The 49,320-nt window shown below is 48.7% G+C and carries 50 protein-coding genes, 1 tRNA gene and 1 rRNA gene; 18 read left to right on the top strand and 34 right to left on the bottom strand.

Annotated elements, in window-relative coordinates:
- Positions 1-500 precede the first annotated feature (500 nt).
- Together DIJ65_RS16180 and DIJ65_RS00985 are read left to right on the top strand one after the other, a co-directional pair.
- Positions 501-737 carry a hypothetical protein gene (locus tag DIJ65_RS16180; protein ID WP_185959464.1) on the top strand — a complete coding sequence of 79 codons (237 nt, stop codon included), beginning with the start codon at positions 501-503 and terminating at the stop codon, positions 735-737.
- Complete coding sequence (locus DIJ65_RS00985) at positions 694-1,254, top strand: maltose acetyltransferase domain-containing protein (RefSeq protein ID WP_142836454.1); 561 nt, start codon at positions 694-696, stop codon at positions 1,252-1,254. The genes DIJ65_RS16180 and DIJ65_RS00985 overlap by 44 nt, the downstream gene beginning before the upstream one ends.
- 78 nt (positions 1,255-1,332) lie before the next feature.
- On the opposite strand, the gene DIJ65_RS00980 is transcribed toward DIJ65_RS00985, so the two are convergent.
- The gene (locus DIJ65_RS00980; RefSeq protein ID WP_117302189.1) at positions 1,333-1,767 is read right to left on the bottom strand and encodes a helix-turn-helix domain-containing protein; all 435 of its coding nucleotides are present in this window, start codon (positions 1,765-1,767) and stop codon (positions 1,333-1,335) included.
- Positions 1,768-1,964: 197 nt separating this feature from the next.
- Here DIJ65_RS00980 and DIJ65_RS00975 point away from each other — a divergent pair, with 197 nt between their 5' ends.
- Both DIJ65_RS00975 and DIJ65_RS00970 read left to right on the top strand, forming a co-directional pair.
- The gene (locus DIJ65_RS00975; protein WP_117302188.1) at positions 1,965-2,321 is read left to right on the top strand and encodes a DUF1801 domain-containing protein; all 357 of its coding nucleotides are present in this window, start codon (positions 1,965-1,967) and stop codon (positions 2,319-2,321) included.
- A 12-nt stretch (positions 2,322-2,333) separates the two neighbouring features.
- Positions 2,334-2,591: a hypothetical protein gene (locus tag DIJ65_RS00970; RefSeq protein WP_117302187.1), complete on the top strand. Its 258-nt coding sequence runs from the start codon at positions 2,334-2,336 to the stop codon at positions 2,589-2,591.
- A gap of 261 nt (positions 2,592-2,852) precedes the next feature.
- Here the strand turns inward: DIJ65_RS00970 and DIJ65_RS00965 are convergent, their stop codons facing one another.
- Positions 2,853-3,191 carry a YobA family protein gene (locus tag DIJ65_RS00965; RefSeq protein WP_117302186.1) on the bottom strand — a complete coding sequence of 113 codons (339 nt, stop codon included), beginning with the start codon at positions 3,189-3,191 and terminating at the stop codon, positions 2,853-2,855.
- Positions 3,192-3,796: 605 nt separating this feature from the next.
- Between DIJ65_RS00965 and DIJ65_RS00960 the strand changes: the two genes are divergently transcribed.
- Together DIJ65_RS00960 and DIJ65_RS00955 are read left to right on the top strand one after the other, a co-directional pair.
- Positions 3,797-4,276 carry a DUF2975 domain-containing protein gene (locus DIJ65_RS00960; protein ID WP_117302183.1) on the top strand — a complete coding sequence of 160 codons (480 nt, stop codon included), beginning with the start codon at positions 3,797-3,799 and terminating at the stop codon, positions 4,274-4,276.
- A 10-nt stretch (positions 4,277-4,286) separates the two neighbouring features.
- Positions 4,287-4,511 carry a helix-turn-helix domain-containing protein gene (locus tag DIJ65_RS00955; protein WP_117302181.1) on the top strand — a complete coding sequence of 75 codons (225 nt, stop codon included), beginning with the start codon at positions 4,287-4,289 and terminating at the stop codon, positions 4,509-4,511.
- 51 nt (positions 4,512-4,562) lie between these two features.
- Here the strand turns inward: DIJ65_RS00955 and DIJ65_RS00950 are convergent, their stop codons facing one another.
- From DIJ65_RS00950 to DIJ65_RS00940, 3 genes are all read right to left on the bottom strand, one after another.
- Positions 4,563-5,321 (bottom strand): class I SAM-dependent methyltransferase, encoded by a 759-nt coding sequence (locus tag DIJ65_RS00950; RefSeq protein ID WP_117302179.1) that lies wholly within the window; start codon positions 5,319-5,321, stop codon positions 4,563-4,565.
- A 226-nt stretch (positions 5,322-5,547) separates the two neighbouring features.
- Positions 5,548-5,835: a DUF5316 family protein gene (locus DIJ65_RS00945; RefSeq protein WP_117302177.1), complete on the bottom strand. Its 288-nt coding sequence runs from the start codon at positions 5,833-5,835 to the stop codon at positions 5,548-5,550.
- Positions 5,836-5,998: 163 nt separating this feature from the next.
- Positions 5,999-6,541: a GNAT family N-acetyltransferase gene (locus tag DIJ65_RS00940; protein WP_117302175.1), complete on the bottom strand. Its 543-nt coding sequence runs from the start codon at positions 6,539-6,541 to the stop codon at positions 5,999-6,001.
- 212 nt (positions 6,542-6,753) lie between these two features.
- Here DIJ65_RS00940 and DIJ65_RS00935 point away from each other — a divergent pair, with 212 nt between their 5' ends.
- On the top strand, positions 6,754-8,232 hold the full coding sequence (locus tag DIJ65_RS00935) for a phytoene desaturase family protein (RefSeq protein ID WP_117302173.1): 1,479 nt from the start codon (positions 6,754-6,756) through the stop codon (positions 8,230-8,232).
- 1,600 nt (positions 8,233-9,832) lie between these two features.
- Here DIJ65_RS00935 and DIJ65_RS00930 read toward each other — a convergent pair.
- The 3 genes from DIJ65_RS00930 to nagA form a co-directional block, all read right to left on the bottom strand.
- Entirely contained in the window at positions 9,833-11,785 is a 1,953-nt protein-coding gene (locus DIJ65_RS00930) for a bifunctional 2',3'-cyclic-nucleotide 2'-phosphodiesterase/3'-nucleotidase (protein ID WP_117302171.1), read from the bottom strand.
- A gap of 415 nt (positions 11,786-12,200) precedes the next feature.
- Entirely contained in the window at positions 12,201-12,926 is a 726-nt protein-coding gene (gene nagB, locus DIJ65_RS00925) for a glucosamine-6-phosphate deaminase (RefSeq protein ID WP_117302169.1), read from the bottom strand.
- Entirely contained in the window at positions 12,895-14,082 is a 1,188-nt protein-coding gene (gene nagA, locus DIJ65_RS00920; protein ID WP_117302167.1) for an N-acetylglucosamine-6-phosphate deacetylase, read from the bottom strand. Before nagA ends, nagB begins: the two co-directional genes overlap by 32 nt.
- Positions 14,083-14,320: 238 nt before the next feature.
- On the opposite strand from nagA, the gene DIJ65_RS00915 reads away from it, so the two are divergent.
- The 4 genes from DIJ65_RS00915 to DIJ65_RS00900 all read left to right on the top strand — a co-directional run bounded on the left by DIJ65_RS00915 (position 14,321) and on the right by DIJ65_RS00900 (position 16,095).
- A complete protein-coding gene (locus tag DIJ65_RS00915; RefSeq protein WP_185959463.1) occupies positions 14,321-14,575 on the top strand; it encodes an SHOCT domain-containing protein in 255 nt (84 codons plus the stop codon).
- 114 nt (positions 14,576-14,689) lie between these two features.
- Positions 14,690-15,016: a four-helix bundle copper-binding protein gene (locus tag DIJ65_RS00910; RefSeq protein WP_117302163.1), complete on the top strand. Its 327-nt coding sequence runs from the start codon at positions 14,690-14,692 to the stop codon at positions 15,014-15,016.
- 402 nt (positions 15,017-15,418) lie between these two features.
- Positions 15,419-15,643, top strand: coding sequence for an SHOCT domain-containing protein (locus DIJ65_RS00905; protein WP_117302161.1), 225 nt, complete (start codon positions 15,419-15,421; stop codon positions 15,641-15,643).
- 188 nt (positions 15,644-15,831) lie between these two features.
- Positions 15,832-16,095: an SHOCT domain-containing protein gene (locus DIJ65_RS00900; protein WP_117302159.1), complete on the top strand. Its 264-nt coding sequence runs from the start codon at positions 15,832-15,834 to the stop codon at positions 16,093-16,095.
- A 139-nt stretch (positions 16,096-16,234) separates the two neighbouring features.
- Here the strand turns inward: DIJ65_RS00900 and DIJ65_RS00895 are convergent, their stop codons facing one another.
- Complete coding sequence (locus tag DIJ65_RS00895; protein ID WP_117302157.1) at positions 16,235-17,212, bottom strand: F510_1955 family glycosylhydrolase; 978 nt, start codon at positions 17,210-17,212, stop codon at positions 16,235-16,237.
- Between the two features lie 164 nt (positions 17,213-17,376).
- Here DIJ65_RS00895 and DIJ65_RS00890 point away from each other — a divergent pair, with 164 nt between their 5' ends.
- Complete coding sequence (locus DIJ65_RS00890; protein ID WP_117302155.1) at positions 17,377-17,964, top strand: YdhK family protein; 588 nt, start codon at positions 17,377-17,379, stop codon at positions 17,962-17,964.
- A 134-nt stretch (positions 17,965-18,098) separates the two neighbouring features.
- Here DIJ65_RS00890 and DIJ65_RS00885 read toward each other — a convergent pair whose 3' ends face one another.
- The 7 genes from DIJ65_RS00885 to betB all read right to left on the bottom strand — a co-directional run bounded on the left by DIJ65_RS00885 (position 18,099) and on the right by betB (position 27,184).
- On the bottom strand, positions 18,099-20,129 hold the full coding sequence (locus DIJ65_RS00885) for a TRAP transporter permease (protein WP_117302153.1): 2,031 nt from the start codon (positions 20,127-20,129) through the stop codon (positions 18,099-18,101).
- A complete protein-coding gene (locus DIJ65_RS00880; RefSeq protein WP_230321395.1) occupies positions 20,126-20,551 on the bottom strand; it encodes a DUF1850 domain-containing protein in 426 nt (141 codons plus the stop codon). Before DIJ65_RS00880 ends, DIJ65_RS00885 begins: the two co-directional genes overlap by 4 nt.
- 28 nt (positions 20,552-20,579) lie before the next feature.
- On the bottom strand, positions 20,580-21,569 hold the full coding sequence (locus tag DIJ65_RS00875; RefSeq protein WP_117302149.1) for a TAXI family TRAP transporter solute-binding subunit: 990 nt from the start codon (positions 21,567-21,569) through the stop codon (positions 20,580-20,582).
- A gap of 311 nt (positions 21,570-21,880) precedes the next feature.
- Positions 21,881-22,879 carry an LLM class flavin-dependent oxidoreductase gene (locus DIJ65_RS00870; protein WP_117302230.1) on the bottom strand — a complete coding sequence of 333 codons (999 nt, stop codon included), beginning with the start codon at positions 22,877-22,879 and terminating at the stop codon, positions 21,881-21,883.
- Between the two features lie 209 nt (positions 22,880-23,088).
- Entirely contained in the window at positions 23,089-23,598 is a 510-nt protein-coding gene (locus tag DIJ65_RS00865) for a YehS family protein (RefSeq protein ID WP_117302147.1), read from the bottom strand.
- Between the two features lie 221 nt (positions 23,599-23,819).
- Entirely contained in the window at positions 23,820-25,502 is a 1,683-nt protein-coding gene (gene betA, locus DIJ65_RS00860) for a choline dehydrogenase (RefSeq protein ID WP_117302145.1), read from the bottom strand.
- Positions 25,503-25,711: 209 nt separating this feature from the next.
- Positions 25,712-27,184 (bottom strand): betaine-aldehyde dehydrogenase, encoded by a 1,473-nt coding sequence (gene betB / locus DIJ65_RS00855; RefSeq protein WP_117302143.1) that lies wholly within the window; start codon positions 27,182-27,184, stop codon positions 25,712-25,714.
- 299 nt (positions 27,185-27,483) lie between these two features.
- On the opposite strand from betB, the gene cudC reads away from it, so the two are divergent.
- Both cudC and DIJ65_RS00845 read left to right on the top strand, forming a co-directional pair.
- Positions 27,484-28,035, top strand: coding sequence for a choline uptake/conversion transcriptional regulator CudC (gene cudC, locus DIJ65_RS00850; protein ID WP_117302140.1), 552 nt, complete (start codon positions 27,484-27,486; stop codon positions 28,033-28,035).
- A 195-nt stretch (positions 28,036-28,230) separates the two neighbouring features.
- Entirely contained in the window at positions 28,231-29,130 is a 900-nt protein-coding gene (locus tag DIJ65_RS00845; RefSeq protein ID WP_117302138.1) for a glycine betaine ABC transporter substrate-binding protein, read from the top strand.
- Between the two features lie 100 nt (positions 29,131-29,230).
- On the opposite strand, the gene DIJ65_RS00840 is transcribed toward DIJ65_RS00845, so the two are convergent.
- The 7 genes from DIJ65_RS00840 to DIJ65_RS00810 all read right to left on the bottom strand — a co-directional run bounded on the left by DIJ65_RS00840 (position 29,231) and on the right by DIJ65_RS00810 (position 36,397).
- A complete protein-coding gene (locus tag DIJ65_RS00840) occupies positions 29,231-29,941 on the bottom strand; it encodes a class I SAM-dependent methyltransferase (RefSeq protein WP_117302136.1) in 711 nt (236 codons plus the stop codon).
- A gap of 181 nt (positions 29,942-30,122) precedes the next feature.
- Positions 30,123-30,965: an ABC transporter permease gene (locus DIJ65_RS00835; protein ID WP_117302134.1), complete on the bottom strand. Its 843-nt coding sequence runs from the start codon at positions 30,963-30,965 to the stop codon at positions 30,123-30,125.
- The gene (locus DIJ65_RS00830) at positions 30,962-31,972 is read right to left on the bottom strand and encodes an ATP-binding cassette domain-containing protein (protein ID WP_391527590.1); all 1,011 of its coding nucleotides are present in this window, start codon (positions 31,970-31,972) and stop codon (positions 30,962-30,964) included. Before DIJ65_RS00830 ends, DIJ65_RS00835 begins: the two co-directional genes overlap by 4 nt.
- Before the next feature lie 267 nt (positions 31,973-32,239).
- Positions 32,240-32,455: a hypothetical protein gene (locus tag DIJ65_RS00825; RefSeq protein WP_071152204.1), complete on the bottom strand. Its 216-nt coding sequence runs from the start codon at positions 32,453-32,455 to the stop codon at positions 32,240-32,242.
- Between the two features lie 645 nt (positions 32,456-33,100).
- Entirely contained in the window at positions 33,101-34,072 is a 972-nt protein-coding gene (locus DIJ65_RS00820; protein WP_117302130.1) for a tRNA dihydrouridine synthase, read from the bottom strand.
- A gap of 309 nt (positions 34,073-34,381) precedes the next feature.
- Complete coding sequence (locus DIJ65_RS00815) at positions 34,382-35,320, bottom strand: sensor domain-containing diguanylate cyclase (RefSeq protein WP_071152202.1); 939 nt, start codon at positions 35,318-35,320, stop codon at positions 34,382-34,384.
- Positions 35,321-35,551: 231 nt separating this feature from the next.
- Positions 35,552-36,397 carry a DegV family protein gene (locus DIJ65_RS00810; protein WP_071152201.1) on the bottom strand — a complete coding sequence of 282 codons (846 nt, stop codon included), beginning with the start codon at positions 36,395-36,397 and terminating at the stop codon, positions 35,552-35,554.
- Between the two features lie 279 nt (positions 36,398-36,676).
- On the opposite strand from DIJ65_RS00810, the gene DIJ65_RS00805 reads away from it, so the two are divergent.
- Positions 36,677-37,864: a hypothetical protein gene (locus tag DIJ65_RS00805; protein WP_071152200.1), complete on the top strand. Its 1,188-nt coding sequence runs from the start codon at positions 36,677-36,679 to the stop codon at positions 37,862-37,864.
- Positions 37,865-38,032: 168 nt separating this feature from the next.
- Positions 38,033-38,797, top strand: a complete 765-nt coding sequence (locus DIJ65_RS00800; RefSeq protein ID WP_071152199.1) for an SDR family NAD(P)-dependent oxidoreductase — start codon at positions 38,033-38,035, stop codon at positions 38,795-38,797.
- Positions 38,798-38,868: 71 nt separating this feature from the next.
- On the opposite strand, the gene groL is transcribed toward DIJ65_RS00800, so the two are convergent.
- Positions 38,869-40,500, bottom strand: coding sequence for a chaperonin GroEL (gene groL / locus DIJ65_RS00795; protein WP_117302128.1), 1,632 nt, complete (start codon positions 40,498-40,500; stop codon positions 38,869-38,871).
- A 39-nt stretch (positions 40,501-40,539) separates the two neighbouring features.
- Positions 40,540-40,824 carry a co-chaperone GroES gene (gene groES / locus DIJ65_RS00790; protein ID WP_071152198.1) on the bottom strand — a complete coding sequence of 95 codons (285 nt, stop codon included), beginning with the start codon at positions 40,822-40,824 and terminating at the stop codon, positions 40,540-40,542.
- Between the two features lie 274 nt (positions 40,825-41,098).
- Here groES and DIJ65_RS00785 point away from each other — a divergent pair, with 274 nt between their 5' ends.
- A complete protein-coding gene (locus DIJ65_RS00785; protein ID WP_117302126.1) occupies positions 41,099-41,908 on the top strand; it encodes a CPBP family intramembrane glutamic endopeptidase in 810 nt (269 codons plus the stop codon).
- Positions 41,909-41,990: 82 nt separating this feature from the next.
- Here the strand turns inward: DIJ65_RS00785 and tatC are convergent, their stop codons facing one another.
- The 3 genes from tatC to DIJ65_RS00770 all read right to left on the bottom strand — a co-directional run bounded on the left by tatC (position 41,991) and on the right by DIJ65_RS00770 (position 43,689).
- Positions 41,991-42,758: a twin-arginine translocase subunit TatC gene (gene tatC / locus DIJ65_RS00780; protein ID WP_117302124.1), complete on the bottom strand. Its 768-nt coding sequence runs from the start codon at positions 42,756-42,758 to the stop codon at positions 41,991-41,993.
- Positions 42,759-42,770: 12 nt separating this feature from the next.
- On the bottom strand, positions 42,771-42,962 hold the full coding sequence (locus DIJ65_RS00775) for a twin-arginine translocase TatA/TatE family subunit (RefSeq protein WP_117302122.1): 192 nt from the start codon (positions 42,960-42,962) through the stop codon (positions 42,771-42,773).
- 91 nt (positions 42,963-43,053) lie between these two features.
- Positions 43,054-43,689: a redox-sensing transcriptional repressor Rex gene (locus DIJ65_RS00770; RefSeq protein WP_117302120.1), complete on the bottom strand. Its 636-nt coding sequence runs from the start codon at positions 43,687-43,689 to the stop codon at positions 43,054-43,056.
- 129 nt (positions 43,690-43,818) lie between these two features.
- Between DIJ65_RS00770 and DIJ65_RS00765 the strand changes: the two genes are divergently transcribed.
- Complete coding sequence (locus DIJ65_RS00765; RefSeq protein ID WP_117302118.1) at positions 43,819-45,762, top strand: ABC-F family ATP-binding cassette domain-containing protein; 1,944 nt, start codon at positions 43,819-43,821, stop codon at positions 45,760-45,762.
- 555 nt (positions 45,763-46,317) lie between these two features.
- Here DIJ65_RS00765 and tsaD read toward each other — a convergent pair.
- The 6 genes from tsaD to rrf form a co-directional block, all read right to left on the bottom strand.
- Positions 46,318-47,337, bottom strand: coding sequence for a tRNA (adenosine(37)-N6)-threonylcarbamoyltransferase complex transferase subunit TsaD (tsaD, locus tag DIJ65_RS00760; protein WP_117302116.1), 1,020 nt, complete (start codon positions 47,335-47,337; stop codon positions 46,318-46,320).
- On the bottom strand, positions 47,330-47,785 hold the full coding sequence (gene rimI / locus DIJ65_RS00755; RefSeq protein ID WP_117302114.1) for a ribosomal protein S18-alanine N-acetyltransferase: 456 nt from the start codon (positions 47,783-47,785) through the stop codon (positions 47,330-47,332). Before rimI ends, tsaD begins: the two co-directional genes overlap by 8 nt.
- Complete coding sequence (gene tsaB / locus DIJ65_RS00750) at positions 47,782-48,477, bottom strand: tRNA (adenosine(37)-N6)-threonylcarbamoyltransferase complex dimerization subunit type 1 TsaB (protein WP_117302112.1); 696 nt, start codon at positions 48,475-48,477, stop codon at positions 47,782-47,784. The genes rimI and tsaB overlap by 4 nt, the downstream gene beginning before the upstream one ends.
- Positions 48,474-48,926, bottom strand: a complete 453-nt coding sequence (gene tsaE / locus DIJ65_RS00745; RefSeq protein WP_117302110.1) for a tRNA (adenosine(37)-N6)-threonylcarbamoyltransferase complex ATPase subunit type 1 TsaE — start codon at positions 48,924-48,926, stop codon at positions 48,474-48,476. Before tsaE ends, tsaB begins: the two co-directional genes overlap by 4 nt.
- A gap of 177 nt (positions 48,927-49,103) precedes the next feature.
- A tRNA-Asp gene (locus DIJ65_RS00740) sits at positions 49,104-49,176 on the bottom strand.
- A gap of 15 nt (positions 49,177-49,191) precedes the next feature.
- Positions 49,192-49,307, bottom strand: a 5S ribosomal RNA gene (gene rrf, locus DIJ65_RS00735).
- Positions 49,308-49,320 lie beyond the last annotated feature (13 nt).

The following is a 49,320-nucleotide window of genomic DNA, read 5'->3' as shown; positions in this document are numbered from 1 at the left end:
GTGGAAAATACAGCAGTCAGCTGACAATAAACTCAAACGTTAGATAGGATGTCACAACCGTAAGATAAAAATGAAAAAACGTAAGATAGAAAACGGAAAACGTAAGATAGACATAAAAAATCGTAAGATAAAATTTCAGTTCATCGGATTCAGCAGCCAAGGTATAGCCAAATGCCAGCTGGGTCCTCCTTGTAGAATTCACGCCCCTTTTCCCGGTGGAAAATACAGCAGTCAGCTGACAATAAACTCAAACGTTAGATAGGATGTCACAACCGTAAGATAAAAATGAAAAAACGTAAGATAGAAAACGGAAAACGTAAGATAGACATAAAAAATCGTAAGATGAAATTTCAGTTCATTGGATTCAGCAGCCCAGATATAGCCAAATGCCAGCTGGGTCCTCCTTGTAGAATTCACGCCCCTTTTCCCGGTGGAAAATACAGCAGTCAGCTGACAATAAACTCAACCGTTAGATAGGATGTCAAAAACGTAAGATAAAAATGAAAAACCGTAAGATAGAAAACGGAAAACGTAAGATAGACATAAAAAATCGTAAGATGAAATTTCAGTTCATTGAATTTGGCTCATTATTAAGAAAAGCACCTCATTTTATTCAAGTAAAAGCACCTCATTTTATTCGAGTAAAAACTGGTATAATGGCGATAACAAATTTCACACAAGGGGCGATGGATGGTGAAAAGCGAGAAGGAAAAGATGTTGGACGGGGAGCTGTATGATCCGACGGACAATACACTGCAGAATGAGCGGTTGAACGCGCGGCGGCTGAGCCGCCTGTTCAACAAGTCTTCCGAGATGGATGGTACGGACCGGAAATTGCTGCTGAAGGAGTTGCTCGGTTCGACGGGCGACAAGTATTTCGTGGAGCCGAACATCCGCTGCGATTATGGCTACAACATCCACATCGGAGATAATTTCTACGCCAATTTCGATGCGTGCCTGCTCGATGTGTGCGAGATTCGCATTGGCGACAACTGCCTGCTCGGTCCGGGCGTTCATATCTACACGGCGGCTCATCCGCTGCACCCGGGGGAACGTGCAGCCGGAAAGGAGTTCGGCAAGCCGGTGACAATCGGCGATAATGTGTGGATCGGCGGGCGCGCCGTCATCAGTCCCGGCGTGGTCATTGGCGACAATGCCGTCGTCGCTGCCGGTACCGTAGTGGTGAACGATGTTCAGGCGAACACGGTGGTGGGCGGCAATCCGGCGATTGTTTTGCGGGAAATCGAATTTTAAATCGCAGGTTCCGGCTGAAAGGCCTTATGCCTCATCCCACGGGATTTTCTTCCCGACAAAAAACAGCTGACAAGCGTTTCACCGCTTGTCAGCTGTTTTTTCAGCTTTCACTTTCGCCAATGTATAAAGTTCCAGCAGATCCTGCGCATCAAGAGCCGACGAAACCGTCACCAGCTTCTCGAGATAATCCATCTTCGACAATTGAGAGAGACACAATTCCTCCCCTGAGTTCTCATCGTTGGAGCCGACTCCGTTCATGATGTCATCCCATTGCTGGTCGCTGTAATGGACAATTTCGTCTTTATCCGTATTGAGCAGCACTTCGTAAGGCACATCGAACAGCTCACTTAACGAAACGACCCATTTTACGGACGGCACGGAATCCCCGTTCTCCCAGCTTTTGATCCGGCTTGCCGAGGTCCCGAGCTTCTGTGCCAAAGACAGCATCGACAAGCCGGCATGCCTCCGCAGATACCTTAAAATCTGTCCGAAATTTTGCGCGTTGAAATTCATTATTTTTCACTCCAGATTTTCTTTGCAATTAAAAAAAGCATGGTTTCTTAGTCTATAAAAGTCCCATACCCTTTCGCATTGCTCCTTACACTGTATGTACTATAATTTCGGTTCAAAGAGTTCTGAAAATTTCCCCAATTAGTCAATTATTACCGGTATAATAAGTATCATAATAGATTCAAAAGGGGGCGGCAAGTTTGAACAGCAAATTGGATCCGCAAGTGGACGAATTTATCGACGGGCTGGGCGAACCGGTGCAGGACATCGTCAAACGCTTGAGAACGGTAGTGTTTGAAGCGTATCCGGAAATTGAGGAACACATCAAATGGTCGAAACCTAGCTATTCGAAAGAAGGGCTCGTGTGCTATATGCAGTCCGCGAAGAGCCATGTCAATTTCGGCTTTTACCGGGGCACTGAACTCGATGACCGCAACGGGATACTCGAGGGCGACGGCAAGAAAATGCGCCACGTCCGATTACGCAAAGCGGACGACATTGACGAAGAGAAATTGAAGTTCCTGATTTGGGACGCGGTTGATCTGAACCGGAAGTGAGGCGAATTATTTATGAAGATCGGCACCATCATTAACCTGATTCTGGTCATGATAATATTTGCGATTTTTTTCTTCGTGATTGATCCGTTATTCAGTTCGAATCGCATGGCAGCCTATTTTATTTATATGGTTATTTTCTTAGGGATGATGTACATTATGCAAAAACTTGAAGACCGCTTTGAATTCTTCCAGAAAAAAATGGATGGGCAATTGGGTGTGTTGCTTATTATCGCGATTTTCGTGTTGCCTCTCTTTTTCAGTATGGTGTAATTCAAAGAAAATTTAAAACTTTTGCAGAAGAGATGCACATTAGCGGCAAGTCGATCATTTTCGCAATTTCCGTGCTGTGCATGCGGCTTGCTGGCTACTTGGCCGCCAAGCCGCATATTCAGCGTAACAAAAAGAAAGCCTGATAGATTTAAAAAAGCTCAGTTCAGTGAACTGAGCTTTCCCTTCTGTACTATTTTCAATAGCTATATATCAATCCTCTGGTCAAGAAAATAATAACTTTTATTAATAAAATATATGAACTCAATTACGGATTACCTCTATATAATCTGCTTTTGCTTGTGCCGGAAAGGACTCTGCTACAGTTCCTCCTACCCAAACTCTTACTTTCTGTCCTTCTCTGAATTGGAAAAAGTTATACTTGCTAACCCAAACCGCTTCTACGTTCGCAAGGGTCACGACTTCTTTCAAAGTCATACTTTTCGCTTGTTCTTCAGTTATACCATTAACAACTAAAAGTCTATTAAAGTCTGCTTCCACGACATACCCCTCTATATATGGTTCGCTTTCAGGAGGGTTATCAAAGAAGAAAAAAATAAATATAATAAGTACTCCGCCAATCAGAATAATCAATTTTTTCATAATATGCCCCCTTTACAAAATATCCCTGTTCTGTGCAAACCCTGTATTTATTTTACCATTAATATTCAGCAAACCTTGTAAACTTGGAGAGATGCCACTTTATTTAATCTGGAGGAATTAGATTGAACTTGCGTATATTTGAGCTTTCCTGGTCCCTTCCTTTATTTGTTTTATCAATCATTGCTTTAACAATAGGGCTTTATCTATTTATGAAGAATAAAAATTACCGGAGATTCATACCTGTCCTAGTGATCGTATACGGTCTATTTTTCTGTGTATTGCAGATATACGTACTTGGAAAAGGGTATTCAGGAATTCCTTTTGTCTTAATTTCATGGCTGTTATTAGGTTTGTTATTAGCTGCCATCATATGGAGTCTTTTCAAGAAAGCACAGGACTGAAATAAATTCCAGACTCTAAATTAAACAAACCCCTTGCTTATGAAAAAGCTTTTTTATTCAATGCTTTCACACCAGGGTGCCATTCCTTATTCTTCCCCTTGTCTTATATTCCACTTAACCAATTCCTATTCAACAATTATTTATTGATAATCGATAAAAAATGTGGTATCTTCAATTAAACAAATTGTAAACGGGGTGCTGGATATGAAACGGGAAACCATCTTTCTGAAAATCGTCATCGTGCTGATGGCACTGCCGGTATTGGCAATCTGCATATTTGTCGTGCCGCCGCTCAGTGCGTTTGCGGGCGAATTGCTTCCGCAGTGGGCGTTCCTGCGCTGGATTTTCATGATTGCCCTCTATGCAACGGCCATCGCCTATTTCATCGCGCTGTACCAGTCGTTGAAGCTCCTGAGTTACATCGACAGGAACATCGCTTTTTCCGCGCTGTCGGTGAAAGCGCTGAAAAACATCAAGTATTGCGCGCTGACGATCACGGGCCTCTATATCCTGTGCCTGCCGCTCATCATGTACATGGCGGAAGTCGATGACGCCCCCGGCCTTGGCGGGCTTGGCATGGTCATCACATTCGGTGCGATTGTCATCGCTGTCTTTGCGGCAGTGCTGCAGAAACTTTTAGAGAATGCGATTGAAATAAAATCTGAAAATGATTTAACGGTCTGAGGTGACGATAATGGCGATTATTATCAATATTGATGTGATGTTGGCAAAGCGGAAAATGAGCGTGACGGAACTTACGGAACGGGTCGGCATTACGATGGCCAACCTGTCCATCCTGAAAAACGGCAAAGCGAAAGCGATTCGCTTTTCGACCCTTGAGGCCATCTGCAAAGCGCTCGACTGCCAGCCCGGGGACATTCTGGAATACCGGGAAGATGAAGAAACGGCAGCGAAATAGGCGCACAAAAAAGCCTGGAGAATTTTCCAGGCTTTTTCTTTTCGTTTACTTTCACTTCTCCGCAAACGCTTCAAACGTTATGCTCTGTTTCGGCGAATCCGGGTATTTTCCGTACGCGTAATCCGCGGAAATCACAATGTCCCGGAAGCCGTGATTCTCAAGGATGGTCCGGAATTCCTCGACACCATACCAGCGCATCGCGAAGCGTTCCAGCTCCGTATCCAGCAGTTTCCCGCGTCTCCACTTCTCGTAGCGATTGTGCGCCACACTGAACTGGTTGATATGATCGATCTCATTGATCGTCGTCTCCAGCGTGATGACTCCGCCTCCCTCAATTTCCCACGAGCGCAGCGTCGAATGGCCGACCTCGCTGTCCGTCGGCAAATACAGATCGACTATCAGCTTGCCGCCAGGTTTCAAGTGCCTGTGGAAATTCTTCAGCGCTTTCAGCGACGCTTGCCGTTCATGCAGCAACAGGAACGTTCCTGCCGGGATGATGATGGCTTCGTACTCTGTATTTAAATCGAAAGTCTCCATATCCGCCTCGAACAGATTCGGCTGCAATCCCCGCTGTTCGCAATTCTTTCTGCACACCTTCAGCATATCCTTCGAACTGTCAAAGCCATCCACCACGAAATTATGTTCAAACAAAGGCACGAGCATACGCCCTGTCCCGGTTGCCGGCTCCAAAATGCGTCCCGTCACGCCATCCAACCGCTCCATGTAAAACTCCACATCGCCGAATGACGATCCGACCGGCTTATCGACTCCATAGACTTCCGTTGACAGCTTGCTGTAATATCCCAACATCGGATGCCCTCCTTCGCTTAGTGAAAAATTGCGGCTATGCCAAAGCCGAAAAAAATTATGTTCCAAAAGTATTCCCTTTTTTCTGTCAATGAAACATTCTGGCTTTTTGAGCGCACATACCGTTCTCCCTCTAACCTCCACGGCGAAGTGCTTGGTATGGGCTGTTATTATTCTAAAAATGGCCATCACGCCCGGATGGGAGTGATGGCCGTTTTACTGGTGGGGATTAAAAAATCCACAAAGCTGCAAGGGCAGCCAGCAGGTTCGGCAATGCAAACAGGAAGCCGTTCCGCAATCTCGCGTTGCGTGCAGCGCTTTCCTTGCGGCGCTCTGAGCTGGTCATGCGTTCCATGCCGCTGGAGCCTTTGAGTACGCCGGAAAACAGGACGCCCCAAATGATGCCGATGATTCCGAGTGCACCCGCAATATAGAACGCCATGTCCCAGTCTTCCAGGAAATAGCCGAGCAACAGGCTGATCGCAGCCGTGACAATCCCGATTACTAAAAATTTCATTTCGTTTCCTCCATGCTGTAAGTTAATGTTTCTTCTATCTAACATGATAACCGCAAAGGCAGGGAAAAATAAACTATAATTTTCGATGCCTCTTGAGGGCAGCCAAATTCAGCACGATGCATTCGAATCTGATGTCTTTTTAAACTGCCTGCTGGGGCATAAATTACAGCTTCCACTCCGATGCCAGCATCCCGTATACAATGTGATCGACAAAATGGTCATACAGCCATTCCACCTGGCGCAGCGTGCCTTCTTCCGTGTACCCGAGCCGTTCGGGAATGCCGCGGCTCTTCCGGTTGCCGGTCGCCACGCGGATTTCCGTGCGGTTCATGCCGAAATGGCCAAACGAAATTTCCGTCAGCGCCTCTGCCACGCGTGTCATGATGCCGTGACCCTGATACTCCTGCCCCAGCCAGTAACCGATCTTCGCCGTTTTATTGGCCCAGCCCAGCTCGTTAAATCCGGCCATCCCGACAATTTCGCCTTTATAGACGATCGCCGCATTCAAGGTTTTATTTTCCGCAAAATTCTTGCGGCTCATGCGAATAAAATCCCGGGAATCCTCCACCGTTTTCGTGTAATCGAGCCACGGCAGCCATTCCTTCAAATACGCGCGTGAACCGTCCGTCAGCCCGAACAACCGCTCCGCGTCTTTCTCCTCCAATAATTTCAGCGATACTTCCTCATCTATTTTATACGTAAACATCCCAATCCCCTCCATTATTAGCTTCAGCGTAGCATAATTGGGAAGATGTGAGAATATGGAATATCGTTTCTCGGCAAGCTAATTTCCCCCCCAAATTTTCTCACCCTCAGGAACTATGGTACGTTAGTTAATAGATTGGCCACCCGGCTTTGGGCTGAAGAAAGCCTTTCAATTTTTTGTGGAATAAATAAAATTTCGGAGGAGGGTTGGACATGCCGCAAAATGTCTTAGTGATTGGCGCCGGCATCGGCGGATTGACCGCTGCTGCCCTGCTGGCTAAAAATGGGGACCGCGTTACCCTTCTCGAAGCATCTTCTGAACTGGGAGGCTGCGCCGGGAAATTCAAACGCCATAAATTCCTGTTTCCTGCCGGCGCGACGCTCGGCATGGGCCTCGAAAGCGGCGGCATCCATGAACGCGTTTTCCGCTTCCTCGAAAAGCCCTTGCCGATTGAGCCGCTGGAAACCGTCATGGAAATGATCCACCCTGACCATTCATTTATTTTTCTGAAAGACCGTAAACAGCATGTCGATGCCATCATCAGCCACTTTCCTGCATACGAATCAAAGATCCGTGCCTTTTACCGGGAAATCTACGCTACTGCTTCAATCGTCCGCACAATGATGGATCCGCTGCCTGCACTGCCGCCGCAGACGGCGAAGGAATGGGCAGCATTAGCCGGCGCCATCCGGCCGATTCACTCCAAACTGTTGCCCCATTTCAACAAGACGCTGGGCGATCGCCTGAAGCGTCACGGCCTTAGCGAACTCACAGCGTTCCGCCATATGCTGGACGGGCTGCTGATCGACAGCATGCAGACCGGCAGCGATGATGTTTCTTATTTACTCGCAGCAGTTGCACTCGACATCTACCATGAAGGCGCCTTTTACGTGCCCGGCGGATTGTATCGCTTTGCCGAACTAATGGGCGACAGTCTAAAGGAAAATGGCGGTGTGCTGAAAAAACGCCGCACCGTCACGCAACTGGCGCGCAGCGGAAAAGGCTGGACCGCATCCGATCACCGCGGCAATAAATACGAGGCCGATGCCGTCATCGTCAATGCTCCAATCCATTTGCTTCCGGGCATGCTGCCGCCGGAACTCACACGCCAATTGAAAAAGCCCCTCCTGGAAGGGGCAAAGGGTGAAACGTGGACGACCCTGACGTTGTATATTGCGGTCGATTCCAGTAAATTGTCTCAGCCGCTGCCTCCCTTCCGGCAAATTTCAACAGGCGACGGCATGGCGGAAGGCGCTCACTTTTTCATGTCTGCCTCGCTTCCCGGCGATGTGTTGCGGGCACCGGCCGGCTTTCAAACCGTGACAATTTCCACCCATTCCAAAGCCGGGCATTGGGACACACAAGAAAAGTACGACACAGCCAGAGAAACCTTAAGTGAGCGGATGCTCCAGGCAATCGAACAGCAGATCCCCGGTTTCCGCGACTCGATTGTCCACCTGGAAACAGGAGCGCCCAAAGCATGGGAGCGTTTCACCGGCAGACCGAACGGCTTTGTCGGCGGCTTCCCCCAGACCCTGGATTCAGCGCTGTTCAATGCCATCTCGCATCGTTCCGGCATTTCCGGCCTTTATGTCTGCGGAGACCACGTTTTCCCAGGCGGCGGCACAATCGGCGCCGCGGCAAGCGGTATCCACGCCGCCAGATCAATCGCTTCCAAGCGCTTGATCTGATGGTTTTGATCTCGCTGCTTTCGGAAGCGGATTCAGCACTCGTTAGATAAAAAAGTGAAATCGTAAGATAAAAGTTTTAAACCGTAAGATAAAAACACCAAACCGTAAGATAAAAAACAGAAACCGTAAGACAAATGAAAAAGAACTGTATTGATCGGGCGGCGCGCCGCCCCAGGCAGCTGGCGTGCGCCAGCTGCTTCAAACCGATCTTGTGAACAGTTGGAGAAAGTGGCATATTTGAGAATCGAAAGATAAGAAGCGCAAACTGTAAGATAAAACTGTGAAAATGTAAGATAGAAACGACAAACCGTAAGATACCTTCTCAAAATCATAAGTTAAGAATGCATCACTCTAAATAGAAGGTGCAGAGGCAAAAATAATAAGAGCAAAAGTAAAAATAGAACCACTATCTCCCTTCAACTCTCCTCCTCTCAACCCCCACCCCCAGCAAAGGCGCGGCTATGGAGTGGGCGAAGCAACAAGCCTGGCATCACTCCAGCCAGGCTTGTTGCGGGAGCCTTCTCCGGAGCGCCAAAGCGGCTATCACCCCTTCTTTTGCCAGCACTCGTTAGATAAAAAAGTGAAATCGTAAGATAAAAGTTTTAAACCGTAAGATAAAAACACCAAACCGTAAGATAAAAAACAGAAACCGTAAGACAAATGAAAATGAACTGTATTGATCGGGCGGCGCGCCGCCCCAGGCAGCTGGCGTGCGCCAGCTGCTTCAAATCAAGCCCTTCAAACTTCAATCTTCTTTAAGATAGAAGGTACCGAAGAAATAAACTCGAAAACAACCTACTTCCAGAACTGTTTCTTCTTCCAACTCTCCTCCTCTCCACCCCCAACCCCAGCAAAGGCGCGGCTATGGAGTGGGCGAAGCAACAAGACTGGCATCACTCCAGCCAGGCTTGTTGCGGGAGCCTTCTCCGGAGCGCCAAAGCGGCTATCACCCCTCCTTTTGCCAGCAATCGTTTGATAAAAAAGTGAAATCGTAAGATAAAAGTTTTAAACCGTAAGATAAAAACACCAAACCGTAAGATAAAAAACAGAAACCGTAAGACAAATGAAAAAGAACTGTATTGATCGGGCGGCGCGCCGCCCCAGGCAGCTGGCGTGCGCCAGCTGCTTCAAACCGATCTTGTGAACAGTTGGAGAAAGTGGCATATTTGAGAATCGAAAGATAAGAAGCGCAAACTGTAAGATAAAACTGTGAAAATGTAAGATAGAAACGACAAACCGTAAGATACCTTCTCAAAATCATAAGTTAAGAATGCATCACTCTAAATAGAAGGTGCAGAGGCAAAAATAATAAGAGCAAAAGTAAAAATAGAACCACTATCTCCCTTCAACTCTCCTCCTCTCAACCCCCACCCCCAGCAAAGGCGCGGCTATGGAGTGGGCGAAGCAACAAGACTGGCATCACTCCAGCCAGGCTTGTTGCGGGAGCACTCTCCGGAGCGCCAAAGCGGCTAGCAATCCTTCTTTTTCTAGCAATCTTTCGCTAAATGTGAAGCAAATCAGCCTATACGTTAACTAAACTCCACAAACACATCAAAAAGCCCACCCGCAAACCGCGGATGGGCCACAAACTCAAGTTTTATTAGTCTATCGCAATTCCGTACTTGGCAAATCCGTTGACCGTCGGCGCGATATACGTGATGCCGCTGTCTGCCGGAATCATGTCACGCGCGTTGTCGGAAGTTTCGAAGACGATTGACTGGTCGCCGGCAATCGGCGCAAAGTTCCAGTTATCATCCGCTGAAGGATCGATTGTTTCCAGCTCTTCCAGGTAGTCAATGACCACTTGGCGATTTTCATAAGCATAGTCGATCACTTCTGTGGCATCCACGACTCCCGGGAAATTGCCGCTTGCCCGGTAATTATTGGTTGCCACCAGGAATTCCTGGTTCGGGTCGATCGGCTGGCCCGCATACGACAGGTTCTTGATGCGGTTCGCGCCCTCATTGATCACATTGCCGCCTGTATCGTATTTGGCAGGCTCCGTTACATCAATTTCATACGTCACACCGTCGATGACATCGAAGTTGTACGTACGGAAATCATTGTTGATCAATTGCTGCTCGCCAGTGGCGTTCGGGTCAACCTGATTGAATTGGCCAGCTGACATTTCCAGCCATTCCTGAATATCGGAGCCCGTCAATTTCAGAGCGAATGTCGTATTGTCATAGACATAGAGGTCAGCGACGTTTTTGATGGCGATCTGGCCGGCTTCAATATTGGTGTAATAGTCGCCCCCGTTGCGGCCGCCCGCTTTGAATGGTGCCGCAGCTGACAGAATCGGCAGGCCTTCGTTCGCCGTACCGGCCACCTGCTGCTCGACATACCAGGTTTGTGCGTTATTCACCAATTGAATGGATGGATCGTCATTCACCAACGCGAAATAACTGTTGATCGGCGCCGTCGTTACAGCCACCGGTGTGTTGACGTATTCGATTGTGCCTTCGTGCGCTTCTTTCACCGCTTCGACTACCTCTTCAGCAACTTCGTCCGTTGTTGAATCGATTTCGCGCAGTTCCGCTTTCTCGGAAGTCACCACCCAGCGCTTGCCGTTGCCGCGCGGGCTCAATGTCAAATCAATGACGCCGAGATGGCTGCCAAAATTACCGGCCATGACAACCGGTGTGCCGTTGATTGTGCCCTGTTCCTGGTCGACATTCGGCAAATCGCCGTATGCGCCCGGGAATACATCATGGTCGTGGCCGGTGATGATGGCATCCACGCCTTCGACCTGGGAAATCTGGTAGGTTACATCTTCTTCACCGATTTCGTGCGTTGCATCACCGATTCCTGAATGCGAAAGAACGACGATGACATCCGCTCCTTCCGCTTTCATTTCCGGGATGAATTTCTCCACTGACTGCACCGCATCTTCCGCAATGACTTTGCCTTCAAGATGCGTACGGTCCCATTGCATGATTTTCGGGGCAACCACACCGATCACGCCCACTTGCAGCGTACGTGTTCTGCCCATTCTATCGACAACTTCCTTGTCGATCACGGTATAAGGCTGGTACTTATTCTCCCCTGTTGCCGCATCCAGAACATTTGCGTTCAGGACCGGGAAAGGAGCATCGTCCAACACTTCATCCAAATAGTCCAAACCGAAGTTGAATTCGTGGTTGCCGAGTGTCGAGGCATCGAAATCCAGCGACTCCAGCGCCGCGTATGCCGGGTGCAATTCGCCTTCCTCCAGCGGATCCACAGACACTTTATAAGCCCCGAACGGTGTCCCCTGAATGACATCTCCGTTATCAAGTAACAGGTTATTCGGGTTTTCAGAACGGGCTTCTTCTATTAACACACCCGTCTTCGCAAGCCCCAGCTCATTGGACACTTTATCCTGGTAATAATCATAATTCATGAAATTCGTATGCAAATCCGTCGTGCCCATAATCCGGAGTGATACGTCGATCGGCTTCAGCTTATCCGCCTTATCCGGTTTCGCCGCACCTGCTGCTCCGCCTGTAAACAAACCGCTTAAAGTCAAAACCAGTGCCACCAGCACCATCGCCAATTTCCTATACATTGACATTCTTTCAGCTCCTTCTGCTTAGTTTGTGAATCAATTTCATTATACTAAACAGCGGACCCAAAATGATCGTTATTTGATAATTTAATAAATTTTACCTATTTGTAATATTTCTGCATGCAATTTTCCATGAATAAAATCCAGCGTACTTATCTGATGCTTTTCTGCTTGGGAAAATAGTCGGCATTGGAGCGCATCACAACGGGATAATCCATCGTTTTTTATAGAAATCTGATGTGTCAGATGCGCCTTTTCTGCAAATTGGCGCCAAAGTGGCAGCTCCATTTTCAAGCTGTACGATCAACCTCAAATTTCCACACAAAAAATCCCCCGCGGATTGCTGTGCGGGGGAAGCCTGTTACCGAAAAGATCCTGTTTTATTACCCGGACAGCTGCACATGCTGCGCCGTTTCCTTCATCATCTTCCGTATATCACCCTAACATGCGGGTGTTTGCGCAGGATGCTGGCCGGAAACTCTTCCGTAACGGTACAGTTCTCCAGACGCCGCACCGCTTCCATTTTATTGTCCCCGAAGGCCAGCAGCACGATTTTACGGGCGTCCATGATGGTTTCGACCCCCATCGTTATCGCTTTTTCCGGGATGTCTTCTTTTCTGTCGAAAAAGCGGGCGTTCGAACTGCGCGTCGCTTCCTCCAATTCGACGACATGCGTACGGGAGTCAAAGGGGGTGCCGGGTTCATTGAAACCGATATGGCCGTTTACCCCGATGCCCAGCAGCTGCAGATCGATGCCGCCGCTTTCGGCGATCAGCCGTTCGTAGCGCTCGCATTCTTTCGCCAAATCCGGGGCAAGCCCATTCGGCACATGGCGCCTGTTTTCTGCCAGGTCGATGTGGCGGAATAAATTCCGGTACATGAATTCGTGGTAGCTCGTGGCATCCCCAGGACCTTTGCCGACGTATTCATCGAGATTGAATGTGGTTGCCCGGGCGAACGAAAACTCCCCTGCCTGGTGGTGCCGCACCAGCTCTTTGTAAAAGCCGAGTGGGCTTCCGCCGGTGGCAAGGCCGAGGACACTGTCCGGTTTCGCCAGCAATTGATCAATGAAAATCGTCGCCGCGATCCCGCTCATCTGCTCGTAGCTTGAGACTTCAATCCACTGGAATATCTTCGGTTTGATCATGAGCAAAACTCATCCTTCCTCTGCAAAAGGTATGTCGTACGCTGAAATCTTCTGTCACCAGCACGATATCGGCGTCTTTACCGCGCTCCAGGCTGCCTTTGCGGTCCCAGACACCGAGGCGGCGGGCCGCATTTTCGGACGACAGTTTGATGGCGTCAGTCCACGAAATGCCAGCCGCCTGCCGCAGTTGCCGCAGTCCCTCATTCATCTTCAGGACGCTGCCGGCAAGCTTGCCGTCCGCGAGCACCGCTTCGGGTCCGGCAACTGTCACTTCCTGGTCGCCGAGCGTGTAGGAACCGTCCGGCAGCCCTTTGGCGCGCATCGAATCGGTGATGAGCAGCAAACGCTCCGGTCCGATCACCTGCAATACCAGCTTCAGCATATCGGGCGACAAGTGAATGCCGTCTGCGATGATTTCGCAGAACAGCTCCCGGTTCAGCATACCGGCCCCGACCACCCCGATTTCGCGGTGGTGCAGGCCGCGCATCGCATTGGCGAAATGGGTCAGATGTGTCAGCCCGGCGGCCTGCGCTCCGTTGATCGTCGCGTAATCCGCTGTCGTGTGGCCGCCTGAAACAATGACGTCGCGTTTCGCGAGTTCGCGGATGACGTGAAAATCCTGATCCTGTTCAGGCGCCATTGTGATGACCTTTAAATCGGCCAGCGTTTCGCCGAACCAGTCCCGCAGTTGCGCCATCGACGGTTCGCATATATACGCGGAAGGCTGCGCCCCCGCCTGGTCCGGGTGGATGAAGGGGCCTTCGAGGTGAAAACCGAGCATCTCCGCTCCTTTCGCCCGGCTTTCATTCATGAAATTCCGGCCATGGCGTATCGCCCGGGCAATTCGTTCGGGCGATTGCGTCAGCGTGGTCGCGAGAAATGCCGTCGTGCCTTCCGCCGGCAGCGCGGCTGAAATCGTCCCGGCCGCAACAGGGTCGTCGTCCATGAAATCCGCTCCACGGGCACCGTGGATATGGATGTCAATAAAGCCCGGCATCGCGACGGATCCGCCGCCGTCAAAGCGGTCACCGGTGTAATCGGCGAATGGCGCCATCGAAACCGCGGCAATCCCGCCGCCTTCAATCAGAATCGCGCCTTCTGCCAACTTGCCGTCCCTCCGGACCAGCCGGATGTTTTCTATCAGCATTCGAGTCATTGGGGCACCTTCTTTGGGTAGATTAGTTTCACTAGTCTTTTTTCCTTTGGCTGGAAAACCGGATCTGTCATTCTGTTGATACAGATAATTATAGGTTTTTGTAATACTTTTTCAAATGTTAAAGAGGAGTAGCTGTTTAAATAAATTCCTGACTTTCCTGTAAGTAGGGGCTTATGGATGCAAAGAAGAGGGAACTACACAAGTAGAACAAAGACATTCCATGAAGGAGAGTGAAAACATGAATGCCATTCTCATCGCTGGTATCCCGTTACCGCTCGGTCTTTTGATGGGACTCGGCGTGTTGCTCGTCGTTGTGCTGACCATTTACTGGTTTTTCATGGCCAAGAATAATCAGGGTTCCCAAAAAGTCGATGCCCTGCCGCCGAACAACGATGCACACAGACTGCAGGACCGATACGACCGGGGCGAAATCAGCGAAGAAGATTACCGCCGCCAACTGAAAGAGCTGGAACATCGGCCGGACCACCGGTAAATGCTTTTATTTCCGATGGAAATCAGAAAAATCAATCATTATGTGTTTAATCTTCAGTCTAACAGGAAAAACTGGAATTATGAGTCTAATAAATCTGAAACTGGAGGTTTTAATATGGTACATGAACAACACACAGAATTATTGAAGGTTTTGCACGATTGCATGGTTGAATGCAACCATTGTTACGATGCCTGCCTGAAGGAAGATGACATCCAAATGATGGCCGGTTGCATCCGGCTGGACCGTGAATGCGCAGATATGTGCGCGTTTCTCGAGCAGTCGATTACCCGCAATTCACCGTTTATCGGAAAATTGGCCCAGGTATGTGCACAAATGTGCGAAGCCTGCGGCAATGAATGCAAAAAACATGACCACGACCATTGCCAGCGCTGTGCGGAAGCTTGCTTCAAATGCGCAGAAGCCTGCAAACAAATCGCTTAATCTATATTTTCAGTCCACACCCCCTCCTGGACCAGGAGGGGTTTTTTTGCATTTTACTGGAATTGGCTCTGTCGGTACCTGGCAGACATTTTTTCAGCCTTCCCCTGTCTATTCCCACCGGACGCTTCCCCTGCATCACGGAATTACCGGAGGAATCTTCCTTTTTGATAGAATTTTGTTGGAAATTCACTTTTATTATAATAATCTGACTATTTAAGGGTATACTGTGTATAAAGAAACAGGCACAACCTCCCCCTTCACATGCCGGTGCATATTTGCTGTGGTGATCGGTTTTATTGAGTGCAGCAGGAGGATGGGCTACGTCCTGATTGGCGCCAGGTTCCCCGAGAGGGTACTGATTAAAGTTAGCTGAAGCAAAAAACCTTAAGGAGTGTGATTGAAATGGATATGTACACAACAGTTCTCGTCGTAGTGGTGGCAATTGCAGCCATTGCCGTCGCCATCTATGCTGCAAGAAAAGGGCGAAAAACCAAAGGGGTGGATTCGATGCCGCCGACAACAGAGGAAGCACGGCTGGAAGACCGCTTCGCCCGTGGGGAAATTTCCGAATCGGAATACCGCCGGAACTTAGAGGAACTGAAAGAGCGGCGACAGAAAAACACCTGAGAAAAGAGACCGGGCCACCTCCGCTCAAACCTCTGATATCGGAAAACGTTTAATGATGTGTTTTGTCTAAATAAATAGAATATTCAGTCTATTTTACTGTATACTGATAGGAATATATAAAAGCCGTTTTCAGGATATGTGATTTCAATGGCTGGAAAATCCGTAACAAAATATAGGAGGTGAATGCAATGTGGCATTATGGTTCAAACTGGGATGGGAATTCAGGGATGTGGTTGGGCATGACATTAGTAATTATTGTCTTTTTGCTTATTCTGGCACTCGCCATTTGGATGATTGTGAGCGGCAGCCGCAGAAACAACTCGGACAACAACCCGCCCCAATCGAAAAACAGGTCAGTCGAAACGCTCAGAGAACGCTATGCCCGGGGTGAAATCGGTACGGAAGAATTCCGGGAACGGATGCGGGAGCTCGAAGAGGATAGACGCGGTTAGCGCAGCCATATTTTCCAGAATGATTTTAGATAAAAAAATTCCCCTGCCGAAATTTTCCGGCAGGGGAATTTGTTCTTATTTATGCGTGTTTCTCAAAAAGAGGCAGCTGCCCAACCGGGTCGGGCCGATTGAATGACTGTTATTGGATCTGCCCCTCGTCAACAATTTCATCCCACGATGCTCCGCCATCTTCGGAAATATAGGTATCACCCTGCACTGTGTAAAATACAATTTCTTCATCGTTTTCCGGATCGACCGCAATGTAAATTGCTCCGTCTTCGTTCAGCTCCGGCAGTTGGAGCGGCTCAGCCTCTCCGTTTTCCAGGCTATAGGATTTCATCGCCGCCTCCACGCCATGCGTCGCGAAGTACAATTCATTTTCCGTGAAGTGTACCGCCGTTCCAAACTCGCCTTCGTCTGTCAGCCGCTCGAATGTCGCCCCGCCATCTTCTGACAGGAAAATCCCTTCAGCACTTGCCGCAGCCATCAGCTGTGAATCGTCCGGGTGAATCGCCAATGCCATCAGCTCGCCTTCAATGCCTTCCGGGTCAAGTTGCTTCCAACTTTCCCCTGCGTCTTCACTGAAGTAAAAGCCTGCTTCCATTTCCGAGTTTGCCTCAGGGTTCATGACGAACAAATCGTGGCTCCGGTAACCGGCCGCCATCAGGTGAAAGTCAGTCTCCCCGGCAAAGCCAAGCTCCTCAAGTGAACGGCCGCCATCGGTGCTGCGCTGGATACCGATCGGGTTCGGGAGCTCCGACTCCAGATCCGACATGTCCGGATGTCCGGAGGTGTAGAACCCTTCGTCCACTGCATTAAAGCCCATATAATCATGGAATTGGCCATCTGTCTCCAACCAATTGCCATCGCGGTAAACTTTCAGGCCTGTGTGGGAGGCGAAATACAATCCTTCCTCATTCCCGATATAGCCAATTCCGTGAACATGCATCAGCGATCCGTCAAACGGCACCAAAAAATCCTCTTGCGCAGAATTTTCACTGCCCGTTTCCTGCTCCGGCGGCGCTGTATTTTCCGTTGCTTCATTTTCTGAACCGTCACTGCACCCTGCGGCAATAAAACCTGCAGTCAGTGCAACGGCGAAAAGTTTCAATTTCATGTATAATCCCTGCCTTTCATTTGTCTAACCTGGTCCCTGCTTTTCATTATACCGAAAACCTGTGCATTTTTTATCCATGAGGCTTGTCGAAAAGATGGCACTCTGTACACAACTGCCACATTCCCTGTATGATAATTAAAACCAACAGGAAAAGAGGAACTCAGATGACCAAAAATAAATTGATGACTGCTGCTGTTTCACTGACTTTGGCATTCGCTTTGGCCGGCTGCGGCAACGAAGATGTGACCGTTGACCCGGACACAATGGATAAGCCGGTTGAAACAAGTGAAAGCGGCAGTGATGCCGGAGACCACGATGGCATGGATCATTCCGGTTCCGGCGATGTTCCGGAAGGGCTGATGGAAGCTGAATCCCCGACCTATGAGCCGGGCAGCACCGTAATCATCAATGCCGACCATATGGATGGCATGCAAGGAGCGGAAGCAACCATCATCGGTGCCTACGATACAACAGTCTATGCTGTCAGTTATACCCGGGTCGGTGGCGGAGATCCGGTCGAAAACCATAAATGGGTCATCCACGAAGAGTTGAAAGACGCGGGCACTGATCCATTGCAGCCCGGCGATACAGTAATGTTGAACACTGACCATATGTCAGGCATGCAGGATGCTGAAGCGGAAATCGTCTCAGCCGAAGACACCACCGTCTATATGGTCGATTACGACAGCCTGGACGGCGAAAATATCACAAATCACAAATGGGTGACGGAAGACGAATTGTCATTCCCATAATCCAACCTTTTCCCGCGGCAATTGGTGCCGCGGGTTTTTCGTTTCAGTAGACCTTTTTCCCGGTAATTTCCCGGGAAATAAATAACAGGAGGCAGGCCCCGAAAGGCTTGCCCCCTGTTATTTTTTGGTCAGATTCAACCAGATAAAACTGCAGCATAATTCTCTCTTTTGTTCTTCAAATAATTCATGGCGAAGATGCCAAGCACAACTATCATCCCGATAACATCGGTGAAGTTTTCAGGGAATATCAGTAGCAACGCACCTGCGCCAAGCAGAATTGAAGTGACGACGTTCATCCGGGTTTTGAAATACCCTTCCACCGCCGCGCTCAAAGCGATGATGCCGATGATTGCAGTAATGGTGATCAGCAGCACTTCCAGTACCGGCGGGAACTCAAACTCCCTGGCATTTGTTGCAATTCCTTCAGTTTCAATGAGCAGCATCGCCGGATTGTAAACAAAGAGATACGGGATGATGAATCCGGCAATCGACAGTTTCAATGCGTTGAAGCCTGTCCTCATCGGGTCTCCCCCCGAAATCCCCGCCCCGGCGAATGCGGCGAGCGCAACCGGAGGTGTGATGTTGGCAAAAATACCAAAATAGAATACGAATAGATGCGCAACCAATACCGGAATGCCGAATTCAGCAAGCGCCGGCGCCGTCATGGTTGCAGTGATGATGTAGGCAGGGATAGATGGCAAGCCCATGCCAAGAACGATGGATGCAATCATTGTCAGGAACAGCGTCCAGAACAATGATCCTGCGCCAAACGCAGTGATGGCTGAAGTCATGACTGTACCGAAGCTCGTCAGGCTGACAACTCCGATGATGATGCCGACGACCGCACAGGCAATCATAACGGATAAAGACTGGCGTGCACCGTTTTCAAGTGCCTCCAAAATATCTTTAAAGCCCATGCGCGTCGATTTGCGGATGGCCGCGACAACAACGGTCAGAACGATTGTATAAAAGGCAGCCTGCGCAATCGGCAAGCCGGTGTAAAGCATGAACACCAGTCCGACGATTGGAAGCAGAAGGTGGCCTTTTTCCATCAACACTTTCTTTGTTTCCGGAAGGTCTGCTTTCGGAATCCCTTTCAGATTGCGCTTGCCGGCACGGAAATGCACCTGCATGATAACGCCCAGGAAGTAAAGGATGGCCGGTATCATCGCCGCGAGCGCAATGGTGCCATACGCGATGCCTGTGGTTTCGGCCATGATGAAAGCGGATGCCCCCATGATCGGCGGCAAAATCTGGCCGCCCACCGAGGCACTCGCTTCGACCGCGCCGGCAAAGTTTTTATTGTATCCGATTTTTTTCATCAGCGGAATTGTGAATGCGCCGGTTCCCACTACGTTTGCAATGGCCGAACCGTTGATGCTTCCCATGAATCCGCTGGAAATGACCGCCACTTTGGCAGGCCCGCCCTGCTTGCTGCCGGCAAGAGCCATTGCCAGATCATTGAATAATTGGCCCATGCCTGATTTGGCCAGGAATGCGCCGAACAGGATGAACAGGAAGATGAATTGCAAAGAAGCAGATATGGCCGTCGAATAAAGGCCTTCCGTCTTCAAGTACAATTGACCAAAAATATCACCAAGGTCAAATTGGCGGGTCATTAACATGTCTGGCACCCATAGGTTATAACTGAAGAACGGATAGGCCAGGAAGATCAATGCCAGAATCGGCAGAATCCAGCCGGTGATGCGGCGCGCCCCTTCCAGCACAAGCAATACCGTCAAGACCGCCATAATGATATCCATATTATTCGGAATGCCGCCGCGAGTTGTCATAATCGCGTTGTATTCATAAATGATATAGCCTGCAGTCGATAAACTGAGAACAAAAAGAATCCAGTCATAGAATGGAATTTTCGTGCGATCCTGTTTCTTGAAAGTCGGATAAACCAGGAATATCAGGCCCATCCCGACTGCTACGTGAATCGACCTTGCCTGGAGGGCAGGAAGCGGGTTGAATGTAACATATAAGTGGAACAGGGAATACGCAATGGCAATCGCTGCAACGAGGAATACCAGCTTGCGGTTCTTGAATTTTCGGACCTTCGCATCGGCGTCGTATTTTTCCAGAAGTTCCTGGTTCAGGTTCTTGTCTTCGTCATACGCCGAAACACTTTCAATGTTCAGGTCTCTGTTGTCTTTGTTCATAACTTCTTCCCTCCAATATACTGCCAAATAGGAATCCGCTGAATGGAGATGGAGACGAACTCGTAATCGTCAGTCAGCTCATACAGCGGAATCGTTTTGTTTTCAGTCATTATCGTTGTCTGTGCATTTTCTGAGACAGTCAGGTTCATTTCCGGCAGATGACGGTTGATGCGCATATGTACAAAGCCATCTTCTGCGGAAATGATTTCTCCGTCTGACGGTACGCCCGCACCGAAAGTCTTGAAGACCGTTTCGGTAAGGAGCAGCCGGTCTCCGTCCCGTTCATACATTTCGAGCCATTCCTCTTTTTCGACGGAGTGAATCCACTTCAAAGTGAATTCGTCTTCTGTCAGAAAATATTGTTCTTCGCCGAAATCAAAGTGGATCACGGGCAGCCTGAACAGCAGGAAAAAAAGGAGCACCGTCAAGCATGCTCCCCCCAATAAAACCTTATTGTTCACTGTAATAACGTTCGGCTCCAGGGTGAAGCGGCGCTACAAGCCCTTCCTGAGCGGCTTCAAGTGAAATATCTGAAGCTGCCTGGTGGGAATTCTCCAAAGTATCGAGATTTTCAAAGAAAGTTTTTGTCAGCTTGTAAACGTCATCTTCGCTCATGTCCGATTTGACAACCAAAGCGTTCATGATTGCTGCTGTCGGAATTGCCTCTTCGTTGCCATAAGTGTCCGCTGGAATTTCCATAGCTATGAAATAGGATTTATCTTCGGCAATGTTTTCAACATCTGTCGGGTCAATGGAAACCATGCGGATATCAAGTGATTGGGAAAGTTCCAAAAGAGATGCGTTCGGCAATCCGCTTGTCAGGAAAGCGGCATCGATTTGACCGGCGCGCAGGCCGTCTGCAGCTTCCGCGTAACCAAGATAATCCACTTCGATGTCGTCATATGTGATGCCGTGTCCTTCGAGCAGGGTGCGTGCATTCACTTCGACACCTGAGTTCTGATCGCCTACTGCGATGCGCTTGCCGCGCAGGTCTTCAAATGTTTCTATTCCTGAATCTGCAGTTGTTACAATCTGAACATAGTTCGGGTAAAGAGCCGCAATTTGGCTGATTTTATCCGTCGGCTCATCAAAGCCTTCTGTTCCTTCAACCGCCTGGCTGACTACATCACTCATCGTGAATGCCATTTCGATTTTGTCTTCCTTGATCAGGTTGACGTTTTCAACCGAAGCACCGGTTGTCTGCGTACGGGAGTTGACGTCGTATGTATTGCTGTAAGTATCTGCAAGAGTTGTGCCAATAATGTTATAAGGGCCTGATGCTCCGCCTGTCGCAATCGTGACGATATTCGATTCAAGGCCTTCAGTTTCTCCGCCTTCACCAGAACCGCCGTCAGATGTTTCTTCTTCTCCACCGCAAGCTGCCAATACCAATGCTGCAGCTGCCGACATCATGAAAACGCTTAACTTTTTCTTCGCCATGTTGTTTCCCCCTAGGGTATTTTTTCTAATTATAGCGTATACATGTGAAAAGCGAAAGGCATTTAACGGTATTTTCTTGTTATTCTGTTTTTACTGAATAATTCCACCTCCTAGTATTAGTGCTTTATATGGAGATTGTTTAGATTAGAATAGGGATTACAGAAAAAACGTCTCCGATTTCACAAGAAATATTGGTATTCCAGTATAATAAATTCCCACTATTTTCTTTTTCTACAGGAATGTTCCATGGGCAGGACACAAAAAAAGCCCCGGGAGCGAAGAAGCGCTCTTCCGGGACTTTCCTTACAGCTTTACAATCCGAATGCTTCCGCCAGCAAGCGGATCCCTTTCATCCGGCTTTCCGCACCGGCGACATTCGGGATGACCAGAACCTCATCGGCCTGATAGGCTTCTGCAAGCTCTTCAATCTGCCGTTTTACCTGTTCGGCCGTACCGATCAGCATGCGCTTCCGGTTGCGCTCGACCCTTTCCCGCTCACTTGCGCTGAAGCCGCGCTTCCGGGCTGTTTCAACTGACGGGTAATAAGGCGGCGGTGTATCCGACTCGACGAACAGCAGCCACAGGTCGAATGCCTGAGCCAGCTCCTCCGCCCTTTCTTCCGTGTCTGCAACCACTGCAAAAACACAAAGCATCGTTGTCGGCTGGGCCAGCAACCGGGATGGCTGAAATTTATCCTTATAAGCTTCGATCAGTTTTGCGCTCGATTTCAATGGTTTCGCGAAATGCGCATAGGCATAAGCTGCACCCGCTTCCGCTGCCACTTTCACACTGCCTTCCCCTGTGCCGAGCACCCACATTTCCGGCGCCGTGCCGCTCACCGGGGTGGCACGCAATTGCTGGAAACGGTGAGTCGATTCCGTATCATCTGTAAAATATTTTTGGATATCGGTGATCTGCTGCTCATAGGAAACCGCAATCCCTTTCGACTCGTTCAATGCTTTGTTGACCAAACGGTAGCTGCGCGAACGGCCGATGCCCAGATCGATGCGACCGGGATGCAGTGCTTCCAGCAGCCGGAAATTCTCCGCTACTTTATAGGCACTGTAATGCGGCAGCATGACGCCGCCAGAACCGATGCGAATCTTTTTTGTCGCGCCGGCGAGGTGCATCATCAGCATTTCCGGTGAACTGCCGGCTACCGAAAATACCTGGTGATGCTCCGCCACCCAAAATCGTTTATAGCCGAGCTGCTCCGCCAATTGCGCGAGCTCTGTTGTCTGCTGGAGCGCTTCACCTGCCGTCGCCCCTTCGTCAATCGGCGAATAATCCAGAATGCTTAATGAAATCATGTCAGTCCCGCCTTTTTTGCCAAGTTGTTTCCAGTTTAGCACGCCGCTGCATCCGGACAGGAATGGTTTGTTTTGGTCAGATTTCTCTCCTTTTCTAATGCACAAAATCAATCCGCTCACTTGTGATCCCTCTTGGACGGTATTTCAGGCGTTTTAACGCCCTTATTCCCCATAACAAAAACCGCACCAAAAGATGCGGCCGGTTCAACTTATTTTCTGTACTTGATGGCGAGACCCTTCAGGAAATTGCGGGCATAGCGGTCGCCGCACAGGCTGTAATTTTTATGGCCCTGCTTGCGCAGCAGGCCACTCAGCTCACTCTTCGAAACGTTCACTCCGGCAAGCTGCAGGATTTCGAGCATATCCTCGCTCGTCAATTGGAGCGCAATCTTCACTTTCTTCAGCAACAGGTTCTTCGACGGTTCATTCGTCAGCGGCGGCGTGCCTGTCTCGCCTTCCTTGCGTCCGCGCTTATGGATGATGAAGCCGTTCAGGAACGACTCCAGCATCGCATTGTCCACCGGCATATAATCGTCGTTGGCAGTGGCTGTGAAGATGCTGTCGTCTTCGTCTTCATCGCGTTCCGGCGTCTTTGTCAGCACCTTCTGCACATCTTCCTTCGTCAGCTGAATGCCGCCCAGCTTAAAGATCTCCACCATATCGTTGTTCTTAATATCCAGCGCATAGCGCAGCCGGATCAATATATCATTGTTATCCAAATGAAAACCTCCTGTATCCAAACCATATTCATCTTCCTATATGATAGCACAGGTGGCCGGCGGACCGCTTTCAAAAGGACATCGCGGAACGCCAACCCGCGCAAAATCAGCCGCCCCCTCTGCAGAAATCTCTCTTACATACTATATAAGAAGGCTTCCGTCACAACTGCACGCTTTATTGCGCGCACACCTTGTGAAAGAAGCCTTCTTAATTGAACGGATTATTTGCTTATTGTTCCTGCATCAGCCGGATGCACGCCATGGCGATAGAAATCGGCATGGACAGGTGCCAACGGAGCCCGTTCCAGGATGAGGTCAGCCGCTTTTTCGGCGAGCATCAGCACAGGTGCATGGATATTGCCGTTCGTAACGTAAGGCATCGCGGAAGCATCGGCCACACGGACATTGTCCAGTCCGTGGACTTTCATCGTCAGCGGATCCACGACAGCCATCGGATCCGATGCGGGTCCCATTTTCGCCGTGCAGGACGGATGAAGTGCCGTCTCGGCATCATTCGCTACCCATTCCAGGATTTCTTCGTCTGTGCTTACAGCAGCACCAGGCGAGATTTCTCCGGAATTATAAGCGGACATCGCGGGTTGTGACATGATTTTCCGGGAAACGCGGATCGCTTCAACCCATTCGCGACGGTCCTGTTCTGTGGAAAGGTAGTTATAAACCATGCTTGGATACACTTTTGGATCTTTTGAAGTGATTTTCAATGACCCGCGGGCGTCCGAATACATCGGCCCGACATGGACCTGGAATCCGTGTTTCGTTTCCGCTTTTTGTCCATCGTAGCGGACAGCTACCGGCAGAAAGTGGAACATCAAATTCGGGTACTTCACGTCTTCGTTCGAACGGACGAAACCTCCGCCTTCAAAATGGTTGGTCGCTGCCGGTCCGGTGCGTGACATCAGCCACTGCAGCCCGATCCAGGGCATGCGTGCTTTGCTTAAGCTGGGTTGTTGGGAAACAGGCAGCGGACAAGAATGCTGAATGTAAACTTCCAGGTGGTCCTGCAGGTTTTCTCCCACACCCGGAAGGTCCACTACCGGTTCAATGCCGAGTGAGCGAAGGTGTTTGGCATCTCCCACGCCTGACAATTGAAGAAGCTGCGGTGTATTGATGGCACCGCCTGAAAGTATGACTTCGCCTGCGTTGACCTGATGCATCTTCCCGTTTTGGCTGTACGTCACCCCTTTGGCGCGCGTTCCTTCAAAGTCGATGCTGGCCACGAAAGCACGTGTCTTCACTGTCAGGTTTTGGCGCGTCATAGCCGGATGCAGGTATGCACGGGAAGCTGACAGGCGTCTGCCTTTGTAGACATGCTTATCAAATGGGCCGAATCCTTCCTGGCGAAAACCGTTAACGTCAGGAGTCCGTGAGTACCCCGCCTCTACACCCGAATTAAAGAATGCTTGAAACAAAGGGTTTGTGGCTGGTCCGCGTTCCAATTTGATTGGCCCGTCATGGCCGCGCAAATCGTCATCCGGCGAGGCCAGTGCCGTTTCCAAACGCTTGAAATATGGAAGGCAATGTGCGAAATTCCACGTCTCCATTCCCGTATCCGCTCCCCACCGCTCATAATCCAATGGATTTCCGCGTTGGTAAATCATGCCGTTGATCGAACTCGATCCTCCGAGCACCTTGCCCCGCGCGTGCTTGATGCGGCGCCCATTCATATGTGGCTCAGGATCCGATTCGTATTTCCAGTCATAAAGTTTGTTGCCCGCAGGAAATGGCAGGGCTGCCGGCATTTGTATCAACAAGTCCCACGAATAATCACTGCGCCCCGCTTCCAGCACCAGCACCTTTTTGCTGCCTTCTTCACTTAAACGATCGCCGAGTACTGAACCCGCGCTGCCGCCTCCAACCACTATAAAATCATATGTTTCATTCATCTTTTGTTCCTCCTCAACTATATAAAACCGGAAGGGAGTGATTCGGCCGGCATGAAAGCCCGGCTGAAATCCCTTCCTTCATTTGTCCATCAAATTCAGTTGCGTGTTTGTGTTTCGTTCATGACTTTTTTCTTCAACAGCTCCTACAGGATCCTGCGGGAAATTTTGAAGTTTCCGGCTGCCTGAAAGACTATATGCCGCTCGCCGGCTTAGAACCAGTTGATCGATTCGGGTTTGAGATTTTGGAATATGTGCTTCGTCTCGGTATATTCCTCCATGCCCAGTTTGCCCAATTCGCGTCCGATACCGGATTGCTTGAATCCACCCCATGGTGCATGCGGGAAATACAGATTAAAATCATTGATCCAAACAGTGCCCATGCGCATTCTTGCGGCACAGCGTTCCGCTTTTGCAACGTCGTTCGTCCAAACGCCGCCGGCAAGTCCGTAGATGGAGTCATTCGCCAGCTTCACCGCTTCTTTTTCTGAACGGAACTTCTCCACTGTGATAATCGGACCGAAAGCTTCTTCCTGGACAATTTTCATCTCTGTCGTACAGTCCGTAAATATAGTAGGCAAGTAGAAAAAGCCCCTTTGCAATTCCGGATCTTCCGGGCGGCCACCGCCAACAGCTACTGTCGCCCCTTCTGTTATGCCTGTTTTCACATATTGCTCCACTTTCGCGAGGTGTTCAGCTGAAATCAGCGGCCCCATTTGCGTGCTTTCCTCAAATCCGCTTCCCAGCTTGAATTTCTTCACCCGTTCCACCAGCGCGGCAACGAACTCATCGTGAATGCTTTCTTCCACAATCAGCCGTGTCCCTGCCGAACAGATTTGTCCGGCGTGGAAAAATACGCCGTTTAATGCCTGGTCGAGGGCTACTTCAAAATCCGCATCCGCAAAGATGATATTCGGGTTTTTGCCGCCAAGCTCCAGGGCGATGTTTTTCATATTGACGCTCGCCGCCTGCATAATTTTCTTGCCGGTAGCAAGGCCGCCGGTAAAGGAAATCAGGTCTACGTCCAGGTTGCCGGACAACTCAGCGCCAATTGTATCTCCTGCACCGAGAACCAGGTTGGCCACTCCAGCCGGCACTCCCGCCTCTTCCATCAGTTCGAATACTTTAATAGTAGTAAGGGGTGTAATTTCACTCGGTTTCATGACCAATGTATTGCCAGTCACCAGCGCTGGCGCCAGTTTCCACGACGCCTGCAGCAAAGGATAATTCCACGGCGTAATTTGTCCGCAGACACCCACCGGTTCATGAACGACTTTGCTGATGGAGTTTGGTACCGGAGAAGCGATCAGCTCCCCGCCATCTTTATCCGCAAGTTCTGCGTAATAGCGAAACACACCAGCGATGTCATCCATGTCACCTTTGCTTTCTTCTACTGTTTTGCCGGTATCCAGCGATTCCAGATGAGCAAGCTCTTCCTTGTCCCGCTCAATCAATTCAGCAATTTTCCTGACGATCAGCGCCCGTTCGGCTGCCGGGGCAAAAGCCCAGTCACCATTGTCAAATGCTTCGCGGGCGGCAGCAATTGCCGCTTGCGCGTCCTGTTCATTACCATCGGGAACCGTTGCAATGACTTCCTGGTTAAAGGGATTGATAATGTCCCGTGTATTGCCCGATTTTGCTCCGATCCATTCACCGTTAATGTATTGTTGCATTTTTATATTCAAATCAATCAACTCCAATTTCGTTATAAATTAAGTTTGTTAAGAATTTATTTAATACTTAAAAACCATAACATGCCTTGTGGAAGCTGTCAAAGTTACCTGGCAGACCGTTATTCTGCCGCCAGCCGAATTAAAATTAATATTGGCTGTAACCATAGAGGCAATAAGGTTGCTGGCCTGATCGGCTCTCAATATCAGGGATTTCCATTTGACATATCAGCTGAACACGTTAACATAAAGTTTGTTAAGAAAATTTAATGAATACTTAATACGGTTTACTTTAGTCATAAAGGAGCAAGAATATGAGCGAGTCCACTGAACGATCAAGAAACAAAATAGAAGAAGCCAAGGACAAAGTCATTGGCGCCATTGCCGAAACAATGGATTTGTACGGGGTAACGCCTGCTGCCGCAAATTTGTATGCGACCATGTACTTTAAAGATCAGATGACCCTTGACGAAATGCGCACGGAGCTTGAAATGAGCAAACCGAGCATGAGCACAAGCGTCCGCAAGCTCCAGGAAATAAAAATGGTAAAGAAAACATTTACCCGCGGATCCCGGAAACATACCTATATAGCTGAAAAGAATTTCTTCCGCTCCTTTATGGGATTCTATTGTGAAATGTGGGAACGGGAAGTCAAAATGAACATGGAAGCTATCGAGGAATCACAGGAAGAGTTCATCGATATCATAAAAGACCCTGCCAGCACAGCGGACGTTGTGGCGGAAGCAAAGCAATTCTATGACCAACTGGAGGACTCCAAAGCCTATTACCACTGGTTGGATGATTTAGTTGAAAGCATAAGAAGCGGCAGGATATTCGAATTCCTGCCAAAAGATCAACCCGATTAAGCGCGACGAAGAACGGGCAGCCTGCGGCGAAATCACCGCAGACTGCCCCATTATTATTGCTGTTATGCTCTTTTGAAAAAAAGGGCCAACTTCGTTCGGTTTTATCGTTAAATAAAATTTTAATACATTTAATAAAATTAATTTTTTAAATGTATTTTAATTAATATACACACTTACAAAGGGGAGTTTTTCAACATGAATAAGCAGAACAAAGTAGCAGGTTTTATTTTGATGATCCTTATCATCGCAGTATTGGCAGCATGCGGAAACGCCGAAGGAGAATCAGCCGGAGACACATCTGAAAAAGCGTCTGAGGAAAATAACAAGGAATTGGCGATTGGCCAAATCAACTGGGCAGAAAATATTGCCGTAACCAATATGTGGAAAGTAATTTTAGAAGATAAAGGATATAACGTGGAATTGAACGTTTTGAACATGGGCACTACCATGAAAGCTTTGGAGACTGGAGACATCGATGCCAGCCTGGAAGTATGGTTGCCGGTGCAGGACGCCAATTATCTGGAAAAATACCAGGATACAGTGAATTTCTCAGAAGCTACCTGGTTTGACAATGCAAAAGTTGGTCTTGTTGTTCCAACGTACGTCGAAGAAGTGAACAGCGTGGAAGACTTGAATGAACACAAAGAACTTTTCGACGGCAAAATTGTCGGCTTTGATCCCGGTGCCGGAACCATGGAAGTAACGGAACAATTAATGGTGGACTATGACCTTGATTTTGAACTGCTGCAAAGCTCTGAAGCCGCGATGCTGGCGGAAATCAAAAGAGCCGTAGAAAACGAAGAACCAATTGTCGCACCACTTTGGAGTCCACACTGGGTATTTTCCCAATTTGACTTAAAATTCCTGGAAGATCCGCAGAACACATTTGGCGGTGTGGAAAAAATCCACCATGCTACCCGTCTGGAATTTGAAGAAGATTATCCGGAAGTAAGCGAATGGCTGAAAAACTGGAAGATGGATGACAAACAGATCGGCGAACTTATCGACTATGTTGAAAGTGCCGATGCGCCTCTTGAAGGAGCCGAGAAATGGGTCGGTGAGAACGAAGACCTGATTGGTGAATGGGTAAAATAAACGCAGGAATTATGAAGCAAAAAAGCCGGTCTCCTCATTGGGAGACCGGCTTTTTTTGCTGTTGTTCGCAGACAGATTCTGACACAGCGTCGTGCCATTTTCACTTTTTGCGTGCAGCTTCAACGATCAGGAAATTCGGCTCTTTCATCAACCGCTCGAAGCGCTCTGGGTCCCGCTCCTTGAAAGCGCCCGTCGGCAACGGTTCAATGACTTGACGGAGCTCAAAATGCTCCAGCGTGCCGTTCAGTATTTCGTTCAATGGCCTGCGGTAGAACGGCACCGTATACGTCTTGCCGTCTTTTACCCATTTGTCGACAATCAGCTCTGTCGACAAATACACGGGATCTTCCAGAAGCCGGATATCCGTCAGCGGATGATGCACCGAAAACAGGATCAAGCCGCCCGGTTTCAGGACACGCCGGAATTCAGTGAAAGTATCTTGCCAATCCTTGAGGTAATGCAATGTCAGCGAACTGACGATCACATCGAATGTCTCGTCTCCAAAAGGCATAGGCGCTTCCAGATCCAAACACAGCACCTTCGCGCTGTCGCCCACCCGTCTGATCGCGGCGTTCACCATCTCCGGACTCATATCGACCGCTACCACTTCCGCGCCGCGGTGCAGCAGCTGTTCGGTATACCAGCCGGCTGCGCAGCCGGCATCAAGAACTTTCCTGCCCGTTAAATCCGCCGGCAGCCGCGCCAGCATGGCCGGTCGCTCGTATTCAGCGTTGTATAAATTATTGCTGTCGATTGAATGCTCATAGGCATTCGCCATTCCATTGAATGTATCCCGCACTTGATCTTTCATCTGGACCCTCCTGTTGAGTTGGTTTCTTCCATTATTATACATGGTATGCTGGCTGGTATTGGAAGTAAAATCACTTTCAGCGAAAAAAGTGCTGAAGCCTTTACCCGGTCTCAGCACCCATTGGAATGGTATCAGCCCCGTTTACGCAGGGCAGCTCCATTCGCCGTATTTTCTGATCCACTCACTTCTTATTGCGATACAAATAGATGGTGATGGGCGCAAATATGGCGGTCATCACCACGGAAACGACGAGCACCAGCATCACCTGCTGCACCGTGGCAGTTCCGTGCATGGCCCCGCGGACGGCCGTCGCAAGGATGGAGATCGGATTGATCTCCACAAAGCTTTGCAGCCAGTTCGGCAGCGTCCGGGGATCGACAAATACATTGCTGACAAATGTCAGCGGAAACAGCACCATAAAACTGACCATCATCAGCGATTTTTCCGAACGCATAATCAGGCCCAGGATCGTCCAGATCCAGGACAGGCTGAACGCGAACACCAATATTAAAGCGACTGCCCCCAGAACCCCGAGCCAACCGCCTTCCGGCCGGAAGCCCAGCGCAAATCCAAGACTGATCATGATTGCCGCTGCCATTGAGTAGCGGACAATATCGACCAGCAGCGAACCGACCAATGCGGAAGGCAGCCAGATCGGCAGTGTGCGGAAGCGGTCAAAGATGCCTTTGCGAATATCGTTGTTCAAATCAATGCCGGTGTACATCGTGATTTGAGATACCGTCATCACCAGGATTCCGGGCAGCAGAAATTGGAGGTATTCCTCCGTGGACCCTGCGATTGCGCCACCGAATAAATAAGTGAACATCAACAGGAAAATGACGGGAAATACCGTGACATCGAACATTTGCTCCGGAACATGCTTAATCCGCAGAAGTGCTCTGGTTGCGAAAGTAAGCGTGGAGGAAATGCCGCTTGGCGGTTTTGGCCGCTTGCTCGAAGCAATGGATTCGGCCAGCCGCAATTCGTTTTCCCCTTTTTCCCGTTGCTCAACAAATTCAGTCATGATGCCCCCTCCTCGGGTTGCGGCTCGTCTTCCGTGGCCGCGTGTCCGGTCAATGTCAGGAATACTTCATCAAGGCTGGGCCGCCCGAACGAAAAATCACTGACGGCAATCTTCTGCCGCGCCAACTCAGCCAATGCATCTGCGACCCGAAATGAATCATTTATCTGCGCAGTCAACGATGCTGCGTCGGAGCTGCTGTGTACGGCTACCGCAAGTTTGTCTTCCATAATCCGCATGGCCTGTGGCCGGTCGGCGGCATCTGCCAGCTGGATATTCAAGGTGCCAGTGCTGACCGATGCCTTCAATTCACTGCTGGTGCCTTCTGCGATGATTTTCCCTTTGTTGATGACGGCAATACGGTCTGCCAGCTGATCAGCCTCTTCCAAATATTGCGTGGTCAGCATAACCGTTGTACCACCGCTGACGAGCGCACGGATAATATCCCACACCTGGTTGCGGCTTCTCGGATCGAGTCCGGCCGGCGGTTCATCCAGAAATAATAAATCCGGCGTCACGACGAGGCTTGCGGCAATATCAATGCGCCGCCGCATACCGCCGGAATAGTTTTTGACCTGTCTTTTTGCGGCTTCTTCCAATCCGAAAGCATGCAGTAATTCCCCTGCCCGCACTTTTGCTTCGCTCCGTCGATAGCCCATCAATTTGGCCATCATGACGAGATTTTCCATGCCGGTCAAATCTTCATCGAGGGAAGCGTATTGGCCGGTCAGGGAAATGCGGCTTCGAATTTCATCGCCTTCCGTGCCCAAATCGTGGCCGAAAATGCTGGCTGACCCGCCGTCCGGCTTCAGCAAGGTGGCCAGCACCCGGATGACCGTTGTTTTTCCGGCTCCATTCGGTCCCAAAAACCCGTATACCGTTCCTTTCCGAACAGCCAAATCCACACCATCCACTGCCCGGTGTTTGCCGAAAACTTTCACAAGCGCTGTTGCTTCAATTGCCCATTCATCCGTTTTTGGCTGGTAACTTGCACCTTTCACTCTTCTCACCCTTTCCTATGTACAGGAGGAACATTGTGCGGAGTAAGCGTTGTGCAACAGTGATTTCCATTTCCCACGGCATTTTCGTCGACAAAAAGGAATGTGTGTTCTTATTCCGTTCTACACCCGGCCGTCACTCGTATAAATTTTTACTGATTATTCAATCTTTTTGTTCATTATACCCCTTCCTGCTCAAGTTATCTGTCAGCAGCCATTGCCTCTTCCCAATAAAAAACACCGATTCCCTGGCACGGAAATCAGTGTTTTCTTTCATTATTAGGCGCCACGCGGCTCTTTTGGCGGCTGGCAGACATCACATTTGCGCTGGTCGTTCTTGTTGAACTTCGTAAAAGTCTTTTCAAACTTATTGCCGCATGCACATTGGAACAGCAGCTTTTGGGAAAAACCATGATATTCCTTCGACAGCAATTTGCTGTCCGAATTCTTTTCACTGAACTCCCTGATTTTTTCTATCGTCCATCGCTTGTTCATTCAAATACACCTCTATATTTTATTGGTAGGCAGTAATCCATTCGATTATGAGCATAAGTCGTAATGATCCTAAGTTCCTTATTATAGCACGAAATGGCAGCTTTAAGAAAAATATTCGACCGTGAAAGCGTCCATGCGCCACTTATGCCCTTCGCATCACACAATCGACCGCTGTTACTGACCTGCACTCCACCCGCAACAAAGTGCTGTCACTGCAGCCTCTCCTTAGTTTTTATTTACTTCCCTTTTGTATCGTGTCATACTATTCTAAAATCCATCAGTAAAGGCGGGCATCCAGTGGTATCTCCCAATTGGTTTCTTACAGATCGAACTCGGTTCAGCGTCATTGATTATAATGAAAAAAAGTATATGATCTGCTTTTCCAACACAGTAAAGCGCGAAATCATCTTTGTAGAGGAAGTTGAAACCGGCAAACGCGTTTTGCCATTGCCACATGAGAAGAATATGCTCAATGAAAAAGTGATCGAAAACCTTATCATAAAAATTCAGGGAAGCTGAATAATCTTCTTCCCGTTGGTCAACCTGAAAAAAGCGCACTCCCCGGTAACAATGGGGATTGCGCTTTTTCCTTTAGATTTCACCGCTCATGGCGGGTGATATTTTGCGTGTTCACAGGATGCAGCTTTACTCCACCGTCACAGCCTCAAAATTATTGAGCAACTCACGCACTTCATCGGTCGTCTCTGTATACATCAGTTCATTTCTCAATTCACCGGCTCCCCGGATTCCGCGGACGTAAATCTTGAAGAAGCGGCGGAGCGGTTTGAATGAAATCGGGCCGATTTCTGTGGAATATTTATCATGCAGGTCCAGGTGCAGCCGCAGAAGATTGAACAATTCCCTGCTGCTGTGTTCTTTCGGCTCCTTTTCAAAGGCGTACGGATTATGAAAGATTCCGCGGCCGATCATGACGCCGTCTATGCCGTATTTCTCGGCAAGCTCCATGCCCGTCTGGTGATCCGGAATATCGCCATTGATCGTAATCAATGTATCCGGCGCGATTTCATCCCGCAATTGCTTAATCTCCGGAATCAATTCCCAATGCGCCGGCACAGCGCTCATTTCTTTTTTCGTGCGCAGGTGGATCGACAGGTTGGCGATGTCCTGCTCGAGTACATGCGTCAACCAGCCACGCCACTCGTCCACGCTCGTATAGCCCAGCCGCGTCTTGACACTGACCGGCAATCCGCCTGCTTTCGCCGCCTGGATAATCTCGGCTGCGTTATCCGGGTAATTGATCAGGCCGCTGCCTTTTCCTTTTGCGGCAACGTTCGGCACAGGGCAGCCCATGTTGATGTCGACGCCTTTAAAGCCCTGTTTTGCCATGCCGATGCTCATTTCGCGGAAATGCTCGGGTTTATTGCCCCATATATGCGCCACCATCGGCTGCTCGTCTTCTGTGAACGTCAGACGTCCGCGCACACTGAAGATCCCTTCAGGATGGCAATAGCTTTCTGTATTCGTAAATTCGGTAAAAAACACATCCGGCCGAGCCGCTTCAGCCACTACATGGCGGAAAACGACATTCGTCACATCTTCCATCGGCGCCAGTACAAAAAATGGCCGCGGCAGATCCTGCCAAAAATTCTCTTTCATATTCCAATTCCAATCCTTTCATAAGGGGGCAGAAGGCTCTCCCTCCAACCCGAAATTCGTGTTGCATCTATAATGGAAATCAATAAACAGCTATTGTTTCAGGAACGGCATCTCACTTTTTCTTAACCTTATACAGTTTACACGAATCCGGCTTTTGTGGAAAGCGGCGCGTGTCGAATGGTGATGCCACCTTTCTTTTTCGTCATAGTCCGGCAACATTTTAAAAGCTTTTCGCTTTCTTGCACCAAAAACGCCAACTTCGCGGACGAAGTTGGCGCGCAGGTTATTATATAGGAAGACGTTTGTCCATCAAGCAAACTTATACGTATTCTTTCCTGCCGTTTTCGCGCCGTATAGAGCCTGGTCGGCCTTTTTCAGCAAAGTCGTTAAATCGGCATCCGTTTCAGCAGGGAAGGCTGCAATGCCGATGCTAGTAGAGAGCTGATAATCCCCGTTCCAGAGATGTAAACTGGTCAGGAGTCGGTCCGCCCGCTCTTTCATTTCTTCCTGGCCGACTGTGCCGGAGAAACAGATTATGAACTCATCGCCCCCCCATCTGGCAACAAAAGCATCATTATAGTCATTCACAATTCCCTGAAGCCTTGCAGCGACGTCTTTCAACACGAGATCTCCTGTGTCGTGGCCATGCATATCATTCACCTTTTTGAAGCCATCCAGATCCAGGAAAAACAGTGCTCCACCATTATGGGCATCGGCCTCAAAAAACTTGGAAAGATAATGCCGGTTGTACAGTTCCGTCAATGAATCCCTAAAGGCAAAGCGCTCAAGGTCCAAATAATAGGTAAACATCCGGACGATGCGCTGCAGCAATTGGATGCTCTTGCTGTTAAATTGGCTCTCCTTGTGATGCACCGCACACAATGTGCCGAACCGCTCCCCGTTCAAACGCGAAATGGGAATACCCAAATAGGATTTAATATTGGCTTCTTCTAGGGTGGTCTTTAAATCCCCCGGACAGGCTTTTTTGATATCTTCATAGACCAGTGGCTGTTTTTTGTGGAAATCAATTCGGTCACATACCGTGTCCTCCAGATTGATCGCCATGCCCTCCGTCAATAAAATATTTGTATCCATATCCGACAGCTTCAGTATAATTTGCTGTGTATCGGTGAACGACGTCAAATAAATCAATTGGTCCGGCAAAATTTCTTTTGCCAGGTCCAGAACGTCTCTCGACAACTCATCAAAGTTCTTATACATTTGCAGGTCTTCCAGCATTGTTACCATAAAGCACCTCAATTAGTTTAAAAATTAACGATAACTTCTTCCTGATCTCTCTAATAATTTAAGTGTACCACGTACCCATCCATATAAATACAGACCCGCTGAGTCCCGGTTTTATTATTTTAGCCTGCGCTGGCGAAGTTGTTTGATCGTCCCTTTTCACACTGGAAAACCGCACAAAAAAGCCGTTGCTCCCATATGGACACAGCGGCTTTTGACCAGTTTTATTCAAACTTAATAGGCAACCCAGCTTAATCCTGTCGTGCCTTCGCCCGCATGAACGCCCACGCAGACACTCAGCGCAACAACTTCCACCTTTAAAGCCGGAAACTCCTGTTGGAGCTCGTTTTTCCAGAGTTCCGCATCCGCTGCATTATTGCAGTGAATAGCCGCAACTTCCGGCACCGCACCCGCAGCCATATCGGTCCGCAGTGCAGACATCACATTATTTTTTGCCCGCTTGTTTGAACGAACCTTTTCTTTCATGACAGTTATTCCATCAACAAAGGTGATGACCAGTTTAATGTTCAGTATATTGCTTAAGAATGTCTGGGTTCCGGAAACCCGGCCGCTTTTGTGCAATTGGTTCAGACTGGAGGGAATAAAGGATAAGTGGGATCGGGCCGTCATGCCCTGGATTGTTGCCACAACTTCTTCGACCTCTTTGCCCTTTGCAAACAGTTCTTCACCGATTTCTATCATTTTCACCATCGGAAACGAACCGATTTTGGAATCTATTGGATAGACCTTGAAGTCGGTCATTTTCGCAGCGGACTGCGCACTTTCAAAAGTACCTGACAGCCCGCTGGATAAGTGCACCGCAATCGCCAAATCGTAGCCATCCGCCTGCAATTTATCGTATAAAGCAAGCATCTCGCCGATTGCCGGCTGCGACGTTTTCGGCGAAACTTTCGCAGTGCGCAATTTATCGTAAAATTCTTCCTGTGTCAGATCCACCGATTCCCTGAATGTCCCATCAGCAAAAACAACACTGAGCGGCAGGACAAATACATCATGTTGTTTGATGAAAACGTCATCAAGTTGCGCAGCTGTGTCCGTAATCCATGCTATTTTTTTCATTAATAAGATTCTCCTTTATAGACAAATTCCATATCGGAATCATCTGTCTACTACCGCTAATTTACATGACGGAGCAATCAGGCACTAGTGACAGTTGTCATATTCGGAAGAAGTATTGGAGTGGCGGACATAAGTTGAACTTATTTTTGTTCAATACTCCGTGCATAATGGAATCGCGCCTTGAAACCGGAAAGTTCTCAGCTTTGCTCTGTTATTTCCTAAAAACAGTATTGTGGAAATTTATGGATGGGGTAAAATAAAAGATAAAAGGCATCTGGGGTGGAAGAGCTGGAGCAGCAAATATTATTGTTCAGCACGTTAAAAGCATTTGGGATTGCATTCGCAGTGGTCACGATTATTTATTGGGCAGGTAAAAGCGAACTGAATTACTTCAAATACCTGTTACGAACCGGCGGCAAAGGTTTCGTTTATGGATTTGTCAGTGTCATTGCGGCATCAATGGTGTATGTGGCTAGTGTGATAATCTCGTCCCTCCTGTTCGGCACCGACATGGAATATTACTATATGATTTACATCGTGGCGGGACTGCAATATATTTTCCTGGCAGTCGGCTGGGTTGCGGCGGCGGTTCAGGAAGTGGATAAGAAAAGGACGCCGCTATGGAAAGTGGCATTGGCATACATAGCAATAATCTCGGCCGTTTCGCTGCCACTTACTTTGGCGGAGTGGAAGCACTTGACGAACGCAAGGGAAGCGGCAGCTGAAGTGCAAGAAGCCCAATGGAAGGCAGCAATCAGCGAGTTCGGACAGAGTGTGAATGCAGAGTTCGATTTTGACGGGGCGAGCCGTTCCATCATTAACGGTGAGCAGGTGAATTATACTATTTCGGTGATTGAGATAAATGATGTGAAAGCCGTCGACGGCGTGAAGAGCAGCCTGCTTGTTGAAATGGCTATGCAAGGCGAAATTCGAAACAAAGAAGAACTCCAAAGTGAAATTCAACGGATCGCCAGAGAAAGCGCAGAAGAGAAGCTGCGGAATCAGCAGCGGCAACTGAATGAGGGATCGGATGCGGTTTATCAGGCATTGGCGGAAAAGTACGGCATCGATCCGGCCACCAAAAGCGCAGAGCCCGTTTACAAAGAGTTGGAGCTGATGGGAGTAAGAAATGATGGCGACACTTTCCGCAAAGAAGTGGACTTCGAGAAAGCGGACTCTGTTCAATACGGGCAATATTTTGCGCTGGAAATGGATTTTCGGGAAGACACAGCGGAACTTCAGGAAAAGGTGGTGGCTGCTGTTTTCCTGCTGGACCGCCTCGGCTGGACTGCGGCAGACTTTATCTTGTTCAGCGATTCGAGCGGAATGTACCAGCCTGTAAAGGTCTGCACCATGAGCCAACTTGAGAAACGGGAAGCGCTGGCAGAGACCATGGATTTCCGTGTGCCGGCAAAAGAGGGGTTTTCGATTTACGACCAGTCGTGTGAACCGATGTTTTCACGCTAGAAGTGGCTGAGGGAATGCGGGAATGAGCAATGAGTAGAATTGTTTTTGAACCAACTTCTCTCTGGATTGCTTCCTTACCCAAGAGCTCTCCTCACATCAGTTGCTTTCCGGTTAATGTTAACAGTACGATAGTTGTGTATCATAATAAATTTCAGTGGAGGAATGCTTATGAAATACACCGTCATTACAGGCGCCAGCTCAGGCATTGGCTACGAAACCGCGTTAGCTTTTGCAGCACGGAATAAAAACCTCATTCTCATTGCAAGACGCGAAGCCCAGCTTAACGACTTAAAAAGAGCCATCCACAACATGAACCCTGACCTGGACGTCGTCATCAAGCCCACAGACCTTTCTGACAGTGACCAGGTTCATGATCTCTACGACAGCCTCAAAGACTATGACATTGAAACCTGGATCAACAATGCCGGTTTCGGAAACAGTGCAACTGTTGCCGAACAGGAGGCAAAAAAGATTGAAAAGATGCTTCGTGTAAACGTTGAAGCGCTTACCACTCTCTCCACACTTTACGCTCGTGATTATTCCGGCAAAGAAGGCACGCAGTTAATCAACGTATCCTCTGACTTGGGCTACAGGATTGTTCCAAATGCTGTATCGTATGCTGCGACCAAGTTCTACGTCAGCGCATTTACAGAAGGGCTGGCCCAGGAACTGCATGATCACGACTCTCCGATGAAAGCAAAAATACTTGCGCCGTCTATGACCGAAACGGAATTTGTAAAAACCGCCCGTGAACTGGACGAGTTCAGCTACAGTGACAATGTCCAACAATTCCACACCGCAAAAGAAATGGCCCAATTCATGCTGGATCTCTACGACAGCGAGAAGGTCATTGGGAAAGTGAACAGTGAGAGCTATGAATTCGAATTGATGGATCCTATTTTCCCGTATACTTCGAAGCGTACAGCGAAGTGATTGGACTATTTTTCTCCATAAGAAAACTCCTCCCACTAAGTGAGAGGAGTTTTCTTTATGGTTAGACGAAATTACATCATGCCGCCCATGCCGCCCATATCAGGCATGCCGCCACCGCCGTTGTTTTCTTCCGGAATGTATGCCACTACCGCCTCGGTAGTCAGGAACATAGCCGCAACGGATGCTGCGTTTTGAAGTGCATAACGCGTCACTTTGGTCGGATCGACGATACCTGCTTCCATCATGTTGACCCAAGTACCATTTGCTGCGTTGAAGCCGATGCCGATTTCTTCTGATTTCAGGCGATGAACGATGATCGATCCTTCAAGGCCTGCGTTTGTCGCGATTTGGCGAACCGGCTCTTCAAGTGCGCGAAGAACGATTTTAACGCCTGTTGCCACGTCGCCTTCTGTTGTTTCAAGAAGTTCTGCGACTTTATTATAAACGTTTACAAGTGCTGTACCGCCGCCTGCCACGATGCCTTCTTCAACTGCCGCGCGTGTTGCGTTCAACGCATCTTCAATGCGGAGTTTGCGTTCTTTCAATTCCGTTTCAGTAGCCGCTCCGACTTTGATGACTGCTACGCCGCCGGCAAGTTTCGCCAACCGTTCCTGCAATTTCTCTTTGTCGAATTCAGAAGTTGTTTCTTCCAATTGGCTGCGGATCTGGCTGACGCGTCCAACGATGTTCTGGGAATCCCCAGCGCCTTCAACGATTGTTGTGTTTTCTTTCGTAACAACAACTTTCACTGCGCGTCCAAGCTGTGCAATGTTCGTCGTTTTCAATTCAAGTCCAAGGTCCTCTGTGATGACTTCAGCGCCCGTCAATGCTGCGATATCTTCCAGCATCGCTTTGCGGCGGTCGCCGAATCCTGGAGCTTTGACCGCTACAGCGTTGAATGTACCGCGAAGTTTATTGACCACCAAAGTAGCCAATGCTTCGCCTTCCACGTCTTCAGCGATGATCAACAACGGCTTGCTTTGCTGAACAACCTGCTCAAGGACCGGAAGGATTTCCTGGATATTGCCGATTTTCTTGTCAGTAACAAGGATGAACGGGTTCTCAAGAACCGCTTCCATCTTGTCTGAATCCGTCACCATGTATGGGGACTGGTAACCGCGGTCGAATTGCATCCCTTCAACTACGTCAAGTTCAGTCGTGAAACCGCGTGATTCTTCCAATGTAATGACGCCGTCGTTGCCGACACGCTCCATCGCTTCAGCAATCAGGTTGCCCACTTCCACGTCGCCGGATGAAATCGCTGCAACTTGTGCAATCGATTCTTTGTCTTCGATTTGCTGGGATACAGCTTTCAATCCTTCAACAGCGCTTTCCACTGCCATTTCAATACCGCGGCGAATGCCGACAGGGTTCGCGCCGGCCGTGACGTTTTTCAAACCTTCACGGATCATTGCCTGCGCAAGAACTGTTGCAGTCGTTGTGCCGTCACCGGCGATGTCATTTGTTTTAGAAGCAACTTCAGCCACGAGTTTCGCACCCATGTTTTCAAAAGCGTTTTCAAGTTCGATTTCTTTTGCAATCGTCACGCCGTCATTCGTAATCAGCGGTGAACCGAATTTCTTCTCAAGCACAACATTGCGCCCTTTTGGCCCAAGCGTAACTTTTACCGCGTCGGCCAATTTATCTACACCCTGCAGCATGAGGGTACGTGCATCTTCACTGAACTTAATCTCTTTTGCCATAATTAGCTTCCTCCTCTGATTCAATTCGTATTTTATTATTTAGCCGATTACTGCTAAAATATCGTTTTCACGTAAAATTAAGTATTCTTTGCCTTCGTATTTCAATTCAGATCCTGCATATTTCGAGAAGATTACGCGGTCGCCTTCTTTGACATCCAGCTCCGTGCGTACGCCGTTTTCGCGGATCAAGCCATTTCCTACCGCGATGACATTGCCTTCCTGTGGTTTTTCCTGTGCCGAACCCGGCAGGACAATCCCGCTTGAAGTCTTTTCTTCCGCTTCGATAAGTTCAATGATAACCCGGTCTCCTAATGGTCTTAACAATTGAAACACCCTCCTCTGAATAAGTAAATGCAATTATTAGCAGTCTCTCTCTTCGAGTGCTAACACATTTATCAGTTTAATAAAAATAATGAATATTTGCAAGTATGAAGGTGGTCTGTCAATAAAAGTGTACAGTGGTTTTTCCCGGCAGCCGATTCGGCTTATGCCTTTCAGAGCTTAACGGGCGCCTCCGCTTTTCTCTATTTCTTTGCGCTATTTTTTTGAAACCACTACAATAGAAAAGAGATCTGCAATCGAAAGGAATTTTGCATACATGACCACCAGGAAAAACCCGCTTTCAAATAAACTCTTTAAAAACTCCGGAACAAAAACAAAAAAGAAAACCAAAAGGACTTCCCTTTATGTCCTGTTGATCTTCATCGCAATTCAATTGTCTCCTGTCCTGTTCATCAACTCTACCTATGATTATTTCATCGATCAGGGGCTTGATCCTGACATGGCACAGGCGGCGACTTCCGGCTGGCTCATTTTCATTGCCATGGGCATCGGATTGGCTATAGCCCTGATTCTTGTTTTCCGCGACAAGAAGTTCTTTGATATCTGGAAAGGCAAGAAACTGGGTATCGGCTGGACCCTTCTCTGGGGGATATTCGGATTTCTGTTGCTCCTCATCGGACAGTCGCTTGCCGCGCTGATCGAATTTGCCATCGGCATTGAACCGGGCTCTGAAAACACGGCCAATCTCGTAAGTATCGCCGAAGTTGTACCGGCCGCCATTTTCGCCGTCGTCCTCTTCGGTCCGATAATGGAAGAACTCGTTTTCCGGCGTGTCATTTTCGGTTCATTGAACCAGGTCACCAACTTCTGGATCGCCACAGCCGTCAGCGCCGTTGTCTTTGCGATCGTCCATATGGAATTTGCCCATATCCTGCTGTACTTCACAACCGGCCTCATCCTGGCGTTCCTGTACCAGAAAACCAAACGCCTGCTGGCTCCGATCATCGCCCATATCCTGCTGAACGGCTACGTCATGCTCATTCAGCTCAACATGGACAAAATCAACCGCTTTATCGAACGCCTGGAACAATTGGAGCAATTGCAATTTGTCTTCCACCTTCTTTAAACGACCAAAGCCCGGCTGCAAATATGCAGCCGGGCTTTTAACTTTTATAAAATGGTATGCGCATAAAAAAGCCTCCCAGGGTTTATTCCCCTGAAAGGCCTTGTTGATCTTCGATTGCCTGCTGCTGTTCGGCTTTCAAAAACTTGCGATAACCGATCTTGGCGATGACAATACTGAATTCGTATAACAGAATCAATGGCAGCGTCACGATGAGATGCGAGATGATGTCCGGCGGTGTGATGAAAGCCGCGATGACCACCAGGACAAAATACGCGTATTTTCGGTATTTCGTCATCAGCATCGGCGTAATGATTCCGAGCCGTGTCAGGAACAGCATCAGCACCGGCAATTGGAAAATGAAGCCGAATGGCAATGTGATCTGGAACAGGAACTGGAAGTATTCATTGATTCCGATGGTTTCCTGGATATCCAGGTTATCGGAAATATTCAACATAAAGCCGATTACGTACGGGAACAGCACCAAGTAGGAAAAGGCAATCCCGCCGACGAACAGCAATAGGGAAAACGGGATGTAGCTCAGCGTCGCCCGCCGTTCTTTATCATGCAGTCCCGGGCTGATGAAGGCCCAGAAATGATACATAATTACGGGTGAAGTGATGAACAGCGCAAGAATCATGATGACCTGCATGTAGATTTTCAGTGGATCGGTAATCTTAAAGGCATTCAATGTCAGATTTTCAGCTTCCTCGGTAAACTGCAGATACTGAATCAGCGGCTCTGCGAGAAAAAAGCTGGCAATGACGGCCAATAGAAAGAAAACGACTATAATCGTCAGCCGTTTTCTCAATTCACCTATATGTTCAACTAATGTCATATCTTTTTCAGTCATCGGATAAACATCCTATCGTATTTCTTTTTGCTCTTCTTTCTTCGTGGCTGTGTTATCGTCGTCATCATCAACAAGCCCTTTTGTGGCATTCTTGAATTCGCGGAGTGAAGAACCGAACGCTTTACCCAATTCCGGCAATTTCTTCGGTCCGAAAACAAGCAATGCTACAACTCCGATAATGATTAAACTTAGTGGACCTGGCATAATTGACACCTCCTGTAGTATGGGTCTTATTTTACAGCATCTGCGGCGCTTTGGCTATTTCCACCGGCTCTTCAAATGTGAAGGTTTTGAGTCATGTTTGCTTGATCAGATAAATCAGCGTCTGCAGTTCAACCGACAAGTCGATCGTCTGGACACGGATATGCGCAGGGACGGCAATGCGGACCGGCGTGAAGTTCAGAATCCCTTTGATATCCGTTTGGGCCAGACGATCCGTAACTTCCTGTGCGGAGCGTGATGGCACAGTCAGGATGACCACCTCGACCCCATATTGCTTTATCTTCTCTTCTATCATATCCGGATGAAATGTATCGATGCCACTGATTTTCTCGCCTTCATGCGGGCTGTTCGAATCGAACGCCAGAATGATTTTCGTGTTGTGGTTGCGGTGGAAATTGTATTTCAGGAATGCGCTGCCGAGGCTCCCGACACCGATCAAGGCCACATTCGTCGCTTCGTCCTGGTCCAGCGTCTTGCGGAAAAATTCCAGCAGTTCCTGCACTTCGTAGCCATAGCCTTTTTTGCCAAGTGCGCCGAGATGGGAAAAGTCCCTCCGGATCGTGGCGGAATCGATTTTCATTGCTTCGCTGAGTTCCTGGGAAGAGATTCTCTTCTGTCCGGCGTTGGCGAAATTCTGGAGAAAACGGTAATAGAGTGGAAGCCGTTTCGTAGTGGCTTGTGGAATTTTGGATGTTGGTTCCTGTAACATGTGATGTTACCTCCCGGGTCTTGTCAAATCGACTTTATCTTACATGAGGCGGCTCGATATGTAAAGGCTTGGCTGATTGCGAAGCCTGCCTCTATCGGCTACACTTAGGAGGAATAGAGGTGACCCAAAATGATCGTTTTGCAAGTAAACCAAGTCTATAAATCGTTCGGGGCGGACGAGATTCTCTCCGGCGTCAAATTAGAAGTCCAACACCGTGACCGGGTTGCTCTTGTCGGCCGCAACGGTGCCGGCAAATCCACGTTGCTGAAAATTATTTCCGGGGAAATATCGCATGACAGCGGTGACATCATCATGCCGAAAGACCTGACCATCGGCTACCTTGAGCAGCAAAGCAAGCTTGAGTCCGATATGAGTATCTGGGATGAAATGATGACCATTTTCAGCGGTTTCCGCAAACAGGAGGAGCAATTGCGCCATTTGGAACGACAGATGGCGGATCCTGACGTCTACAACGATCCCGACACAAATGAAAAAGTCATGAAAGACTATGACGAGTTGCAGGTTGAATTCAAGGATGCCGGCGGTTATCAGTATGAAGCCGATACCCGGGCCATTCTGCACGGCATGAAATTCTATCCGGATGATTTCGGCAAAAAAGTGGTTTCATTGTCCGGGGGCCAGAAAACGCGGCTGATGCTGGCGAAACTTCTCCTTTCAAAGCCGCAGCTTTTAATCCTCGATGAGCCGACCAATCACCTGGATATTGAAACTTTGAGCTGGCTGGAGAATTATTTGAAGAATTACCCCGGCGCAATCCTCGTCGTTTCGCATGACCGGTATTTCCTTGATCAAATCGTTACGCTGGTCTATGAAGTATCACGGCACCGGGTCAAGAAATTCAATGGCAACTACAGCCGTTACCTGGAGGAAAAAGCAAATCAATACGAACTGGACCAAAAGCAGTTCGAAAAGCAGCAAGGCGAGAAAGCCAAACTGGAAGATTACGTTGCCCGTAATCTGGTTCGTGCCTCGACCACTAAAATGGCACAGAGCCGACGCAAAATTCTTGAAAAAACCGATTGGATGGAAGCTCCGGACGGCAGTGAAAAATCAGCCCGTTTCGGATTCACGATTGCAAAACAAAGCGGCAACGATGTGCTCAACATACAGGAGCTGAAAATTGGCTACAGTGGCAAACCGGTGTCCGAAAACATCAATTTGAAGCTTTACCGCAAGGAAAGCCTGGCACTCGTCGGTCCGAACGGTGTCGGCAAGTCGACGCTGCTGAAAACCATCATGAAAGAAATACAGCCGCTCGCCGGCAACATCCATTACGGCACCGGCATCCAATTCGGCTATTATGACCAGGAACAGGCCAACCTGAAAGGCAATAAGCTCGTTTTGAATGAGCTTTGGGACGATTACCCAATGGTCAATGAAAAGGATATCCGCGGGATTCTTGGCCGTTTCCTGTTTTCCGGCGACGATGTTCTGAAACCGGTATCCTCACTTTCCGGCGGAGAAAAAGCGCGTGTCGCCCTGGCCAAATTGATGATGCAAAAAGCGAATGTCCTGCTGCTCGATGAGCCGACCAACCATTTGGACCTCGACAGCAAGGAAGTCCTCGAAAATGCGTTGATCGACTACCCGGGCACCATCCTTTTCGTGTCCCACGACCGTTATTTCATGAACCGCATAGCCACCAAAGTTGTCGAATTGATGAAAGAAGGCACTACCGAATACCTTGGCGACTACGATTATTACGTGGAAAAAAAGTTGGAAACGGAAGAATTGAAAGCGTTGGAAGAAGCCGAAAATCCTTCGACTCCCAATAAACCGGAAACGGCCCCTTCCACGTCCCAAATCGATAAAGAAGCGAAGAAACTGGAGCGCCAGCTGACTCGCCAGCTCGAAGAAGTCGAACAAGAGATGGAAGGACTGGATCTTCAAATCGCGGAAACTGAAGAACAATTTACGGACCCGGAAATTTTCCAGGATCATGAACGGCTCCTCCCGCTGCAGCAGCATTTGGAAGAATTGAAAGGCCGGCACGAAGAGACCATGGCACACTGGCTCGAACTGCAGGAAAAACTTGAACATATCAACAGTTGACCGTATACATTTGTATACGGTTTTTCTATGTCCAGACTCCAGCTGCCCAGCCCCTCGATTCGCTTCGGATTTGCCCTTCATGGCAAAGGACGCCATGACGATCAAACCCTCCAGCGCTTGTCGGGGCTTAACGGGCAGTGTCGCTTTTCGGTGTCCCACATCTTGGTCAATACCTTTTTGTGAAATATTTGTTTCCACAAAGTTGTACACATTCTCTCTCCTGTGATATCAGCTATCAACAGAGTTATGAACATTATCCACAAAAGAGAAAAATGTTATCCACATACTATACTGCTATATAGTACACAAGATATAGGAAATCACCAAGTTATTCTCCACTTACAAACAGCTTACTAACAAATTGTGCATAAGTACAAATGTTCTCTATTGACAGAATACACCCGGTTTGTTCATAAGCAGTGGATAAGTGTTGCTACTTTTCATAGTTTTTCATTAATTCTGCGGGTTCCTTTCAAGTTATACACAAACCCGAAAAAGCTCTTCATCCAGCGTTGGGATGAAGAGCTTTTCTATATTATGTGATTGTGCATTTTTTTAAATCCAGGAACCCATTTCCATGCCCGGCCGGCCATTCATTGCCATATTGCCGCGGATGCCTTTTTCGAACATCACTGTTCCGGCGGCTGCAATCATTGCCGCATTGTCCGTGCACAGACTCAAAGGGGGGATAAAGAATGGAATCTCTTTTTCCGCAAATTCCTTTTCCAGTGAAGCGCGCAAGCCTTTATTAGCCGCCACTCCGCCTGCTGCAATTACTTGCCGCACATTATATTGGGATGCAGCACGCAGGGTTTTGGCAGTAACAACTTCCACTACACTATTCTGGAATCCTGCTGCAACGTCTTCAGGTGCCACCTGTTCTCCGCGTTGCGCCGCATTGTGCATATAATTCAACACAGAGGATTTCAGGCCACTGAAACTGAAGTCGTAAGTGCCTTCTTCCAGCCAGACACGAGGGAATTTCACGGGATGGCTGCTTTCATGCGCCAGCCGGTCGATATGTGGACCTCCCGGATACGGAAGATTCAAAGTACGGGCAACTTTATCATATGCTTCCCCTGCTGCGTCGTCACGTGTCTCCCCGATCACTTCAAAATGACCATGTTCCTTCATATAAACCAGTTCCGTATGTCCACCGGAAATCACCAAAGCAAGCAGTGGAAATTCCATTTCCTGCGCCAGGCGATTGGCGTAAATGTGGCCGGCGATATGATGGACTCCTATAATCGGCAATTGATGGGCAAAAGCGAATGCCTTCGCAGCATTCACGCCGATCAATAGCGCACCGACCAGTCCGGGCCCTTCGGTTACTGCTACTGCGTTTAATTCCGCAGGCACCATATCAGCCTGTTTCAACGCTTCTTCGATGACGATTGTAATCTGTTCCACATGGTGCCTTGACGCGATTTCCGGCACCACACCTCCAAAACGTTTATGGCTCTCGATCTGTGAGGCCACTACATTTGAAACAATTTCCGTCCCGTTCTTCACGACAGATGCCGCTGTTTCATCGCAGCTTGTCTCTATTCCCAATACGTAAATATCTTCACTCATCAAAATTCACCCACATCACTATGGCATCCTCATAATTATCCGAATAATAGCTTTTGCGGATGCCACCATTTTTAAACCCCAATTTCTCATACAGGCTTCGCGCCGGCGTATTGCTGACCCTTGCTTCAAGCGTCATCGCCTTGGCTCCGTTTTCCTTTGCCACATCAATCGCGGCACGCATCAGCTTTTCACCCAGCTTTTTCCCGCGCTGATCCGGACGAATGGCGATATTCGTCACATGGCATTCATCCATGATAATCCACAATCCACAAAAGCCGACAATGCCGTCCTTTGTTTCCGCCAATACATAATAAGCATGCTGGTTGTCCATCATTTCATAAAAGAAGGCTTCTTTTGTCCAGGGCAAAGAAAAGGATGCATGTTCAATTTCATAAACGGCATCAATATCCTCCAAGCCCATTTTGCGGAATGTCACTTCTTCGGTCATGACTCCCCGCCGCCTTGCGCTTTAATGTAATTCGCTTCAGCTTCCGTAATCCGGCGATATTCCGGCACTGCGTGATGAATATCCTGCTCTGCCGACTGTTTCGCCAGCATAATCAGATTCGAAGCCCGCGGCAACCGGTTCTGCGGTGCTGCAAAAAATGCCCGGTCTCCCAGAATTTCACGAATTACCGCCTCATGAATTTCAATATCAATTCCGGTGAATAAAACCGGACGTCCCAGTTCTTTTAACTTGTTCAGAAATTCGCTGACTTCACTATGCTGGTCAGGAATGAGCGATTCGAGGCTTTCTCCTTCGTATGCGCCCATGAAAGCCGTGCCTCTTCTGGCATCCATTAGCGGACAAATGACGCCATCAAAGAATTGGCCATTGCCAGCCAACACTTTCAGGCTCGACACCATATGCAGCGGTATTTTCAATGACCAGGCCAGCGTTTTGGCAATCGTCAATCCGATGCGAACACCCGTATAGGAACCTGGACCTTCCGCCACCGCAATGTGCGTTAATTCTGCCGGTTTTATCTTCGCCTTAGCCATCATTTCTTCGATTGCCGGCATTGCCGTCAACGAATGATTGATCTTAAGATTCAGAGTTTCTTCTATTAAAATGGTGTCATCTTTTGCCAACGCAATGGCTAAAGGGGAATTCGAGGTATCAATCCCTAGATAAATCATGGCATAAGCTCCTTGCAAAGAGTTTCATAACGCGTGCCTAACGGGTGAAAACGGATTGCACGGCTTTCTTCCGACAGGCGTTCCATATTGATTTCGAGACGCTCTTTCGGTAAATAATCTTCTATGAATTGTGCCCATTCGACAACCGAAACTGCATCATCAGCAAACAATTCATCAAAGCCGATGTCTTCATCGCTGTTCTCAAGGCGGTAGACATCCAAATGATTCAAATTCAGATCACCCGAATATTGCTTTAAAATGGTGAACGTCGGGCTGTTGACCATCCGTTTGATGCCGAGTCCCTTCGCCAGGCCTTTTGTAAAAGTTGTTTTTCCGGCTCCGAGGCCGCCTTCCAAAGTCAGCAAATCTCCTGGCTGCAGGTATTCGGCCAGCTTTGCAGCAAACCGTTCCGTTTCTTCCGGTGAAGTTACTTCTATTATATAAGTCATTATTTCTGTCACCTCTATTGAGTCTTAACATAGTTTAGCGGAGATGTGCCAGTAAATCAAAAAATATTATCCACAGGTTCCAGTTGCTCCGAAACTCCAATGCTTAACCGGGATAAAACCGCCTGCTTTTAGGCAAAAAAAAATAAACACAGCGGTTTGGCTGTGTTTATCATAAGACGGTCCCGACCGGGATCGAACCGGCGATCTCCTGCGTGACAGGCAGGCATGTTAACCGCTACACCACGGGACCAAAAAATAAAAAACAGACCAGCGACGTCCTACTCTCACAGGGGGAGACCCCCAACTACCATCGGCGCAAAAGAGCTTAACTGCCGTGTTCGGGATGGGAACGGGTGTGGCCTCTTTGCCATCGTCACTGGACTGGTTTTTTTGA

Source organism: Planococcus salinarum (assembly GCF_007004625.1).
Classification (GTDB): Bacteria; Bacillota; Bacilli; order Bacillales_A; family Planococcaceae; genus Planococcus; species Planococcus salinarum.
The sequence above is the reverse complement of the archived record's forward strand: the minus strand, read 5'-3'. Positions and strand labels throughout refer to the sequence as shown.

Bases quoted from the DNA above. Each gene is read 5' to 3' on its own strand.
- betA (WP_117302145.1), bottom strand. From the start codon at position 25,502: ATGAATGAAACATATGATTTTATAGTGGTTGGAGGCGGCAGCGCGGGT.
- DIJ65_RS00890 (WP_117302155.1), top strand. From the start codon at position 17,377: ATGACCAAAAATAAATTGATGACTGCTGCTGTTTCACTGACTTTGGCA.
- nagA (WP_117302167.1), bottom strand. From the start codon at position 14,082: ATGACTCGAATGCTGATAGAAAACATCCGGCTGGTCCGGAGGGACGGC.
- cudC (WP_117302140.1), top strand. From the start codon at position 27,484: ATGAGCGAGTCCACTGAACGATCAAGAAACAAAATAGAAGAAGCCAAG.
- DIJ65_RS00955 (WP_117302181.1), top strand. From the start codon at position 4,287: ATGGCGATTATTATCAATATTGATGTGATGTTGGCAAAGCGGAAAATG.
- DIJ65_RS00825 (WP_071152204.1), bottom strand. From the start codon at position 32,455: ATGAACAAGCGATGGACGATAGAAAAAATCAGGGAGTTCAGTGAAAAG.
- rimI (WP_117302114.1), bottom strand. From the start codon at position 47,785: ATGACCGAAGAAGTGACATTCCGCAAAATGGGCTTGGAGGATATTGAT.
- DIJ65_RS00935 (WP_117302173.1), top strand. From the start codon at position 6,754: ATGCCGCAAAATGTCTTAGTGATTGGCGCCGGCATCGGCGGATTGACC.
- DIJ65_RS00845 (WP_117302138.1), top strand. From the start codon at position 28,231: ATGAATAAGCAGAACAAAGTAGCAGGTTTTATTTTGATGATCCTTATC.
- DIJ65_RS00870 (WP_117302230.1), bottom strand. From the start codon at position 22,879: ATGATTTCATTAAGCATTCTGGATTATTCGCCGATTGACGAAGGGGCG.
- DIJ65_RS00800 (WP_071152199.1), top strand. From the start codon at position 38,033: ATGAAATACACCGTCATTACAGGCGCCAGCTCAGGCATTGGCTACGAA.
- DIJ65_RS00965 (WP_117302186.1), bottom strand. From the start codon at position 3,191: ATGAAAAAATTGATTATTCTGATTGGCGGAGTACTTATTATATTTATT.
- DIJ65_RS16180 (WP_185959464.1), top strand. From the start codon at position 501: ATGAAAAACCGTAAGATAGAAAACGGAAAACGTAAGATAGACATAAAA.
- nagB (WP_117302169.1), bottom strand. From the start codon at position 12,926: ATGATCAAACCGAAGATATTCCAGTGGATTGAAGTCTCAAGCTACGAG.
- tatC (WP_117302124.1), bottom strand. From the start codon at position 42,758: ATGACTGAAAAAGATATGACATTAGTTGAACATATAGGTGAATTGAGA.
- tsaD (WP_117302116.1), bottom strand. From the start codon at position 47,337: ATGAGTGAAGATATTTACGTATTGGGAATAGAGACAAGCTGCGATGAA.
- DIJ65_RS00900 (WP_117302159.1), top strand. From the start codon at position 15,832: ATGTGGCATTATGGTTCAAACTGGGATGGGAATTCAGGGATGTGGTTG.
- DIJ65_RS00885 (WP_117302153.1), bottom strand. From the start codon at position 20,129: ATGAACAAAGACAACAGAGACCTGAACATTGAAAGTGTTTCGGCGTAT.
- DIJ65_RS00970 (WP_117302187.1), top strand. From the start codon at position 2,334: ATGAAGATCGGCACCATCATTAACCTGATTCTGGTCATGATAATATTT.
- DIJ65_RS00785 (WP_117302126.1), top strand. From the start codon at position 41,099: ATGACCACCAGGAAAAACCCGCTTTCAAATAAACTCTTTAAAAACTCC.
- DIJ65_RS00835 (WP_117302134.1), bottom strand. From the start codon at position 30,965: ATGACTGAATTTGTTGAGCAACGGGAAAAAGGGGAAAACGAATTGCGG.
- DIJ65_RS00980 (WP_117302189.1), bottom strand. From the start codon at position 1,767: ATGAATTTCAACGCGCAAAATTTCGGACAGATTTTAAGGTATCTGCGG.
- DIJ65_RS00930 (WP_117302171.1), bottom strand. From the start codon at position 11,785: ATGTCAATGTATAGGAAATTGGCGATGGTGCTGGTGGCACTGGTTTTG.
- DIJ65_RS00915 (WP_185959463.1), top strand. From the start codon at position 14,321: ATGAATGCCATTCTCATCGCTGGTATCCCGTTACCGCTCGGTCTTTTG.
- DIJ65_RS00765 (WP_117302118.1), top strand. From the start codon at position 43,819: ATGATCGTTTTGCAAGTAAACCAAGTCTATAAATCGTTCGGGGCGGAC.
- DIJ65_RS00945 (WP_117302177.1), bottom strand. From the start codon at position 5,835: ATGAAATTTTTAGTAATCGGGATTGTCACGGCTGCGATCAGCCTGTTG.
- DIJ65_RS00775 (WP_117302122.1), bottom strand. From the start codon at position 42,962: ATGCCAGGTCCACTAAGTTTAATCATTATCGGAGTTGTAGCATTGCTT.
- DIJ65_RS00815 (WP_071152202.1), bottom strand. From the start codon at position 35,320: ATGGTAACAATGCTGGAAGACCTGCAAATGTATAAGAACTTTGATGAG.
- DIJ65_RS00875 (WP_117302149.1), bottom strand. From the start codon at position 21,569: ATGGCGAAGAAAAAGTTAAGCGTTTTCATGATGTCGGCAGCTGCAGCA.
- DIJ65_RS00840 (WP_117302136.1), bottom strand. From the start codon at position 29,941: ATGAAAGATCAAGTGCGGGATACATTCAATGGAATGGCGAATGCCTAT.
- tsaB (WP_117302112.1), bottom strand. From the start codon at position 48,477: ATGATTTATCTAGGGATTGATACCTCGAATTCCCCTTTAGCCATTGCG.
- groL (WP_117302128.1), bottom strand. From the start codon at position 40,500: ATGGCAAAAGAGATTAAGTTCAGTGAAGATGCACGTACCCTCATGCTG.
- DIJ65_RS00910 (WP_117302163.1), top strand. From the start codon at position 14,690: ATGGTACATGAACAACACACAGAATTATTGAAGGTTTTGCACGATTGC.
- DIJ65_RS00770 (WP_117302120.1), bottom strand. From the start codon at position 43,689: ATGTTACAGGAACCAACATCCAAAATTCCACAAGCCACTACGAAACGG.
- DIJ65_RS00895 (WP_117302157.1), bottom strand. From the start codon at position 17,212: ATGAAATTGAAACTTTTCGCCGTTGCACTGACTGCAGGTTTTATTGCC.
- DIJ65_RS00905 (WP_117302161.1), top strand. From the start codon at position 15,419: ATGGATATGTACACAACAGTTCTCGTCGTAGTGGTGGCAATTGCAGCC.
- DIJ65_RS00810 (WP_071152201.1), bottom strand. From the start codon at position 36,397: ATGAAAAAAATAGCATGGATTACGGACACAGCTGCGCAACTTGATGAC.
- DIJ65_RS00820 (WP_117302130.1), bottom strand. From the start codon at position 34,072: ATGAAAGAGAATTTTTGGCAGGATCTGCCGCGGCCATTTTTTGTACTG.
- DIJ65_RS00960 (WP_117302183.1), top strand. From the start codon at position 3,797: ATGAAACGGGAAACCATCTTTCTGAAAATCGTCATCGTGCTGATGGCA.
- DIJ65_RS00940 (WP_117302175.1), bottom strand. From the start codon at position 6,541: ATGTTTACGTATAAAATAGATGAGGAAGTATCGCTGAAATTATTGGAG.
- tsaE (WP_117302110.1), bottom strand. From the start codon at position 48,926: ATGACTTATATAATAGAAGTAACTTCACCGGAAGAAACGGAACGGTTT.
- DIJ65_RS00950 (WP_117302179.1), bottom strand. From the start codon at position 5,321: ATGTTGGGATATTACAGCAAGCTGTCAACGGAAGTCTATGGAGTCGAT.